Source organism: Methanolobus bombayensis (assembly GCF_017873415.1).
Lineage (GTDB): Archaea > Halobacteriota > Methanosarcinia > Methanosarcinales > Methanosarcinaceae > Methanolobus > Methanolobus bombayensis.
Map to the genome: position 1 here is coordinate 1 of NZ_JAGGKD010000015.1, position 49,331 is coordinate 49,331.

At 37.6% G+C, this 49,331-nt stretch carries 40 protein-coding genes and 2 tRNA genes; 15 read left to right on the plus strand and 27 right to left on the minus strand.

Going from position 1 to position 49,331, the window contains the following annotated elements:
- Window positions 1-132 precede the first annotated feature (132 nt).
- Both J2746_RS12470 and J2746_RS12475 read left to right on the plus strand, forming a co-directional pair.
- Window positions 133-1,800: a PAS domain-containing sensor histidine kinase gene (locus J2746_RS12470; protein ID WP_209621539.1), complete on the plus strand. Its 1,668-nt coding sequence runs from the start codon at window positions 133-135 to the stop codon at window positions 1,798-1,800.
- Window positions 1,801-2,206: 406 nt separating this feature from the next.
- Window positions 2,207-2,968, plus strand: a complete 762-nt coding sequence (locus J2746_RS12475) for a ParA family protein (protein WP_209621541.1) — start codon at window positions 2,207-2,209, stop codon at window positions 2,966-2,968.
- 114 nt (window positions 2,969-3,082) lie between these two features.
- Here the strand turns inward: J2746_RS12475 and J2746_RS12480 are convergent, their stop codons facing one another.
- The 9 genes from J2746_RS12480 to drmA form a co-directional block, all read right to left on the minus strand.
- Entirely contained in the window at window positions 3,083-3,220 is a 138-nt protein-coding gene (locus J2746_RS12480) for a hypothetical protein (protein ID WP_209621542.1), read from the minus strand.
- A 4-nt stretch (window positions 3,221-3,224) separates the two neighbouring features.
- Entirely contained in the window at window positions 3,225-3,455 is a 231-nt protein-coding gene (locus tag J2746_RS12485) for a hypothetical protein (RefSeq protein WP_209621544.1), read from the minus strand.
- Window positions 3,456-3,620: 165 nt separating this feature from the next.
- Complete coding sequence (locus tag J2746_RS12490; protein ID WP_209621546.1) at window positions 3,621-4,034, minus strand: very short patch repair endonuclease; 414 nt, start codon at window positions 4,032-4,034, stop codon at window positions 3,621-3,623.
- Between the two features lie 55 nt (window positions 4,035-4,089).
- On the minus strand, window positions 4,090-5,943 hold the full coding sequence (locus tag J2746_RS12495) for an ATP-binding protein (protein ID WP_209621548.1): 1,854 nt from the start codon (window positions 5,941-5,943) through the stop codon (window positions 4,090-4,092).
- The gene (locus tag J2746_RS12500; RefSeq protein ID WP_209621550.1) at window positions 5,943-7,199 is read right to left on the minus strand and encodes a DNA cytosine methyltransferase; all 1,257 of its coding nucleotides are present in this window, start codon (window positions 7,197-7,199) and stop codon (window positions 5,943-5,945) included. The genes J2746_RS12495 and J2746_RS12500 overlap by 1 nt, the downstream gene beginning before the upstream one ends.
- A gap of 128 nt (window positions 7,200-7,327) precedes the next feature.
- Window positions 7,328-10,366, minus strand: coding sequence for a hypothetical protein (locus J2746_RS12505; protein WP_209621553.1), 3,039 nt, complete (start codon window positions 10,364-10,366; stop codon window positions 7,328-7,330).
- Complete coding sequence (locus tag J2746_RS12510; RefSeq protein ID WP_209621557.1) at window positions 10,363-10,830, minus strand: phospholipase D-like domain-containing protein; 468 nt, start codon at window positions 10,828-10,830, stop codon at window positions 10,363-10,365. Before J2746_RS12510 ends, J2746_RS12505 begins: the two co-directional genes overlap by 4 nt.
- Before the next feature lies 1 nt (window position 10,831).
- A complete protein-coding gene (gene drmB, locus J2746_RS12515) occupies window positions 10,832-12,619 on the minus strand; it encodes a DUF1998 domain-containing protein (protein WP_209621560.1) in 1,788 nt (595 codons plus the stop codon).
- A gap of 2 nt (window positions 12,620-12,621) precedes the next feature.
- Window positions 12,622-16,431 (minus strand): DISARM system helicase DrmA, encoded by a 3,810-nt coding sequence (gene drmA, locus J2746_RS12520; protein WP_209621562.1) that lies wholly within the window; start codon window positions 16,429-16,431, stop codon window positions 12,622-12,624.
- 393 nt (window positions 16,432-16,824) lie between these two features.
- Between drmA and J2746_RS12525 the strand changes: the two genes are divergently transcribed.
- Complete coding sequence (locus tag J2746_RS12525) at window positions 16,825-18,318, plus strand: ATP-binding protein (protein WP_209621565.1); 1,494 nt, start codon at window positions 16,825-16,827, stop codon at window positions 18,316-18,318.
- Window positions 18,319-18,791: 473 nt separating this feature from the next.
- On the opposite strand, the gene pth2 is transcribed toward J2746_RS12525, so the two are convergent.
- From pth2 to J2746_RS12555, 6 genes are all read right to left on the minus strand, one after another.
- A complete protein-coding gene (pth2, locus tag J2746_RS12530; protein ID WP_209621567.1) occupies window positions 18,792-19,154 on the minus strand; it encodes an aminoacyl-tRNA hydrolase in 363 nt (120 codons plus the stop codon).
- Between the two features lie 189 nt (window positions 19,155-19,343).
- Entirely contained in the window at window positions 19,344-20,579 is a 1,236-nt protein-coding gene (locus J2746_RS12535) for a tyrosine-type recombinase/integrase (protein WP_209621571.1), read from the minus strand.
- Window positions 20,580-21,269: 690 nt separating this feature from the next.
- Window positions 21,270-25,439 carry a HEAT repeat domain-containing protein gene (locus J2746_RS12540; RefSeq protein ID WP_209621573.1) on the minus strand — a complete coding sequence of 1,390 codons (4,170 nt, stop codon included), beginning with the start codon at window positions 25,437-25,439 and terminating at the stop codon, window positions 21,270-21,272.
- 532 nt (window positions 25,440-25,971) lie between these two features.
- Window positions 25,972-27,192, minus strand: coding sequence for a tyrosine-type recombinase/integrase (locus J2746_RS12545; RefSeq protein WP_209621576.1), 1,221 nt, complete (start codon window positions 27,190-27,192; stop codon window positions 25,972-25,974).
- Between the two features lie 42 nt (window positions 27,193-27,234).
- The gene (locus tag J2746_RS12550; protein WP_209621580.1) at window positions 27,235-27,426 is read right to left on the minus strand and encodes a hypothetical protein; all 192 of its coding nucleotides are present in this window, start codon (window positions 27,424-27,426) and stop codon (window positions 27,235-27,237) included.
- 162 nt (window positions 27,427-27,588) lie between these two features.
- A complete protein-coding gene (locus J2746_RS12555; protein ID WP_245250153.1) occupies window positions 27,589-27,945 on the minus strand; it encodes a YqaA family protein in 357 nt (118 codons plus the stop codon).
- A gap of 309 nt (window positions 27,946-28,254) precedes the next feature.
- On the opposite strand from J2746_RS12555, the gene J2746_RS12560 reads away from it, so the two are divergent.
- From J2746_RS12560 to J2746_RS12590, 7 genes are all read left to right on the plus strand, one after another.
- Entirely contained in the window at window positions 28,255-30,552 is a 2,298-nt protein-coding gene (locus tag J2746_RS12560) for a PAS domain S-box protein (protein WP_209621583.1), read from the plus strand.
- A gap of 82 nt (window positions 30,553-30,634) precedes the next feature.
- Complete coding sequence (locus J2746_RS12565) at window positions 30,635-31,246, plus strand: endonuclease III domain-containing protein (protein WP_209621585.1); 612 nt, start codon at window positions 30,635-30,637, stop codon at window positions 31,244-31,246.
- A 244-nt stretch (window positions 31,247-31,490) separates the two neighbouring features.
- Window positions 31,491-32,669 (plus strand): bifunctional 5,6,7,8-tetrahydromethanopterin hydro-lyase/3-hexulose-6-phosphate synthase, encoded by a 1,179-nt coding sequence (locus J2746_RS12570; protein WP_209621589.1) that lies wholly within the window; start codon window positions 31,491-31,493, stop codon window positions 32,667-32,669.
- A gap of 111 nt (window positions 32,670-32,780) precedes the next feature.
- On the plus strand, window positions 32,781-33,032 hold the full coding sequence (locus J2746_RS12575; RefSeq protein WP_209621591.1) for a type II toxin-antitoxin system HicB family antitoxin: 252 nt from the start codon (window positions 32,781-32,783) through the stop codon (window positions 33,030-33,032).
- Entirely contained in the window at window positions 33,025-33,243 is a 219-nt protein-coding gene (locus J2746_RS12580) for a type II toxin-antitoxin system HicA family toxin (RefSeq protein WP_209621594.1), read from the plus strand. Before J2746_RS12575 ends, J2746_RS12580 begins: the two co-directional genes overlap by 8 nt.
- 171 nt (window positions 33,244-33,414) lie before the next feature.
- Window positions 33,415-34,083, plus strand: coding sequence for a triose-phosphate isomerase (gene tpiA, locus J2746_RS12585; protein WP_209621597.1), 669 nt, complete (start codon window positions 33,415-33,417; stop codon window positions 34,081-34,083).
- Between the two features lie 261 nt (window positions 34,084-34,344).
- The gene (locus J2746_RS12590; protein WP_209621601.1) at window positions 34,345-35,481 is read left to right on the plus strand and encodes an outer membrane lipoprotein-sorting protein; all 1,137 of its coding nucleotides are present in this window, start codon (window positions 34,345-34,347) and stop codon (window positions 35,479-35,481) included.
- A gap of 81 nt (window positions 35,482-35,562) precedes the next feature.
- Here the strand turns inward: J2746_RS12590 and J2746_RS12595 are convergent, their stop codons facing one another.
- From J2746_RS12595 to J2746_RS12620, 6 genes are all read right to left on the minus strand, one after another.
- A complete protein-coding gene (locus J2746_RS12595) occupies window positions 35,563-36,876 on the minus strand; it encodes a prephenate dehydrogenase (protein WP_209621654.1) in 1,314 nt (437 codons plus the stop codon).
- A 2-nt stretch (window positions 36,877-36,878) separates the two neighbouring features.
- Window positions 36,879-37,694 carry a shikimate dehydrogenase gene (gene aroE / locus J2746_RS12600; RefSeq protein ID WP_209621604.1) on the minus strand — a complete coding sequence of 272 codons (816 nt, stop codon included), beginning with the start codon at window positions 37,692-37,694 and terminating at the stop codon, window positions 36,879-36,881.
- Complete coding sequence (gene aroD, locus J2746_RS12605; protein WP_209621607.1) at window positions 37,691-38,395, minus strand: type I 3-dehydroquinate dehydratase; 705 nt, start codon at window positions 38,393-38,395, stop codon at window positions 37,691-37,693. Before aroD ends, aroE begins: the two co-directional genes overlap by 4 nt.
- Window positions 38,396-38,419: 24 nt before the next feature.
- Complete coding sequence (locus J2746_RS12610) at window positions 38,420-39,562, minus strand: 3-dehydroquinate synthase II (RefSeq protein ID WP_209621610.1); 1,143 nt, start codon at window positions 39,560-39,562, stop codon at window positions 38,420-38,422.
- A 37-nt stretch (window positions 39,563-39,599) separates the two neighbouring features.
- Window positions 39,600-40,397 carry a 2-amino-3,7-dideoxy-D-threo-hept-6-ulosonate synthase gene (locus J2746_RS12615; protein WP_209621613.1) on the minus strand — a complete coding sequence of 266 codons (798 nt, stop codon included), beginning with the start codon at window positions 40,395-40,397 and terminating at the stop codon, window positions 39,600-39,602.
- 152 nt (window positions 40,398-40,549) lie between these two features.
- Window positions 40,550-41,917: a DUF7125 family protein gene (locus tag J2746_RS12620; protein ID WP_209621616.1), complete on the minus strand. Its 1,368-nt coding sequence runs from the start codon at window positions 41,915-41,917 to the stop codon at window positions 40,550-40,552.
- Between the two features lie 294 nt (window positions 41,918-42,211).
- Between J2746_RS12620 and J2746_RS12625 the strand changes: the two genes are divergently transcribed.
- On the plus strand, window positions 42,212-42,781 hold the full coding sequence (locus tag J2746_RS12625) for a GMP synthase subunit A (protein ID WP_209621619.1): 570 nt from the start codon (window positions 42,212-42,214) through the stop codon (window positions 42,779-42,781).
- A 32-nt stretch (window positions 42,782-42,813) separates the two neighbouring features.
- Here J2746_RS12625 and J2746_RS12630 read toward each other — a convergent pair whose 3' ends face one another.
- The 4 genes from J2746_RS12630 to J2746_RS12645 form a co-directional block, all read right to left on the minus strand.
- On the minus strand, window positions 42,814-44,133 hold the full coding sequence (locus tag J2746_RS12630) for a signal recognition particle protein Srp54 (protein ID WP_209621621.1): 1,320 nt from the start codon (window positions 44,131-44,133) through the stop codon (window positions 42,814-42,816).
- A gap of 110 nt (window positions 44,134-44,243) precedes the next feature.
- Window positions 44,244-45,077 carry a DMT family transporter gene (locus J2746_RS12635; protein WP_209621626.1) on the minus strand — a complete coding sequence of 278 codons (834 nt, stop codon included), beginning with the start codon at window positions 45,075-45,077 and terminating at the stop codon, window positions 44,244-44,246.
- 90 nt (window positions 45,078-45,167) lie between these two features.
- Window positions 45,168-45,242 (minus strand) — tRNA-Met (locus J2746_RS12640).
- A 122-nt stretch (window positions 45,243-45,364) separates the two neighbouring features.
- Window positions 45,365-45,439 (minus strand) — tRNA-Met (locus J2746_RS12645).
- Window positions 45,440-45,629: 190 nt separating this feature from the next.
- On the opposite strand from J2746_RS12645, the gene J2746_RS12650 reads away from it, so the two are divergent.
- The 4 genes from J2746_RS12650 (at window position 45,630) to J2746_RS12665 (ending at window position 48,503) form a co-directional block, all read left to right on the plus strand.
- On the plus strand, window positions 45,630-46,331 hold the full coding sequence (locus J2746_RS12650; RefSeq protein ID WP_209621631.1) for a phosphoribosyltransferase: 702 nt from the start codon (window positions 45,630-45,632) through the stop codon (window positions 46,329-46,331).
- A gap of 13 nt (window positions 46,332-46,344) precedes the next feature.
- Window positions 46,345-47,214: an S-methyl-5'-thioadenosine phosphorylase gene (gene mtnP / locus J2746_RS12655; protein WP_209621633.1), complete on the plus strand. Its 870-nt coding sequence runs from the start codon at window positions 46,345-46,347 to the stop codon at window positions 47,212-47,214.
- A 73-nt stretch (window positions 47,215-47,287) separates the two neighbouring features.
- Entirely contained in the window at window positions 47,288-47,746 is a 459-nt protein-coding gene (locus tag J2746_RS12660; RefSeq protein WP_209621635.1) for a Zn-ribbon domain-containing protein, read from the plus strand.
- Window positions 47,747-47,765: 19 nt separating this feature from the next.
- Window positions 47,766-48,503 carry a heparan-alpha-glucosaminide N-acetyltransferase gene (locus J2746_RS12665; RefSeq protein WP_209621638.1) on the plus strand — a complete coding sequence of 246 codons (738 nt, stop codon included), beginning with the start codon at window positions 47,766-47,768 and terminating at the stop codon, window positions 48,501-48,503.
- Between the two features lie 33 nt (window positions 48,504-48,536).
- Here J2746_RS12665 and J2746_RS12670 read toward each other — a convergent pair whose 3' ends face one another.
- A complete protein-coding gene (locus J2746_RS12670) occupies window positions 48,537-48,809 on the minus strand; it encodes a ferritin family protein (protein WP_245250154.1) in 273 nt (90 codons plus the stop codon).
- A gap of 11 nt (window positions 48,810-48,820) precedes the next feature.
- Window positions 48,821-49,105, minus strand: a complete 285-nt coding sequence (locus J2746_RS12675; protein ID WP_209621648.1) for a ferritin family protein — start codon at window positions 49,103-49,105, stop codon at window positions 48,821-48,823.
- Between the last annotated feature and the right edge of the window lie 226 nt (window positions 49,106-49,331).

Sequence of the window (49,331 nt, forward strand, 5' to 3'; positions counted from 1 at the left end):
GAATCATTCCCAACAGAATGATTACGAAATGAGACTTACACTCGTAGGAAGCTCCTTCCTCGACAGCCGAAGGCTGGCAGGGAGGAGGAGTTCACTAGACAATCCAATCAGGTATATGTGGGAGTGGTACGTGTGAAAGGTACAAGGCACAATAGTGTGCAGAAATATGATGATATTCGTTCCGATTGTGAAATTGATGTTTCTTGTGCTTCCTCTCCCACAAACTATGATTCTGTTCCTTCGACCGATTCATCTGAAAATACAGAAACAGACCCTGATTCTCATGTAGATGTTCCCCTGAGCACTACAGATCACTTTTTCATGGGAAAGAGTGACGTATATCGTTCACTTTTCAAATATAACAAGGCAATAACTCTACTTATAAATCCTGAGAACTTTGAAATTATTGATGCAAACAATGCTGCATGTAACTACTACGGCTGGCCGCTTGAAGTTATCACACGAATGAAAATACATGATATAAATATCCTGCCTCCTGATAAAGTACTGGAGGAGATGCAAAACGCAGTTGCTGAAAAGAGGAATTATTTTCTTTTCAGGCACAAACTTTCAGATGGCCAGATCCGTGATGTGGAAGTATACAGTAGTCCTGTCATTGTAGATTCACAACAGCTTCTCTACTCTATTATTCATGACATAACTGAGCGCAAAAAAGCTGAAGCTGAACTGAATAAAAGAAACATGCAGCTGAGGACTGCTCAAAAGCTTGGTCAGATAGGAAGCTGGGAGTTTAATCTGGATACAGGCTTAGTGGATTCTTCTGAGGAAGCAAAAAGAATCTATGGTTATGATCCTGATAAAAACATTTTGAAGATTAAAGAGGTGCAGGCAGTAGTATTGTCTGAATATCGTCCTATGATGGACGAGGCAATGAAGGATCTGATTCAACATGATGCTCCTTATAATGTACAGTTCAGGATTAGCCGTCAGAATGATGGTGCTATACGTTATGTTCATTCTGTTGCTGAGTATGATGCAGAAAAAAATACAATAATCGGTACAATTCAGGATCTCACTGAAAGGAAAAAAGCTGAAGATGCATTGCTGCATGCAAAGATTGTTGCAGAGGCTGCAAATCGCAGTAAGGATGAATTTATGGCTACAATGAGCCATGAACTGAGAACTCCGCTTACATCTATTATTGGTTTTTCTGATATTTTAAATGATAAGATGTTTGGTGAGCTGAATGAAAAGCAGGCTAGATATGTAACTCATGTTCTGGATGCCGGTAAACACTTGCTGAAGATTATCAATGATGTGCTGGACCTTTCAAAGGTGGAAGCAGGAAAAATGGAGCTTCAATATGAGTATTTTCAATTATCAACTGCAGTGGATGAAGTAAAAACACTACTCTCGCCGCTGGCCATGGATAAAAAAATAAAGCTTGTCGTTGACACTGATAAGGACATTGGTGCTATTCATGCCGACAGGATGAAGCTGAAACAGGTGATGTATAATCTTGCCAGCAATGCGATAAAGTTCACTCCTGAAAAAGGTACGGTTTCTATCATTTCAAGATTATCGGAAAATATGCTCCATGTATGCGTAAAGGATACGGGATCCGGAATTTCCGAGGCTGATCAGGCTACTCTTTTCCAGCCATTCAGGCAACTTAACTCATATACAACCAATGAGTTTGCAGGAACAGGCCTCGGACTTGCCCTTGTGAAGAAATTTGTGGAAATGCATAATGGCAAGGTGTGGGTGGACAGTACTGTTGATGAAGGTAGTGAGTTTTGTTTTTCTATTCCCGTTACTAACAACAGTAGATGTGAGTAAGTACATTTTTTTAAAAAATAGGTTTAGAAATATTCGAACATCCAATGTCTGCTATACGAAAGCAACATCATAACCAGCCAGACTACGGACCCTGATAAATGTGGAATCATTTATGAATTCGTGTCTGTAAGGCTGTCGTTGCCCGCGTTATGGGTTATTCTTCTTTCTTTTTTTTTAAGAATATTAACCTTATGGTTAATGTTTTTATTTCACTTTTATCATTTATTTGAGTTTACGAGTACTGTTAACTTCTAATTCACCAATATATCGAGTATTTATACTGAGCCAATTTTTTATAAGATGAAATGATACAATTAATAATTACATATTTATTGCCATTACTAAGCGTTTATATGTCTATATATGAACTTTTTGATTTTCTAGTGAAGTTCAGGGGTGGGAAAAGGTGACTAAAGTAATTTCTGTGATGGGAAAAGATGGAGTGGGTAAGTCTACTACGACGATTAATCTTGGGGTCGCATTTGGGCGAAAAGGAAAAAAAGTTATAGTTGTTGATGCCAGTCCACTTGGGGACACAGCAACTTGTTTGCTGCCATTGAGTATTAAGTTAGAAGGCAAAATAAAAGATATGGTCTTATATGAATCGACTGAACAGAACGTAAAAATCATTGATTCAATAGATTTTGAAAGGTTAATTAGACCTTTTGATTCTTTAGATCTTTACTTTGGTTTAATAGGTCTATTGGAATATTTCAATTTTGAAAATTATGACTATATTATAATTGATACTCCTTCTGAAGGATATGCAAAATCAAGTGTTTTTCTTGCTGCTGACACATTGATTGTTCCTGTAGAATCTTCTTCTAGTTTAAGAACACTTCCAGGCGTATTTTCTAAGATTGAGAAACGCAAAAATGTAAAAGAGGATGCTGGCACTTATCACATGAAACGAATAGGGGGAGTTGACAACACTTTTATTTTACTCACATCTTTTGATTCGACAACACAAACAGGAAAACACATTCAAAAAATTACAGACCGTTATGGAAAAACTGTCCTTGATACTAAGATTCCAATAGATACTTCTTTTAAAGAGAGTGCTACTTTTGATGAAACAATTTTCTCTTATAATCCAAACTGTAAGGGAGCAGAAGCATATATGGCACTTGCAGAAGAACTTATAAGTAAGTTGGAAATTGAAAATTAGAATAATCAAGAGTTCCTCAAATATTGCTCAAATTAGGAATAGAGCCTAATAAGTGTTCTATAAGAATAGTAGCTAAAAAATATGATGTCGATTCCTCTAATAATTCTAATGATATCAAAAACCTTCTTTTTTTAGGAAATCATCAACTGCTTTTACTATAATGGGATTTCTTGGTATATTATAAGGGAAAGACTCTATATACATCTCAAGTCGATCTAAAAGTTCGTCCGGAAGGTCAGTATATATTCGCATATAATCACCACATTTCCACAAATATTTTTTTCTCCATTTTTGGATCTTCCGATAATGTTATACTTCCATTACTTGTGTAGTATCTCATGTGACCAAATTTTTTTTCTATATGTAATATTTCGGATAGTCTGATGATTACATCTTCGCTTTGTATTACTAATTCATTATTTGAGATAGAAACATATTTCATAAAGTTTGCAGGTGTTTTATTGTATGCTTCGATAATTTTCACCATTCAATCACCATATTTGTTCCTTGTATGTGTATCGTGCTATATAGTACTATTTATTACTGCATAGTACTATTATATAAAGATGCATACTGCTGTTACTATTGAGTTATCAAATAACAGTAGAAATAAATGATTGTGCCATGGGGGATAATATAACTTTATTAATTCTTATGAATCAAGAAAATCAGTCAGCTTATTATAAATAGAAGTCAGATCTTTTTTCTTTATTTCACATTCCCAGACAATAAGGATATTCCAGCCATCTGCACGCAGCTGTTCATAACTCTTTGTGTCCCTCAGGACATTCTTACTGATTTTCTGATACCAGAAATCAGAATTGGATTTTGGCCATTTGAAGTACTCGCAGTCATGTTTATGCCAGAAACAGCCATTTACAAAAATAACTTTCTTTTTTCCCGGAAACACAATATCCGGTTTGCCAGGTAAATCTTTTCTGTGAAGTCGGTATCTATATCCATTATTCCAGAGCCATTTACGAACGGTAATCTCAGGTTTGGTGTCTTTCCCTTTTATTTGGGACATATTGTAACTGCGCTGCTTGCGGGAATGAACATCGGTCATTGGATAATTTCCTTCAAACTGTCATATTACATCCAAAAGTCCAGTAAACATAAAGTCATATTCTGTTATACTGATTATATGCATCAATAAACTCTTTATGGTATTCTTTAGACTGTTCCAACAATTCTGTATACGTTTTGACAAAAACTTCTCCCGACATCCGATAGGTATTTTCCCTTTTTCTAAAGACTCCGTTTCTTGATTTTTCCCCACCTACAACAAAACAAACAACCTTTGAAAAACCAGTTTCAGATGCATATCTTTCAGTAAGAAATGCACCATACTCATATGCTTGGTCTAAAGCTTTCAAATCTATAGCATAATTGCTACGCTTAATTTCAATGACATATAGAATGTCACCTAAAGCATTACTACAGAGGAAATCAATTCTTTTGTTTGGCTCTTCAAGTTCAGCTTCAGGAAATGATTCTTTTAAGAGCTCAGAATAGCGTACTTCATCTTTAAATTCCAAAATTCTTGGATCAAGTAACCATGAAAATTTTTTAAAGAAATTGTGAAGGGTGGGTACTTCGTTTGCATCTTCATTTAAATAAGCTTCAAACTGTTTTATCACTTCAACTCGCGCGTTAGCCAGTCCCCTAATCTCTTTTGATTCAATCGTTTTCCAGTCATCCATCAATTTTAAAAACTTGGGTATATCCTCTGGTTCAGAAATATCTGCTATCTGGGATGCATATTCTTTAAATGTTTGATTATCAAATTTATCAATTACATTTTCTATAATCTCACTTGATTCAGCAACATCAATATTTGAATTCAATAATATCGGATTTATAATTCTGATACTTAACTCTCTTTCATAGGAAGGTAATTGTTCTTGCCATTCATCAATATTAATATTTTTTTCCTCCACTATGCTATCCTTTTTTATCTGTGCCCTCTTATTTTTCCATTCTGTACCAACTCTCCGGATTATTTTTTGGAGGTACTCCTGTAATTTTTTTGTTGATTCATGTTCCCAGTTCAATGATTGTCTATCAGTTGAAATAACATCTTCATCAAAATCATCTATGAAATCAACCTCTAAGTACCCTGTTACATAACTATGGAATTGATCATTATCTCTTGCACCATAGAAATCTGCTGTATTGACAATTTTACCTCTGGAAGTTAAGTAAATACCACGCATTTCAGTATCTTTTACTGGAGTTTCAAGTGTAAATATGGTGCCCCTTATTCGATCATAATATTCATAGTCACTATCATATTTTGAATCCGGAAATTTCCATTCAAACTGAATATTCAGACCTTCAAATTTTAAGTCATTTGTAACGCTTATTGTATTTACTCCATTAAAATAAAGGTCAGTAGACATTTCATCAAATATCAAAAATTTTTTAGATAAACTGAGAGCTATATTTTCTAGGTTGTAAGGTGATTTCCGCCTTATTTCCTTTAAATGCAACGTTGTTCCTGACATTTCATCTGTAGGAGAATTATGAACAATTATTTCAGGATTATAAGAATGAGTTTTGCTTTGTCGAATTTCAGAAAGATCCATTTTAAAATGATTTTTAATTCCCTCTTTCACAGAAATAACTTCAATTATATTACAAATTCCAAAAACGGACAATTTCCCCAACCCTTTTTTCCCTATTACTTTTCGACCTTTAGCAGATGTATCACAGGTTGAGTTTCTTCTTCTGTTTCTACCAATTACCAAATATTTATCCTGAAGTTCCTCATAGGACATCCCTTCTCCATCATCATTAAATATTATTTCCTTTGAGCCATCTTTATCAATAAAATCAATACTTACATATTCTGAATCTGCATCCCATGAATTGGATACTAGTTCTGACAAAACATTTGGAAGCTTTGAATACAAAGATATTCCTAAATGTTCAATAGTATTTGGATCAAATTTCAGGATCAAGGTATCTGGCATTAGTAATTCTCCTTCAGTTTTTCCGCGATTTTCTGAGCCAGCAATACAGGAACTGCATTGCCTATTTGCCGGTAAGCTGCTGTACGGCTCGGTTTTTCGGAAATACCTTCAAAAAAGTAATCATCCGGAAATGTTTGTAATCTTGCAGCTTCACGGGGTGTTAACGATCTGTTTTGCTTAATATCAGGGTGGATGTAATAGTGTCCATCTTTTGCAATATGTGCAACAACTGTATGTGAAGATGACTCCTTACCGGCTACAACCTTGAATCTGTCAAGGAAAGAAGAACGATTCCTATGTGTCTTCAGATGTGCTGGTAAGTCATTATAATTAAGTCTCTTATTGTCATTCCATTTCTGGACTGCAATTCGATATATTTCCAGATCACGATCTTTATTCGTTCTGGATTGATGTAAAGTGACTGGAACACCGTCTCTACGGATTCCTGCTTCATAAAGATAATTGCTATTATGATCTTTTATTTTACAGGGAGTTAGAGTTCCTTCACCTGCTTTCAATGCAGGCAAATCATTAAAAACAGCGTTTACTTTCACATCAGGGGTCCATTTTTCAGGATAGGGATAGAATCCAGACTCATCGCCTTTTTTTCCCACCAGGATTATTCTTTTTCTTCTTTGAAGCACCCCATAGTCATTGGCATTCAGAACATCCCATTCAACAGTATAACCTTTTTCGCGGAACAGCTGTTTCATCTTCTCAAAATATGAATCTCCTTCCACTGATTTAGCAGAGAGCAATCCTTGGACATTTTCGAATACAAAATATTTAGGTGAATACTTTTCCAGAAACTTAGCGTAATATTCGTAAAGATAATTTCTGCTGTCCCCTTGCATTTTGTTTTCAGCTCTGGATCTGCCTACAATAGAATAAGCCTGACATGGAGGACCACCAACTATCAAATCCAAGGGTTCACCATCAAGTATTGAATCAACCTGATCAAATATCGATGGTAATGTATCATCAGATATCTCTTCATTAATTACAGAATCAAGCAGTGATTCAGGAACTAACGCATAGAGCTCAGATCTCGAAATATTACCCTTCAAGTAATCATAATAAACATCCATTTTTCCATTATTATTGAGCCAATGGTATGCCATCCTCGTTTTTAGCGAATAACATGCTGCAGTATCGACTTCAACATGTGCCACAGGAACAAAACCAGATTTAATGAAGCCTTCGGACAAACCACCTGCTCCTGCGAAAAGATCGAGAAATCTGTATTTTTTTTCCATTTACATCCCTGGATATATAATATTGTGGGTATAATTGGTATATGGAGAAAGGAAATATAAAGGCATCCCATACGCATGATTTTGATAGTTTATCATTTTATGTAGAAAGCATCACTTAATTCAATTGTTTATTTACTAATATAATCAGTATATTCATCAAATATTTTTAGCCCTTCTACATCACAGGATACTTTTATCATATGAGCATTACTAACTCTGAATAGTTCCGCATTTCTCACAATCTGCATGAGTTCCCTCTCAAGTCTGGAATAAATACTATAGTACTTTACATCAACATTTTTATCTTTTCTTTTTAATGCGTTTCTGCGAAGGTTTTGAAGTGTAATAGCAGCAGCATAGGATCGATCTGCAATTTGCAAATCATTTACAAGTTTCGGACATAGACTTTTTACAACCGAAAAAATAATTCTCATATCATTTGGAGTAAAAGGATGTTCTATTTTGTACAAATTATATGTTTCACAATCAAGAGTTAGCTCTTCATAGTTAGTCCACCAACCTATAATATAATCAGGATTTACAGCTGTAATTTCTGATTCTGCAAGTTTTTTTGCAACATGATTCCGTGATTGATGTAAAGTAACATGATTAATTTTGGCATATTCATTAACTGCTCTTTCAAGAAGTGTATTCCAGTAAATTGAATCATTATATAGGTTCTTGAAACCATACCATTCAAAAGGTCCCCTCTGAAAATGTAATTTGTCACCAAGTTTAATCATAAAACGGAAAAAAATAGATTTGAAAGATATATAAAGTCCAGACTTGCCCAGTACTATTTCATTATCAATGAGAGTTTTTTTCAGTTTGTTTATTGAAAAAGTATCATCTACTATGAATTCCTGTAATGTCTCATTAGTTCTTATCAATATATTACTATTCAATGGAAGAAATAATCCTCTGTTTTGTGCATCTGTACAGAGTATTGCAGCCTCCCCAGTATTAATCTTTAAATGAGTTGTGAAATCATCTGAAGTTCCTGCTATTCTTTCAGAAGATACTGTTTCAGAATATGGCATTATAAATTTTGCATCTTCTATCAAACTTTCAGTAACCCTTGTAAATTGTTCTTTGTCAGGAATGTCCACTAGATTGAACAATTCATGCAATAAATCAGGACAGTAGACATCTGCATCTGGTTTAATAAGAGGGTAGGCATTAATTTCAAGGAGCCTTTTTTCTATAATGTACTTTATATTACCAATCGTTTTTTCGTTTCCAATAAAGACTAACCTGTCAGCATTGGATAAATTCAGACGGTAGTTCAAACTAGGATAGCAAGTTGAAATGATACAATGCTTATATCCATCTGGTACATTATTTTCATGTGCTTTTAAATTGTTCCAATCACAAAAAGATATGTATGTAAATAATGAATCTTCTGTAGACTCTGCTTTCTTGAAAAGGAGCTCTGTTCCTTTTACTTCATAGGAAAGAACGACTACTGTAAAATACCAATCTTCTGCAGATTCAAGAATGGTTTTAGTAAATGATAATATTTTGTCTCTAAGAGGATTTGTTTGTTCAAGAGAATTTAGTTGAAAAATCTCATTTAAAGTTGAGTTAATTGACTGAAATGCGTTTTGATCAACCAGCATATAAAGCCTGCTCATGACATTTTCATAGGTAAGATAGTTGTCACCTTTCCTTTTTACCATTAAAATTTCTGAATCACTATAGTCGCCTTGTAAATTCAAAGGTGTAGAGAATAATCTGTTAAAATAAAAAATCAAATCATTTCGATGATCAATGCTCAAATTTAATAGATATTTATCTATATTTTCTGTTGCTGAGTTATAGGAATCCAAAATCAGATATTCAGGATTTATCCTTTCCATATTTTCGCAAATTATCTGGTTAGTACCTGATGATACTGGATTAGGATATTTAGACTCATTTCCTGCAGGCAAGTTATTAAGAATATGTTGAGAATCCCATGTATGGACAATTACATCAATATCTTGGAAAATTGTTTCATCATCATGTATTTTGTAAAATTGGCGCATATCAGGATCAGTTGAAAACATAATAATTGTTTTAACTGAATGATTATGCAGGAAATTAAGTAGCACTTTACTTCTTTCTCCTCCAAATCGGGAGTCAGAAATAATTTCATCCATGTTTTCAATTATAAGAATATCCGGAGATAATTCCTCTACTAAATCTAATGTTTTATCAAGATAAGGTTCAGATGGCAAAAAATTAAGTCTGATATTTCTATGTGAGGAACTATTGTAATTATCGTCAGCAATTTCTCTATAGAAATGGGATCGAACTAATGATTTACAGGCAAATAAATTCGTTGAGTTAAAAAGAACTTCCCATAACCATAACTTGTTATATTGAAGAGAACCAGTCCATCGTTCCTGTTCATAAAGAGAAACATCCCATGCACCTTTTTCGTTAATTGTTTCCACAACAGGATCACGTCCTAGTTTGTGTTCAGAGATATTTCTTAAAAGGCTGTCTCCAAACTCACTATCTTCATTCAGAATTTTGTTTTTACATTTTCGCAATGTATGGTAGCACAGTCGAGAAGGAATTAGGTCATTTGAACCTATGTTTCGGTATTTGATTTCAACCACTTTTTCTTTCTCAAAAACAAGTTTATCGCTGAATTTCCTAATTTCTCTTCTAACATCACGATCTATTTCTTCAATATCCTTCAAAAAAGAGAGATTGTTGAACACTAAAGGAGATGAAGGAAACAATTCTACTTCCGTATTATCATCACATGTGTAGTTTCCTATTACAACTGCTTTTTTATCAGGATTTGTTAGTAAATATTCAAAAACCATTAACGGAAGAAAGCGTACATCACGCCATGGCCATGTTATAAAGTAAAAACCTTTTTTTTCAGTCGAGAAAAAATCAATATATTCCTGTTCGATAATATTTGGTTCTATTTTCCATAGTAAAGGAAGATTGGAAAGATAATTTGCCGCATTTTCTCCTTCCTTACTTATAACATGGTTAATTGTTTTAGGAAACAGGTCAGATGATTGGACATCAATATATTTATGGAATTTTGCACCACATGAAATGCACCTAAAGGTTTTTTCATTAATAGTTTCAATTGCCTGCCCACTTACATGAGGCTCATGACAGTCGGGACAGGTAATCCCATGATAGTAATATGACCTCATTTTGATTTTAACCTCTTTATAAGTGTTAGAATTTTCATTGCAATATCAGGGTCACTAACAAGAAAACCAAGTTCATAATTTTTGGTCATTCCGCTAAGTGTAAAATTTGCTGAACCGGAAATAACTTTTACTCCGTCAGCAACCAGAACCTTTGCATGAAGCATATCGTTTTGTATCTTATATATGTGTAGATACTCATACTCATCCTGTAAACGAATTATTGTCTGGACTTTGTCGTTCTCCTTTTCTATTCCTTCTGCATACAAATAAATCTCAACACTGATGCCTCTTTCGAGTGCTTTCTGAAGATCGTTGACAATGTCAGAACTTGTTAAAACATAAACAGTCATAACCAGTTCATTTGATGCTGTAGAAATTAGCTCACGAATAACTGACTTAAATGATCTGACACCTGAGCCAACCCATTTTTCTCCTGTAGCCACTGGAACAATTTCTGCTTTCATATCAGTTACCAATTACAATATGACGATCAAGCCAGAGATTTCTGTGTTCACAAGATGTCTCTGAAATAAGAAGACAACTGTAACAAGCTGAACCATTAATACTTTCTGAAGATTTATCTACATCAATGCATAGAGGATCATTTGAACATATCAAAAGATTATCAATAGCACCGTTGATTATGTCTGAAAAGGAATCTACGGTTCCTGCAAGACCTCCCATTCCACTATCATCTCCGGGAGATGTATTGTATATTAGAATACCACCATTTGATCCATCACGGGATATGTAAACGCGCTCCCTCAATGAAGCTGCGGAATAACCCGTGTAAGCAGACAATGACAGAATAATTGCATGAGACAGAGTATGAAGCCATACAAATCCAGGTTCAAATGTCACATCAGACCAATTGCTTTTTTGCTCATAGCCGGAATTCTTATACATTTTCCATTTGGAAAATGCAGACTTAGAACTGATATCAGGCAGTTTTCCATTTTTAAATGTAATGAAAATGCCTTCTCCAAAACCTTCATAACCCGGATGCCAGATCTCATTAGGTGGTAAAAATTCACCTGAATATACTATTCCAGGATCTTGGTTTTCATTAAGATTGACCAACCTAGTATAGCCTAATTGTACTGTGACAGTTCTGATTTTGTTCACTGCAGAAACCTGCAATTCAGGTACGTGGGGTAAAGTTGGTATGATTGTTTTTGAGTGAGACATCGAAAAGTTTTCGGTTACTGTCCCACCAGCTGAAAGAAGTGATTCAAACTCTTCATACATTAAATCCATGAAAGTCTGATCTTCTGCGTTAAGACGACGATAAAGAGTTAAGAACTCCGAAACTCCACATCTTTTTATTTCATTTGTCAGAATCATAATAACTTCATCACTTATTCGACGTTGTAGCAATTTAGAGAGCGTATCAATAAAATCTGAAATACCCAATTGTTCCAAATCTGCAGATATCAGAATCATATCAAGTGCCATTGATACTTCATTTTTCTGAAGAATTCGAGAGATAGTATTGTCAAATTCCGGAATCGTAAGAAGCGTCATCGTTTCAGAAACACGCAATGATGTTGATTGTCTCTGTATTATTTTCATCTTGTGTTCGCAGTTCTTTGGTCTGTTTGGACTGGTATAATACGGAGAGTGTTTTGAAGCTGGTCTTTCTTTTTCTGGATTTCTGCCTGTACAGAAAAATTGCAGAGAATAGATTTCCTTCATCGTTTTCTTGGAATTACATTGTGGACATTCTACAATAATATCTGAAAGAGAACTACCATTAGCTTTCCAATAATAATAGGGTGGATTACACTTGTTTTTCCCATGCACCGCATATTGCCAGTTAACTTCATCCAAGTGTCCTTCTGAGCATGCCGAAACAAATCTTGTTGCTGATGATTCTTCATCTGTTTTACACAGAGGACATTTAGGACCATTGTATAACAAAGGCCTATGGTTTGCCTTTCTTCCATAACAAACTTTCCAGGCAGGGAACACATATGTAGAATATATTCTTGAATTGCTTGGTATCTTAAGACCTGCATTTGTAGGTAGTGCCACAATTCTATGACATTTATCGGATGACTGTTGGATAATTCTGGACAGTCGTGTTTCAGCAATTTCAAAGCTTTCAAAAACATCTTTGCTGAAATATTTGGCATCAAGACCATATTGCATTATTGGAATTATTCGTGGTCCATTTTTTGTCTCAATTATTGCCCCCGGGCCATAAGTCAGCACGAATTGAGACCTGCTGATATGCTGGAAATCTTTTCTCATATTCACACCTCAAACGATGTTGTTTCCTCAATCTCCCTCAATGATTGTGGTGCATTCTTGTACACTTTCTTAAGATGTTCTATTCTTTCATGAGCAGGATCACTCAAAACAACATTTTTCTCTGGTTTCTGATAGGGTCTATACTCATTATACACCAAATCTTGTCCTTCACTACCAAGCTTTTTGGATATATTTTCCCATTTTTCAAACTCGGATTTAAAATATTCAATAATCTTATCTCTTTCTTCTGGTTGCAGACGGTCATCCAGACAGCACATGATAAATTCTTCGAAATCTTTAACAGCATTTGAATTTCTTATAGCATCGCCTGATTCTAAAGACCATTCCACAATAGATTCAGACATATTTCTTAAGAAAGAGACTATTGCAGGCCCTGCAGCTTTCGCCATACATCCATCTGCAAACGGCGAAACTGAAGCCGGTTCTACTTCCAGATTTACCCTGTGATGGTATCCTCCAAAGATTTCATAATGACTTAAATCTCTTGGACGACCTGCTTTGTAGAATGTAACAGCAAGTGCTCCATGTTCTCTTCCCACTCTTCCTGTAGCCTGAATATACTGTGATGTTGTTTTTGGCTGTCCATTAACAACCATTAATGAAAGATGTGGAATATCCACACCTGTTCCGAACATTGATGTTGTGAAAATTGCATCCGGATTTTCATTCACATTCTGGTTTTGTCCTCCGTTTTCAAGTTCTTCCAGTATCTGCGGGATATCAGTTGAATCAATCCTACTTGACAACTCAACAGCCTTATCATCATCAGTACTTCGTAGAGGTACATTTTCAGATATATGAGCAAGCCGTTCTATTATGTCTTCTCTGTAAAGTGCCCGGTTTCCTCCAAGCTCTCTCAGAGAGTTAAAATACCCTACAAGTGTCCAGTAGTTTATTATCTCTCTTTTTGAAAGATTATCATGTCCGGTTTTAAGTAATCTTGACCATATTCTTACAAGGGGGGTTAAAGGTCCCATACCGGGTGCGTATATTCCCATGTAAACTCTTCCGGGTCGGTTTTCATCCCATCCATAAGAGAACTCCGGCAGAGTTACAAAAAAACTGTCTTTAAAAGAAAGACCATATGCAGGGAATTGAAACAATGGTCTATTAAATAAAGACATAACTTGTTTTTCTGCCTGATTAACTGTTGCAGAAGAAGCTATATATTTTGGTTTACCGCCTGCTTTGCGAATAAGACCGTCAACAACTGATTCATATAAACCAAACATACTTCCCAGCGGTCCATCCATTAGATGCAATTCATCCTGCACAATCAATTCAGGAGGTCCAAACGATTTTATTTCGACGCAATATTTGTTATTTGTAGCAGACTTGAGAATATCTTTTGGGAAAATATCCTTACGATTATAACCATAAAAAAGATTGTAATTTGTTATATTTCCAAACAGTGATGCAGCTCTGGGTTCAAAGGCAAGCCGTGCAATTTTGTCTGCAGTACTGACAACAACTGTCGGACATCGGGAATATATCTGTTCATCAACTGTGTATGCAGGAATAGGAATACGTGATTCTGGTAAAAAAGGAGTTTTCCTCTTTTTCAAAAAGAGACCATCAGGTAACTGCTCATCTTCTGTAGTTAATAATGTAAATGGTACCCCTTCTTTATGATTTACTCCATTATTTAAATCACATTCAGGATTAGTACAGAATATTTCAAAATCAATTGGTTGTTCTTTTTTTCTTCCAGGCTCAGAATCTATAGGGAAATATCCAGGTCTTGATGCTCGGAATGATTTAACCTCTATATCAAGACTTTTTTCCATTTCACACACAAGTTCATCAATCTCATTTTCATCAATTTTACGTGTACTATCAACAGTTAGTGAAAGTGTATAGTATCCTGGCAGAAGCCCTCCCTGCGAAAAATTTACAGTTATAATAGGGTCTTTTAATTTAATTGTAGCATTCTGCAGGTCACTAATAGTTCTTTTGGATTTTACAATTAAATGAAGTTTATTTGTCCCTACAGGCAAACCAGACCGTGGAATTGCAAGCCATTCACCACATACAGGACACTTGACAACTTGTGCAGGTTCCCCATCAACATCACCCTTTGTTAAGGCAGTTACTGCACCATAATCTCCCCGTAGATGATTAGGTGATACACTACCTCCAACCCACATTCCAACTGAAAATATTGTAGAACCATACAACCAGTTCTCTGAAAATGAACATTTTTCCGGCCTCCAACCAATAGCTCCATTATTATTGAAGATACGTAAATACTCTGCCGCTGTCACCATTAGTAGTGTACGACGGAATTGCTGTACTGTTAATAAACGAAGAGTATAACGTGTAATTACAGCAGTTCCTGCACCTGTAATATCATTTATATTTTTATCATTATCTTTTGCATTTATACGTCTCAGAGCAATTACAAATGCCATCATTGCAAGATAAGATTCTGTTTTACCTCCTCCGGTAGGAACCCATAGTAGATCAAGATGATTTCTATATTCTGAGTTCTGTGAATAGAGAGATTCAATATTAATCAGGAAAAATGCAAGCTGAAAAGGTCTCCATCTAAAGTCAACATCGTCATCACTGTATTTTCTTCTCTTTTTCCAGAGATTTTGAAGCCAAATTGTTTTGTTTGCAAAGCAGAATGATAAAAGAGCATTTTTATTGTTCTTAAGACACTTAATCCCGGACTTCAGACGAATTAATGATAATTTTTGTTTGTCAACTAATTTTTGAACAAATACAGCACTTTTTTCATCATACTTGCCAATAGAACTTTCATTCTTTTGAATCCATAAGCTGTAAGCTTCTACAAGAGGAGATAGATATGCATCAATATCTTTACTTTCCCACATTTCAGACAACTTGAGAGCAGATAATTCAGGACTAACATCAAAAGTTGATTCATCCCATGTAAAGTTAGGTGCAGAGTTTGGATATAACGGTATAAATTCACTTCTTACAGCACAATTGTGGAATACAGCACAATCATCGAAAAAGTATCCATCAGGCCATAATTTCTCAATCTCAAACTGTTCTTGGTAATCAATTGCTTTCCATATTGCAGAACACATATGGCCTCGGGAAAGTATGGGATTCTCTCGATATATAAAAGCCAAAATATCATCTTCATTCGAATTCTCCATTGATTTCAGACTACATCCTTCTCCGAGATTTACACGTAAAGACGGCTGGTAAATTGAAGCTTGAACAATTGCATCCCCTGTGCATTCTTTAATTTTTAAATCATTAATAAGACTTAAAACTACATGCAAGGTTCCATTTGACTGAATTTTCTTGATATTTAGATGTATTTGTCCGTCTTCTTCATCATAAACAGTTTCGTTACCTTCAGCAGCACTCGACAAATTAATATTCAGTATCTTCATGAAAGGTTTTCGTTTCCATTTATCAGCTTTGTGTATACTACTATCATTGGATGCGCTATCTTCAGAAATACTTACATCTTTGTATCTCCCCCAAGTTACGCAAACATCAATTACAGGATTTTGCCCCTTAATCAAAAAAGATATTCCAAAAGATTTGGGTTTCATTCGGGGGTCAAGTTCAGTTGGAAGTATAGATATTGGATCATCTGATGAATTGTCATCTTCTGATTCTGAGCATGCTTCCTCGGAAGAAATCATTTCCGATTCCGGAGATGTCTCTACTTTTTTGCAGTTTTTTGGAATAATGACTCCTGTTAAGTATTCGTTATATGGACTTGCACCAATAAGTACTTCTTCAGGACCATACCTTGGACCCAGAACCTCTTTCATTAATTCTTCTATGAAAATATCCCTCACTTACTCACCTCTAAATTACCAATAATAATATGAAATTAAAAATGAAGTTAATACATATAAAATATTTATTATTTAATCATGCTTAAAACATTATAATTGATATATAAGAAATTTTTGAGTAGTAGGAGAGTTACATGATATAATAATCAAATATATTTGGAAAATAAATCACAGTACTTTAGATGAAAATTAGATATGCAGAATCCTCAATACTTGATTCATTATTTAAATATATAATTATTTAAAGTAATAATATAATAGATGATAATTACCAATACCATTCAAAAGATGTTGATTTTAATAGGTATTCTACAAAGTTCATATTAGTCTATTAATAAGTGATAATATCAATCTGGCAAAATTATTTAACAAGAATTACTTATAATAAGAACCATGGTCTCTGAGAAAAAAACAAAGTTCGATCCACGTAAAATGATGGAGTTAGCGGTTAGTGTCATGGAAAATACAATTCATGAACCTCGAATTGATGGGAAAAAGAGTCCATTAGTTGGTGCAGTTTTAGTAAAACCAAATGGAGAAAAAAATACAGCTTGCCGGGGAGAATTGCGAGAAGGTGACCATGCCGAATATACTCTTATTGAGCGAAAGAATAGGAGCGAGAAGTTAGATGGATCAGTTCTGTTTGCAACTCTTGAACCATGTGCTCCAGGGGCAAGAAACCATCCAAAATTAAGTTGTGCTGAAAGGATAGTCAATGCTCGAATAAAAGAAGTGTGGATAGGAATCGAAGATCCGGATCCAACAGTAAATCATAAAGGAATGAAGTATCTACAGAATCATGGTGTTACGGTTAAAATGTTTGATCGTGATCTCCAAGAGAAAATTCTTGAAATAAATAATGATTTCATTTTACAAGCAGAAGAGAGAGCTAAAGAGAAACAAGTAAACGAGGATATTGATTCATCTATTTCGAAGTTGGATTTGCCTTTATCTGTACCTTTGTCTAAATTGTCAAAAAGTGCATTGGAAATATATAAAAAAGCAATTGGATTTAAAAGTGACGTGGAGTCTCCTGCATTTTACAAGGAACTTGTTGAAATGGGTATTTTGGAAGAGAAAGAGGATGGTGCGTTTAATCCTACTGGGTTTGGATTACTTTTATTTGGAGAGGATCCTCGAAAGACATATTCACAGGCAGGGTTATTAGGAACAATCCATTATCCAAGTGGAAAAGAGGGAACTGAAGATTTTAATGACCCATTAGTTTTGATTCCTGGTAAAGTTGAAGAATGGATGAAAAACAAGTTACCCAATGTTATTGATCGGAGTAGTATGGAAAGACAACAGCAGAATTTTCCATTTGAACTTATCAGAGAAGCTGTAGTAAATGCACTAGTTCATCGAGACTATGATATTGATGGAGCTAAATGTCATTTAATTATCACTCCAAATACAATAGTAATTAAAAGTCCAGGGGGACCAGTAGCACCAATTACTCTTGATCAACTTAAAGAATTCAAAGCTCCAATGTTAAGTCGTAATCCTAAGTTACATTATGTGTTCTCTCAAATGGCTTTGGCTGAAGAAAGAGGATTGGGAATGAAATCATTTGAGACAATGCCTGCAGAATATAACTTACCAAGTCCTCAGTATTCATATGATGACTTATATCTTACATTAACGATCTATTTGAATAGTGAAGAGATTATTAGAGGATACGCTCCTGAATTAGTAAATGAATTGTCTGCTGAAGAGTTGAAGAGATGGGACTTTATTGCTAAGAAAAGAATAGTCACATCAAATGATTGTACAAAAGCATTCAATATAACTTCAAGAGCAACACAAAGACAATTGAATAGATTCATTGAAATTGGATTATTAGAAAAGATTGGCAAGGGACCAGCAACAAGGTACAAGGTAAAATAAATATATTGATAACTATTAGAGTTCACGCCGGCATTCCTAATTAAATTTTAATAACAGTACTATATCCCGGCGTAAATACCGACACCAAACCAGTATTTCTCATTAAATTTTAATGATAGTACTATATCCCGGCGTAAATACCGGCACCACGCCGGTATTTCTCATTAAATTTTAATAACAGTACTATATCCCGGCGTAAATACCGACACCACGCCGGTATTTCTCATTAAATTTTAGTGACAGTACAATATAGGCATGAGTATAGAATAACAAGTGGAGAAAAGTAACTGCCATTGACATTTATCAAAAGACTGTATATATTCCGCTATTTTCCTTTATTCATGTAGAAAATATGTTGAATAGAATAATTGATTTAACACTATTTCGAGTAGAACTAAGTACATTAAAATCACAAGTATTGATTTTAGATTCCTATTCGATACAAAATACGATATCTTGTATTATGTTGATGTTCATGAGAATAAACTTAGTTTTTTTGTTAATTTATCAATATCTTCACTTTTCATGGGGAAAAAACCCAATGCTGTTATTGTACCAGGTTCTACTTCTGTCCTCCCGGCGTCTCGTATTACTTCACAAATATATCCTTCATCAGTTGCTTTGTCTCTGAAATTCAATAATTTGCTTCGGTTCTTGATCTTCAGAACAACTTTCTTTTGTTGTTTTCCATCATCGAACCATTCTTTAATCTCATCAAGACGGTCCAGATTTTTGAGGATTGGAGTTATAGATGCATGTGCAATCTGAACTCCAAGTTTCCCGGGAGACATCTCAACATCTTCAGGTATTACTATTACTTGTTTATACTCCCACATGTTTTTCACTTCCTATTTGAATACTCATAATTATTTACAAATTCTGCTTAGTCAGGCGATTTGGTATATCATAAAATATTATCTTTGTTGCTATGATATATGTGACACACAGGAAATTTTGTCACACTTGAGTAATAAAGAGAATAACATTCAATTCTCTTTTATTCACAGAGATTCAACTGTTTTCAATTAACTAATACAAGTTACTTCATTCATTAAGTCTATTGCTTGCTGGAACTTTACAAGTTCATTTCTCATGTTTTCTAAATCACATCTTTCAGACTTGTAGTATTCTTTTGCGGCTTTCTCTGTTTCATATTTATCCACAAGGTCCTGGAATTCTGGACTGCTCTTTACATCAATATCTTTAGAGATGGTAACAGCATAGACGTATTTGGAATATATTTCCCTTAGTTTTACAGGATTACCTTCAAAATAATGAGATTTAGAACCTTCAAGCTTGTGCCCCATCATATATTCTATCAAATCTCCGTCCATGCCTTCATTCTTTAATTGTGTATTGAAAAATTTCCTCATATTGTGAGATCTCAAAATATTAAACACACCCTTCTCTGTTGAAATGCCCAAATCTTTGTTTATTCTAGCATAAGCTTGGATAATATTAGCCTTTGTTAATCTGCGCAGTTTTTCATCTCGTGTAAGAAGGTATTTTTTGTTTATCTTGCCCTTAAGAAAAAGATAGCTATCTGGCGTGATACTTCGTTTTTCATGTTCCAAAATATCACATTTTTCATTTCCTGATGGTGGTCTTTCTCTCCACTCAAGATAATCTAAAACTGCCCTACTTGTTTCAGGAGATAAGAAAGTTACAAAATCAGTTCCAACTTTCTGTCGTCTCATATCGAGAGTTGTTATTCCAGTCTTGGGATCATATCCATCCTGAAATTGTTCCACGGTCAGACTTGCAATTTCATTGGCTGCCATTCCTGAACTAAGTCCAGTTAGCATCATTGCTTTGTCACGAGGACTTGCAAAGCTCAAAGCTTTTTGAATAAGTTCCTTGTCAGGTCGTTTCAGATTTTTCTTTTGTGCTTTGTTTGTCCTATTTGAATTACATGGTTGCTTTGGTGTCTCTATATAGAAATAACCGTAAAAGGTCCTAATTTTGCCAACATAGAGAGATATAGCACTTGGAGTTAATGGCTTAGCTGTATGTTTATTCTTGCACGTTTTTAGATATTCTCTAAAGCCAGGAATTTGTGTGAAGATTTCACGCTTTATCATTAACTTACCACATTTGATGTCATTATTGGCTTCTTCAATCAACTGGCTTGGAGTTAAACCGGTGTATTCCACATAATGCCTAAGTGCGGTCAAATATCCTCCCTTGGTACTATCTGACAGATTAGCTAAAGCAAAGAGATCTTTGACTCTAGGATCATGTTCAAGTTTTGTCACACTCATCCTATCACTACCAATGCTAAGGTTTTGAAGAAGATTATTTGGTTTAATTTTGTATTCATTTATCCATCCTTAAGAAAGGTAACAAAACACCAAAAACAGAATTAATGATAACTTATTATCGTTATATTAATATATAGCATATGCACAATTACTCATTAGCATGTTATGCTTGTGACATGTAAGAGAAATACATACTTTCAGGTGGGTATTTCTATTTTTCGTGTTGCGTCAGGTAGTATCAATACCTGATGTGACCGTTTCTTAATCTTTTTATTCTTTTATCGTTTTAACCCGATTAATTGCGATTATATACGTTTCAATTTCAGTAACTGCACTTTTGTACAGTTACCTCTACACTAAATGCTATGTTTAAAGTTGGATTGATATTATATTTAGTGTGTATTTCATCAAAAGCTGTAATTATTTATAAATATTACTATTCAAAGGTATTTAAGAGCTTTTTTTGTTTTTTAATGAGAATAAATACATTGAAAATGGAAAATAAGCATTAATATGTATTTTTAATGAGAATATTCTCTGTGAAAACTAGGAATATATGAATAAATGGCTATGAAGTATTTTCAGAGAGAATATTCTCTAAGAAAAAATGAAAAAGTGATATTGAAAAAAAGATGTTAGATACCAGTGTTATTTATTCATCTTTTTTCTATGTATTGGATAAATTCCATTTCATCGTTCCACCAGTGTTCTACGCGCAGCCTCGCGCACGCTGCTACTCTTGTCGTTATTGGCAACTTCCTTTATGAATTGGAAAATTTCCGAATCATCATTCCAGTATTTCACGAGTGTTCTAATAGCAGTCTCGCGTATATTTTCATTTATATCATTCCTAGCATTTTCCTTTATGAATTGAAAAACTTCTGAATTATCATTCCAGTATCCTGCCAGTGTTCGAATTGCAGTCCCGCGCACGCTATTAATCTTGTCGCTCTTAGCAGCTTCCATTATAAATTGGAAAACTTCTGAATCGTCATTCCAGTATTTTGCCAGTGTTTCAATCACAGTGCTGCGAACATCATTATTCTTATCGCTCCTAGCAGCTTCCATTATGAATCGGAAAATCTCCGAATCATTATTCCAGTATTTTGCCAGTGTTTCAATCACAGTGCTACGCACACTACTACTCTTATCGCTTCCAGCATCTTCCTTTATGAATCGGAAAACTTCTGAATCATCATTCCAATATTTTGCCAGTGTTTCAATTGCAATCCTGCGTATATGAAAAAAAAGTTTATCGTTTCTGGCATCTTCCTTTATTAATTGGAAAACCCCCGAATCATTATTCCAATATTTTGCCAGTGTTTCAATTGAAAACCCGCGCACACGCCAATTTCTATCGCTCCTAGCAGCTTCCTTTATGAGTTCTAAAACTATCGAATCATCATTCCAGTATTCTGCCAGTGTTCTAATCGCAGTCTTACGCACACTACTACTCTTATCATTCTTGGCATCTTCCTTTATGAATTGGAAAACTCCCGAATTATCATTCCAGTATTTTGCCAGTGTTCGAATTGCAGCCCCACGCACACTACTACTCTTATCGGTATTGGCATCTCCCTTTATGAATAGAAAAACTCCCGAATCATCATTCCAATATTTTGCCAGTGTTCGAATTGCAGTCCCACGCACACTGTTACTCTTATCGTACCTAGCTTCTTCCTTTATGAATTGGAAAACTTCCAAATCATCATTCCAGTATTCTGCTATATTTTCAATTGCAGTCGTGCGTATCTGATTATAATTTTCATTGTTCCTAGCAGCTTCCATTATGAATTGGAAAACTTCCGAATTATCATTCCAGTATTCTGCTATTTTCTCAATTGCAGTCTTGCGCACACGCCAACTCTTATCATTCCTAGCAGCTTCCTTTATTAATTGAAAAACATCCGAATCATCATTCCAATATTCTGTCATTTTCTCAATTGCAGTCCTGCGCACACGCCAACTCTTATCGTCCCTAGCAGCATCCTTTATAAATTGAAAAACTTCCAAATCATCATTCCAGTATTCAGCCATAATTTCAATCGAAATCTGGCGTATGTAAACAAAATTTTCATTGTTCCTGGCAGCTTCCATTATGAATAAAAAAACTTCCGAATTATCAGTCCAGTATTCTGCCAGTGTTCTAATCGCATCCCTTCGCAAGCTACTACTCTTATCGTTCCTAGCAGCTTCCATTATGAGTGGGAAAACTTCCAAATCATCATTCCAGTGCTCTGCCAGCGTTCTAATTGAAGCCCTACGCACATTACTACTCATATCGTTCCTAACAGCATTTATTATGAGTTCAAAAACTTCTAAATCATCATTCCAGTGCTTTGCCAAAAAGTCAACTGCAGACTTACGTACTATTGCATGCTTATCATTCAATAAAATACATTTAATATTGGCACATATCGTTTTGTTTTTTAAAGTGTGTTTATGCAGTGTTAGAATGGCCAAATATTTCGATTTCCGCTGATCACGCAATTTGTTTTGTATTGATTCGCATACTTCTTTAGAATCATGACCAATATAGATTACAAACTCTGCCCACGTATTACTAAGAGAATAATCATTATAATTATCAAAAGACCTAGTTTTGTAAATCCAATCTACTAGCAAGTTACGGTTTGGCCAATTGGTACCTACAGTTTTTGTTGAAGGGACTATTTCTTCTCTCAGAAATATTTCAATATTTGAATCATGGCGAGCTATTTCAAACAATCCAAAAATTCTATAGAGCAAGTCTTCAGAGGATTTATCCACTGTTTCTAAAGCCCTTACTTCACTTAAACACTTGATAGCAAGAACTATATTCCAAGGTGAACGACTCCCATTATGTCTTGGATTATATACATTTATTAAATGTTCAATAAGCTCTCCTGCTATATTATCTTTTATTCCACATATGAGTCTTAAAACCTCATGCCATGTTTCTTTTTCCCAATTCTCAGAATAAAATTGTTTAAGACTATCAACGTTAAGTTTGTGATTATTGAATTTGTCAACAATCGCATCTGCACAAAAATATTCAAGAAACGTTCGATGAATAAAGCCAAAATAATCTGCGCCATAAAGACATAGTATAAAGTTTCTTTTTCTGAACTGTTCAATTATCGATTTAGCAACAATTTTTGCATCAGAATTACTTAGCTTAAGTCTATCACATATAAGATATTCTTCAATAATGTCAGTAAGTTGTTCTCTATGAATCAGGTTTCCTGCAAGTCCCTCCAGACTGGATTGCATTGAAAACGCAATCCTCCTAAGTAATTCAATTTTATCTTTTTTATCGATGCAAACTAAATTTATATTTTCGTTTTTTAAGTGCCTATTCACATCCCAATGCTCAATAAGTATTCCAGCTGCGTGGCTAAATAGTTCACTGCGCTCCCTTGGTAATTCCTGATGTTTCCCGATAATAGCAAGAATTGTCAATAACAAAGGATTTCCTGCTAACTGATGTATGGAATTTGATTCTTCAAGTGCCCTAAGAACTCGATTTTTCTTGATTTCGCTTGTTTCTCTATTCTCAAAAAAGGCAACTGAACACCACTTATCAAGAAACGCACTTATCTGTACATCATCAAAATCCTGAATTGTGAAGTGCTTAAAACCGGCATTTGATAATCGATTTTTATTATATCCTACTATTCTTGAGGTCACTATTACTCGAGTTTTTGGATAATCAAGAGTAAATCCTACAATCATATTGTTTACCCTTTCCCATTTATTAGGATCAAATATTTCATCAAGCCCATCAAAAATTACAATAGACCTATCTTCCTTGGATAAAATGGAATGAAGTCCTTTTTCGTTTAAAGAATAGCCCTGTGTTTTTCCAAGATGTTTAAAGTACTCAAGAAAAGTATCACATTTTTGTTCAGAATATAACCCGATAAAATCACGAAGTTCAATCAGTAAGGGAATATAGCCTTCAAATATATCTTTGAGTTTAGGATCTTCTTTGTGACCCAAAATCGATAGCAACATATATTTGGAAAGACTTGACTTTCCTGAACCAGGATCTCCTAGAATTACTATGTGTTTGTTCTTCTTATCTGTAACAACATCAAGAACCGGTAATGAAGGTTTAGAATAATATTCCCTGTTTGCTTTACCAAAATCGAAATCTTTCAACGCACATGAAAAGCATTCTTCATCAAAATCCCATTCCTCTTGAATTCTCCCTGCTATTTCCTTGGGCAGTTCAGTTGGTGGTAAATTTTCCCGGACTTTTTGTTCGATAAAAATGCTTTGAAGTTGTATTTTTACGTAATCATCCTTTGTAGATGGTGTAAGTGTGTCCATATCAAGAACGTTATATTTGCTATGCACAGCCGTAGCATATCTATTAATATCTAAATTTGAATAATCACGAAACTCCAGATCATCCCTTTTCCAGTTGTGGACGGCAGTAGCAACTTTACTTTCAAGACTCTCTATGGAACTGAAAGTATCACGCTGATGTTTTTCACTAAGCTCTTGTTTTAATGATGCAAGCTTTTTCATACTTTCTGGTTTATCTAAATCCATATTTTCGGGGGACCACGGTGTTTTTTTATCCACCAAAAAAATGAGACACTCTATTCCAGCATCTTGAGCTTTTCGATATTCGAGTTCTGTAATAGACCTATTTTCTCCAGGAGGGATGTATCCATACCTCCAAGCAAAAATACCTATATATAAATCACATGAAGCCACTGCTTCTAAACACTTATCAAGTGGTCTTTTGTCCTCTGCAGTGAAATGCTCCATTACAACATCTTCGTGTTTCATCCTCCTCAAAGTTTTGTTGACGCCTTTACGATAGTCTTCCAAGTCCTGATATGTTGAGGATACAAAAATTTTCGCCATTAACCCACACCACAATGTATGATTTAGTAGATTTTTTTGATAGTAATGCAAGAGCTTTAATCACTTATTTATTTTATCGATGATCATTTTCTTAATTTGGCAATCTTTATTTCAAGTGGATATCTTCATACCCTCGAAAATGGTGCACAAAAAAAAGTTTCTTTTTATCAGGTTTTAGATTACTTTTTGCGCTCTCGAAACGACCAAATTACTCTAGAAGAAGACTTGGCCAAATACTTTTTTGAAACCTATGCTAAGGGTGGTAGAATATTAATGAAAGTATCTTTTGCTTTTCCTATATGCGCTTGTTTTTGAAGAATAGTTTAGTGCAGTTCTCATGGGCTGTGCCAAGGATCACTTTTGATTTCCAGTGCATGATATAACTCCAAAGAAAAAATTCAGTTAGTACTGTTTGTTCTTGAATGCATCGGAAGCTTACACAGCCTTCTAGAACTTTGGTGGTTAGCTACCACGTGTTTGGGTTTTCTACCTCTACATCTCAGTATTTTAGTTATTGACTATTGTTCTTGCCTTACAGTCTCATTGACTCAATTGCTTTTTGGAATTTCTCCAGTTCACCCTTCATGGATTCTAATTCGTATTTTTCTGTTTTGAAATGCTCCTTTGCTGCCCTTTCGGTTTCGTATTTTCCCCTCAGTTCCTGGAACTCTGGGCTGCTTGCCACATCAACTTCCTTAGAAATTGTCAAGAAGGGAACATATCTGGCGTATATCTTTTTTAGCTTTTCCGGATCTCCTTCATAGTAATGAGATTTTGAACCTGAAAGCTTGTGTCCCATCATGTATTCTATCAAATCTCCATCCATTCCTTCATTCTTCAACTGTGTATTGAAAAATTTTCTCATATTGTGAGACCTTAATAAATTGTACATGCCAGCTTCTGTTGTAGTTCCCAAATCTTCATTTAGCCTCTTATATGCTTGGATAATATTGGCCTTCGTTAACCTGCGTTGATTTTCATCTCGTGTAAGAAGATATTCTTTATTGACCTTAGTCCTGAGAAACAAGTAGCTATCATTTGTAACTTTTCGCTTCTCGTATTCCATCTGGTTGCATTCTTCACTTCCTGCAGGTGGTCTGTTTCTCCATTCCAAATAACTTAGAATAGCATTGCTCGCCTCTGGCGAAATGAAAGTTATGAAGTCAGTTCCAACTTTCTGCCTTCTCATATCAAAGGTCGTTATTCCTGTTTCAGAATCATAGCCTTCTTTGAATTGTTCAACAGTCAAACTTGCAATTTCATTTGCTGCCATTCCAGAACTGATACCCGTTAGCAGTACCGCTTTGTCGCGAATACTTGCTATATTCAACGCTTTTTGGATAAGTTCCTTGTCTGGACGTTTCAGGTTTTCTTTCTGTGCCTTGTTTGTCCTGTTTGAATTACGTGGTTGTTTTGGTGTTTCAATGTAGAAGTAACTATAAAATGTCAAGATTTTACCAACATATAGAGAAACAGAACTTTGTGTCAATGGCTTACCTGTGCACGAACGTACTTGTTTTTGCAGATACTTCCTAAAACCCGGAATCTGTATAAATATTGCACGGTCTGTCATCAACTTACCACTTTTAATGTCAGTGTTAGCTTGTTCTATCATCTGACTTGGACTCATTCCCGTATAATTGCAGTAGTGTAGCAGAGCAGTCAAATATCCTTGCCATGTACTTGGTGAAGGATTTACCGAAGCGAATAATTTTTCAACTATTATGTCTTGTTTAAGTTCAGACAAATTCATTTTTATTCCTTACCTGCAGATTTACAAAAATCTACAATAAGGTTAATGTTCTTTTAAAAAGGCATAAGTTATCAAAGCCACTATGATCGCACCTGCAAAAATGGTTATTAGAGCTGTGTTATTTGGAAGATATGTATAGGCAATAATTGCCAGAAGTGTTCCCAGGGCCACAGCAACAGGTATAAGCAAAGAATTTTGCTTTAGTGTCTTTTCTTCTATTTCTAATTTATCCATTTTAATGTCTCTGGATGTTTTGCTATCTTTGGTAATATATATTTATTTATTTATATGTTCAGGCAGAGTATATATACCTTATCCATCTTTATTCTTTTGTTTGAAGAATTCATCTTTATTTATGGCTTAAAACACCTGAATAGTACAAATTTAAAACTATTTTTACTGGAAAAACATAAGTGTGCCTGCCGTAAGATATGCAAGAGCTGTATATCTCGCTGCCTTGCCTGTGAACACAAAAAAAGAAAAAATCCTGAAATCAAGCTTCAAAATTCCTCCGGTTGCAGTAATTGCATCACCAATTACCGGAACCCAGGTAAAAAGTAGCATAAATGAACCATATCTGGCAAACAATCTGTCTGTTTTTTTCAATTGTTCATCAGAAATAGAAAAAAACCTTTCAATAATATCCTTTCTCCCTTTAAGTCCTACATAATATGTAGTGCATGCTCCCATGTAATTTCCAATTGAAGCAACCATGATAACCGGAAGTACATTAAATCCTTCACTGATAAGCAACACCACATAAGCTTCAGATCCAAGTGGAAGGATTGTGGATGCAAGAAAACTTGCAATGAACAGTCCTGTAAGGGCATGTTCTTCTATTAATGTGGTTAAAAAATCGATTATTTCCAGCTCCTATTGTCTAACTTTATAATGGCTTCCTGCAAAAAAACTCACACGATATTTATATATTACTAGATGTATACTGATTAATGCAACATTTGCTCACTAACTGTAAAAATTAATGACATATAATCATAACTGTATTTCGCAGAATTGAAATTAGTCAATTGATCACAGTTTGTCTGCTCAGGGTTATTAAAAATGGACGAAAAAATCGGATATAATATACTGGTTGTTGATGACGATCCACTAAATGTCAGGCTTTTAGAAACATTTCTGTCCAAACAATATACTGTATATGGGGCGTATAGTGGAGAAGAAGCCCTTGATATTTTAGGATCCAGGGCCATTGACCTTGTGATGCTTGACATAATGATGCCCGGGATGGATGGATATGAGGTATGTAGGAGGATAAAAGCTGATGAATCCACAAATTTCATTCCTGTGATCATTATTACTGCTCTTTCTTCAAAAGATGACAGAATACGAGGCATTGATGCAGGTGCAGATGAATTCCTTGTAAAACCAATTGACAGGGTAGAGGTTCTGACACGTGTGCGTACTCTCCTGAAAAATAAACATCTCTATGATGAACTTAAATGTGAAAAAGACAGGGTCCAGACATATCTTGACATTGCAGGATGCATAATCGTTGCTTTGGAAAATGATGGTACGGTAAAAATTGCAAACAAAAAATGCTGTCAATTACTGGACTATAATGAACATGAACTAATAGGTAGAAACTGGATGGATCTTGTTATTCCTGATGATGAAAAGGATGATGTATTTCAGGTATTTGAAAGTATATGCAATGGTAACCTGGAAGACTCAAGAATAAACGAGAATTGTATCCTGACAAAGAATAAAGAAAAGAGAATAATACGCTGGAACAATTCCTATATCAGGGATTCTGAGGGTAATATAAAAACTATAATCAGTTCAGGTTCTGATGTTACTGAGGAACGTCTGGCGACCATGAAACTCCAGGCTTCTGAAAGTAAATTCAGGATCCTTTTTGAAAATGCCGCCGATGCTATCTTGATCTTTGATTTTGATTGTAATGTCATTGATGCTAATTCAGTAGCTTCAGATCTATTGGATTACTCTATGGATGAGCTTCTGGGATTGTCCAGAGATGATCTCGTAGCTCCGGAGTTTCATGGTGTGTGCAATGAAAGAGTTGCAGATATAATGGAAAACAAATCCAACAGGTTTGAGATCACTTATATGAAAAAGGATGGCAGTTATGTTCCTGTAGAGATGGGCGTAAGGGTCATAGAATATGATGGAAAACCTGCTCTTCTGAGTAATGTGAGGGACATAAGTGAAAGAAAACTTGCCGAGAAGGAACTCAGAGAAAGTGAGCATAAATTCCGTCTTCTGGCTGAAAATGCAAATGATGTTATATGGACCATGACTAAAGATGGTAAATTCACATACAACAGTCCTTCAGTTTTCAAACTCCGTGGTTATACTCCCGAAGAGGCCTCAAATCAAACTTTTGAAGAGATATTTCCTCCTGAACATATAGAAACCCTGAAAAATGCAATGAAGAGTTTCCATAATAAACTTGAGGAAGGAGAAGGAAACTACTCTGAAACTTTTGAGATCGAGCAGTATCACAAAGATGGTTCGAGAATATGGACCGAATCCATTGCAAATCCTGTTTTTGATGAGGATGGTAACTTCCAGTTCTTCCTTGGTGTTACACGTGATATTTCCGAACGCAAAAAAGCAGAGGAAGAGATCAAAAGGTATACAGAGGAACTGGCAATGATGAATGAGGAACTTGAATCCCTTGACAGGATGAAAGATGAATTCATATCCAACCTGAGCCATGAGCTTAAAACACCTCTGATATCCATAAAAGGTTATAGCGAACTGGTTTATGATGAGGTTCTGGGGCCGCTTAATTCTAAACAGAAAGGGGCAATGAAAACTGTTCTTGATAAATATGATCACTTGAGTTTCCTCATGGATTCGCTTATCTACATGAGTATAGTCAAGTCAGGAAAAGTAAAATACCGACTAGATCCCATCAGAATAGAGGATACTCTAACAAAAGTAGTGGATTATTTCTCTTTCAAATCTGAGGAGAAGGATCTTATCATTGTATTTGATTTCCAGGAGCAACTTCCTTTGATGAAAGGAGATGTTGAATATCTTCCATATCTTTTCAGGTCAATTATAGATAATGCTGTAAAGTTCAGTTCAAATGGTTCGGAAATACTGATACGTGCATTTGAAAACAAAGGAAATATACACGTAACGGTGACTGACTATGGAATTGGAATACCAGAACATGAAATTGATAATATATTCCAGCGTTTTTACCAGATAGACAGTTCCAAGTCCAGAAAATATGGTGGTAGCGGAATGGGTCTGTATGTGTGCAAAACCATAGCTGATATACACAATGGTGAGATATGGGTGGAAAGCAATGAGGGTTCAGGTACTACTGTTCATGTGACTTTTCCTGCTTTTTGCAGATCAAAGTAGTCTTAAGTCTTAATCTCCGGTAATTTAATCTCAATGACCGGGTTACAAAGCATTTTATATCCTGAGGTTTCTCTTTGTTCTGATGTATGCTGAAGATGTAGTTGCACGCCTGTGGGAATTGTATCCAGGCGGATATTTTCACATTAATAAAGATCCTTTCTATCTTTTGATATCTACCGTGCTGTCCCAGCGAACCAGGGATGAGGTGACAATCCCGACAACTCAGAAACTTTTCAGTGTATTTGGCACGGTTGAGGAAATGGCAGAAGCGGATGTGGAGAAGATTCAGGAACTTATCAGGAATGTGGGTTTCTACAGGGTAAAAGCCCAGCGTATCATTGATATTTCTCGCATTATTTTGCAGGATTATGATGGAGTTGTTCCTGACAGCATGGATGACCTTCTCAAACTTCCGGGAGTTGGAAGGAAGACTGCAAACTGCGTGCTTGGTTATGGATTTGAGCAGGATGTTATAGCAGTTGACACTCACGTACACAGGATATCCAATCGTATGGGTCTTGTAGAAACATCAGACCCGGATGAAACCGAAAAAGAGCTTGAAAAAGTTCTCTCAAAAGAGGACTGGAAGAATATAAACGGACTTATGGTACTGTTCGGTCAGAACGTATGCAGGCCGGTTGGTCCGAAGTGTGATGAGTGTATCATGGATGATATTTGCCCGAAGCTTATTTGAGTAATTTTTGACATTTTTGGTAAAACCCGAGTTTCAACAAACTATTTATTGATATATTCTATATAAAGCAGAAATCTCGCGTATCTGGCCATAACTCTAATATATAAAGTGCTGGTTTTGCACGAGAACTGATAAATTTCATAGTTGCAAATAGTATAATAACTAATGAACTGGTTATAACGCAACTACAACTACAGATGCGCTATTTATCCAGTATAAGTCTAATACAAATCGAGTGAGAATCATGTTATTAATCGGAGAAGCATTAATCGGCGAGGAACCAGAACTCGCACACGTTGACCTTATGATCGGAAACAAAGACGGTCCTGTGGGTCAGGCATTCGCAAATGGTTTAACACAGCTTTCAGCAGGCCATACACCTCTGCTTTCAGTTGTCCGTCCAAACCTTCCAACAAAACCTGCAACACTTATTGTACCTAAAGTAACTGTAAAGAACATGGGTCAGGCAGCTCAGATCTTTGGTCCTGCACAGGCAGCTGTTGCAAAGGCTGTTGCAGATGCTCTTGAAGAGGGAGCATTCGGTGACCTTGATGTTGAAGATCTTGTAGTTGTTGCAAGTGTTTTCATCCATCCTGAAGCAAAGGACTACAACAGGATCTACAGATACAACTACGGAGCTACAAAATTGGCAGTTAAGCGCGCAGTAGATGGCTTCCCTGACATTGACACAGTACTCAAGGAGAAGGACAGAATGGGACACGCGATCATGGGATTCAAGGTTGCAAGGCTCTGGAACCCACCATACCTTCAGGTTGCACTTGACAATCCAAACCTTCCTGTCATCCAGAACATTGTCAGCCAGATTCCAAAGAGCGATCACGTTATCCTTGAAGCTGGTACACCTCTCATCAAGCGCTATGGTGTTGACGTTATCACCAAGCTCAGAGAGATCCGTCCTGACGCATTCATAGTTGCTGACCTTAAGACCCTTGACACAGGAAACCTCGAGGCTCGTATGGTAGCAGATGCAACAGCAGATGCAATTGTTGTCTCAGCTCTTGCACCAGTAGCAACTCTTAACAAGGCAATTGAGGAAGCTCATAAGACCGGTATCTATGCTATCATGGACACACTCAACTGTGATGACCCAGTAGCAGTACTCAAGCAGCTCGACGTACTTCCGGATGTTGTTGAACTCCACCGTGGAATCGACATAGAGGAAACAGAGCACGCATGGGGTAACATCGACGAGATCAAGGCACTCTCACCAAAGATCCTGGTGGCAGTAGCTGGTGGTGTACGTATCAACACAATGCCACAGGCACTTAAGGCAGGCGCAGATGTCCTTGTAGTTGGAAGAGCAATCACCAACGCAAAGGATGTAAGGCAGGTCGCAGAGAAATTCATTGAAGGTCTTAACAACCCTGAGATCGATCAGTTCAGAGTTATGACTGACTTCTAAGCGTGTGGAATTTCCACACCTTTTTCTTCTTTTTTCCTATCTGTTTTTTTGATTTGCAGATATTCTAATATATGCAGAGAACATATTCTCAGTTATAATGCAGGTGTAATAATGCTTATTGAATACATTCACGCAGCTCTTGAGAATGCCAGGTATGAGATTATAGAGGATGATGAACCATATTATGGTGAAGTACCTGAACTCGAAGGTGTCTGGGCCACAGGCAGTACTCTTGAAGTATGCAGAAAAAATCTCGAAGAGGTCATTGATGAATGGATTGTCTTCAGACTAAGAAAAGGATTAGCTCTTCCACCAATAGGTAGTCACACCATAGAAGACTCAGGGGAAGTTGCAGTTGCCTAAGCTCGTTCCCGTTACACGAAGAACACTTGTAAAGCGATTAAAAGAATTCGGCTTTGAAGGTCCATTCTCCGGTGGGAAGCATTCATTCATGAGCAAGGGTGAACTTGTCCTGACAATCCCAAACCCTCATAAGGGTAGAATAAGTGTTGCATTGCTGCAAAGAATCCTCAAACAGGCTAAGATATCCAGAGAAGAATGGCTTGGTGAATGATTTAAGAACCAACGCAACGTTCCGTTGCATGTGGCACTGAACAAGAATCATGATATCAGGGTTCTGAATTATTTTTCAATGCTGTTGAATACCTGACCTTCCTTTTTTCACAGTTACCTTTATACTCTTTCTCACCTTAATACTGGTAAATTCGTATTGGAGAGATTTAATTTGAGTTCTACACTAATTGTCCTGAACCTCAAAACATACCTTGAGGGTACAGGTGAAGGCGCCGTAAAGGTTGCACAGGCATGTAAAGAAGTTGCAGATGAATGCGGAATTGAAATTGGTGTTGCACCACAGTTCTGTGACATTTACCGTGTTGCATCACAGGTTGACCTGCCGGTCTATGCACAGAGTCTTGACCCGGTTGGAGCAGGCAGCTTTACAGGACACGCATTCGTCCAGTCGATCAAGGACGCAGGCGCAGTTGGAACCCTTATCAACCACTCCGAATGCCGTCTCACACTCGCAAACATCGATGCGTCTATCACAACTGCAAAGGATGCAGGTCTTAAGACAATAGTCTGTACAAACAACGTTGCAACATCAGCCGCTGCAGCAGCACTCGGACCTGACTACGTTGCAGTCGAGCCACCTGAGCTAATCGGTTCCGGCATCCCTGTATCAAAAGCAGACCCCGAGGTCGTCACAGGTTCAGTTGAAGCAGTAAAGAGGATCAACCCTGCAGTACAGGTACTCTGCGGCGCAGGTATCTCAAAAGGCGAAGATCTTGCAGCAGCTCTGGAACTTGGTTCAGTTGGCGTTCTGCTGGCATCGGGAATTGTGAAGGCTGCTGATCCTAAGGCAGCACTTGAAGACCTTGTTAGCAAGGTCTAATTATTCTTTAGTTCCAGTATCATTGCTTCTACATATCTACTTTTCATTCTATTTTTTGGATAACTATGTATGGCTTTTTGTTTTGAACATAGTGCCATAGTAAATAGAAAGTAATTATTCCTCAGGGTCCAAATTACTATGCTTAATTATGATGCATACTACTAATAGTTTGAAGATTGGGCCATAATACTTATTAATTTTATATTCGTTGCACTATTCCCACACTGTAACTATGTGTGTGAGGAGTTCAAAGGAATAGTTATGATGATTGACTTTGAAAAGCTATCAGTAGTTTTTGTCTTGGCAATTTTGTGTACATTATCATTAGGTTGTGATGAAAAAGTTAACACTGATGATATTTTATCGAAAGTACATATGAGGGCAGATTCCCTTGAAGATTATTCCTATACAGTGCATGTTAATTCATATTTGAATGGCAGCAATACGGAAAAATATGAATATAGTATCATTTGGAAAAAACCTATGTTTATGAAAGGCACTTTTCAAACATCAAACATTGACTCAGGGATTGAAATGATCTCCAATCGAAGCATGCAGTTAATTTATAATCCCGAGTCTAACATTGTTTTTAAAAAATCGCTATACAATACTTCATATGATGATAAATTATTTGAGCCAAATCTTTATTCTGTGTTTTTAAATGAAACACTTAATGGAATGTCAGCTTCTCTTGCTGGTTCTGATATTATAGATGGAAGTGATGCTTATGTACTGCTGCTAAATCCACCGATCAATGGTACTGAAACTATAGGGGAGAAATCAAAGATATGGGTTGATAAAAACAACTGGATGGTTATAAGGTATGAAATTTTTGATAAAAATGAAGATCTCTTATTTGTAGTTCGTATTAAAAACATAAAAATAAATTCTACTATCCCTGAAAATCACTTTGATTTTGAGATGCCAAAAGAATCAACTGTAGTTGTGGTGGGTGAAGGGCAGTTAAGTACTGAATTGGAAAAGATGCAATTGGAAGACTCAAGAAAAAGGGTTACTTTTGAAATACTTACTCCCGATTATGTGCCAAAAGGATACAAACTCAACTATACAACTGTTTCCTCCAGTATGGATACTCAATACTTATCATTTATATATGGTAGTTTTTCAAGTCCTTATGAAAGAGTAACTCTTGTTTATACTAATGGGAATAATGGAATGCATGTCAGGGAAACTCTATCTGAAAGAAAAACATCTAATATTGATTGTTTTGAAAAAGATGTAAGTTGTATTGATGTTAACGGAATTGAAGGTAAGATGTATCCTGTTTATGGAGGAAATATGAAAAACCTTGAATGGCAATCAGGAAATATTACAATTAGCATTATCTCTTCCCTTAATGAATCAGAGAGTAAATCAATTGCAGAATCTTTTTCATAATTGGTGAGTATAAAATAGGCTCTATGGGATTTAAATCAATAGAGCCTTTTATCGTACTCTTGTTGGAATATATGTTTTATTTCATCGAACACTACACCCAATTCCCTTCAGTTGCCTCTCCACTTCCTGATGCACCTTCTCAGCCTCAACATCACCCATTATCATAACACGGAAAGTAACACTCAGCCGCTTTGTTCCCTCAACACCCTCATACCTGTCAATTATCTCAATTGAAACGATGTCATCATTGCAGGAAACAAGTTCCATGATTACATCAGCATCGGAATTCTCAGGAATCAGCACCGATATATCTCTTAACTGATGTTCAAGGTTTTCGAGTTTCCACTCATGCAGTTCCTCTTCATCTAACAGACGGATGTTCTCTATTTTGAGAGGCACCATTCTGCTGCCACATTGAAGAACAACAGTCCTTGGTGTCACCTTTTCAATGATTCCTGTGTGAACTATCCCTGAATAGATGTGCCTGACACCGATCTCCTGTCCGATTGAGTCCAGCAGCCTGTCGAATTCAGCGATCTTTGAGTTTATGAGTTTGTCAGATCTGCGAAGTGCAGATGCAGTGTCACCGAAATGCACTGCTGCATTCTTCATTTTATTAGTGAAAGCTTCTACGTCATTTTTTCTGACAATGGATGACATCTCGCTGCATTGCTGCATGAATGCATCATGCACCTTGAGAACTTCCGGGTTCTCCATCTGGATGTATGCGTATAGGTAGGGATTCTGTCCGATTATCCTGCCAACGAAATCAAGCATGATGTCGTAGACAGGGCTCATGAATCTCCTTGATTCATTCACGCTGAAATCGAGGGCATCAAAGGTTGTGCCTATGGTGATGTATGCGAAGTGTGTCAGTCCCTGCACAACGGAAACGAACCTGTCATGCTCTGCGGGAGTGATTATCTCAATGTGTGCTCCGTTGTCCTCAAAAAGTGAGCGCATAATTGGGAACCATTTCTCACATCGTCCGTTGATTGGTGTTAAAATGAAGATCTGGCCATGCAGACTTGGAATGGATGGTCCGAACATAGGGTGAGTACCGAGTATCTCCACATCTTGGGGGGCGTACTTCTTCATGGCTTCAGTTGGTCCGACCTTCAGGGATGTGAAATCCATAAGCAGGCTTCCACTCTTCATCTTGGGTGCAGTTTCACTGATAACCTTCTCGGTTATATTGATGGGTACTGTTACGATAACAATGTCGCTGGTGCTTATTGCAGCATCAAGGTCACTGGCAAACTCAACTTCCATTCGCTCAGCAACTTCAACTTTCCCACTGCTGCCCCAGACAACAACTTCATAACCGTGGTTCTTAAAAAAAGGGGTGAACCACTGTCCCATTTCACCGGTACCGCCTATGATAAGGACTTTCAAACTCAAAAGCCCTCCAATACCGCTTTCTTCATAACTTCAATTGGTGGCTCAACGCCAGTCCAGATCTTAAATGCCTCTGCACCCTGGTAGACAAGCATCATCTCACCTGTAATGGCTTTAGCTCCAGCTTCTTTTGCTTCCTTCAGCAATTTTGTTTCCAGGGGGTTGTAAACAATATCAAAAACAGTAAGGTCTTTGTGCATATCTCTGGAAGTGGCTATTGTGCCTTCTGTATTTGGTTTCATGCCCAGTGTCGTACAATTCACAAGGATGTCACAATCGTCTATCAGGTCTTTAATATTGTCAATTCCGCATCCTGTGGCAAGGCCGACACATGAAACCTCCATTGAGAGATCACGAGCCTTTTGTTCTGTTCTGTTTGCAATGGTTATGTTTGCTCCATCTCTTGCAAACTGAAATGCGATAGCTCTTGCAGCGCCTCCAGCTCCCACTATCAGAACACTAGAACCTTTAATCTTTACATCATGTTCTTCAATAGCTCTTTTGGCACCGATACCATCGGTATTGTGGCCGGTCATTCCATTTTTGAAATCAACAGTATTAATTGCACCAATGCTCTCTGCCAGCGGGTCAGCATCAACTATCTTCAATGCTTCCTGTTTCAGTGGAACTGTAAGATTCACTCCGCCAAAACCCATGGCTTTAGCTCCAAGAAGTGCATCCTTCAGATTCCCAGGGCTGACCCTGAAAGCATGGTATGTGCATTCCATTCCAAGTTCCCTGAAAGCTGCATTATGCATATCGGGTGATTTTGAATGTGCTATTGGGTCACCGAATACGCCAAAAACTGTGTTCAAAAGAGAATCTCCAGAGCTGATTTAAGTTCGTGTATCTTGATCTGTCCCGGTGCAACAGCTTGTGCTATTGCTCCGTATGTGAGTTTTGAACCGTAGCAGGGAGCAACAATACGGCTGTGTTTTCCCACATCTCCCATTGCAATGGTGCATACAGGCTTCTCCATATCGGCAGTTGCCTGAAGTACGTCCAGTACATCCTGCTTTGATTTTGCCATGACCGCAAGTTTTGCAATATCACCGCCTGCTTCATGTGCACTATTGAGCATCTTCTTCATTATTTCCACAGAAGGTGTCCCATCAAAATCATGGGTGGAAACAATTACTGTTAATCCTGCTGCTTTTGCCGCTGCGATGACTTTGTTGCGCTGGTCTTCATCGGCGCTAAGCTCGATATCAATTGCTTCCACAAAGGGTATAATGTCAACTAATAATTTGATTCTGTCATCTTCCGAACCTTCCCATTTGCCACCGTCAGATTGTAATCTGTTGGTTGCAATACATGGGAGATTTGTGTTCACTTTTATCCTGTCAATTGTCTTCTTAGCTTCCTCAAGGTCTGAAAAATTGAGAAGATCAAGCCTCAGCTCAAGGACATTTGCACCCAGCCAGTTTGCAGCTTTTGCATTCTCTGCCGGGTCGTCATCTATAACCGAAACAATAGCGGGCTTTTCGTCCAGGTCAAAATTTCCTATCTTTACCACTGAATCGCTCCTGACTCATTGTGCTTATTTCTCAATAATTGTCTCTTCGATCTTCATTCCGAAGTGGCGACCGATGTCTTCAGAGTGGACAAGTATCTCGTCCCCAACCTTAAGGTCAGTTACTGCGATTGGTTCTTTGTCTTTTGTTACCAGTTTGATGGTTTCTGCATTCTGCAGGATATTCTTGATGATCTTGCCATTTAGATCTGCTTCAACAAGCATGAGCGGTCTTCTCTCTATCTTGACCCGACCTACAACACCTGTTCTCTGCTTTCCGTCACCGTCTACTATAGTAACTTCATCACCTGCTTTAAGCTCTGAAAGATAGCGTGTTTTCTCTCCAACCTTGATGTAAGCGTGAACAGCACCTGCATTAACCCTGAACGGTCTTGATGCCACATATGGACTTTCTTCTGATTCCGAATGTACAAGGAACATTCCATTTGCCTGCGAACCCACAAGCATTCCTTCACCTCTGACCATGAGGTTGCATGTGTCAACACAAACCCTGTCGCCCATACCTATGGACTCTACTCTTGTGACAACGGCAGTCTGGATCGGGAGATTCTTGATTCCAGCAGTTTCAGCGATTTCTGCAGTCTTTTTGATCTGACTAAGATCTTTAGTGTCAAGCATTACACCATCTGTTCCATGTTCCATGGTTTCAAATGCAAGTTTTGCCTGTTCTGAAGTTTGGACACCTGAGAGAAGCATTACGTTCTTTTTTTGCAGTCCTGCGATGAGATTTTCCAGTGGAATAACCTGCCAGTCAGTGCCTATGGTTATAAGATAATCGCAGATGCTTCCCATTTCTGCTGCAAAGTTCTCATAATCCTTATTGCGAATGATAACGTATCCTGCAACTTTGAGTCCCTCTTCTTTCAGGCGAAGGGCTGTTGTAATATCGAGTGAACCACTGTAGTCTGGTGGTAATGGCTTTGTTCCGTCTCCTTCTCCACCTTTTCCTACTACAACTATCTCTGCACCTTCAACAGGTCCGGATGCAAAGGCTGCCACTTTCACATTTCCAAGCTCTTTCACTTTCTCAACATCAGCAGCATCTACCATTATGGCATCCACGCCGGATTCCATTCCTGTGGTAATTACAGCCTTGCGTTCATCCCAGTTGCCTTCATCGGCTTTGATCCAGATTATCTTTTTATTCATAATGAGCACGTCCGCAAGCACAAAAAATGATTCAACGTTATTTCAGCATTTCCAGTGCTTCTTCGACTGACTTTTTGTAATGCACTATCTCTGTGATTGCTTTTGTAATTTTTGTAGGGTTCTCGTGCTGGAAGACGTTTCTTCCGATAGCCACGCCCCTTGAACCACCTTCCATGGCACCTTCTATCATCTGAAGGAATTCTTCATCTGTATTTGTTTTTGGTCCGCCTGCAATTACTATTGGAATCGGGCATCCTTCCACCACATCTTTGAATGTATCCGGGTTTCCGGTGTAGAGTGTTTTAACAACATCTGCTCCAAGTTCAGCACCGACCCTGGCAACATGAGCTATATGCTCAGGATCATGTGGGTTGCTAATGTTCTTTCCACGTGGGTACATCATTGCAAGAAGTGGCATTCCCCAGTAGTTGCATTCCTCTGCCACACTTCCAAGTTTCTGGAGCTGATCTGCTTCTGTTTCAGAACCAACATTCACATGGATAGAAACTGCATCTGCCCCCATTTTCATTACTTCTTCAACAGAGCATACCTGAACCTTATTATTGGGGTCAGGTCCAAGGGCGGTGGACGCGCTCATGTGGACAATAAGTCCCACATCATGCCCATATCCTCTGTGTCCGTGGTTAACAATTCCTTTCTGCATGAGGACTGCATCTGCCCCACCTTCTGCAACTTTGTTTATAGTGTCTGCCACGTCAATAAGACCTTTTATAGGTCCATCTGATATTCCGTGGTCCATTGGTATGATCACTATGTTTCTGCTGTCTCTATGCATTATTCTTTCAATACGGATTTTTTTACCAATTTCTGTCATCTGCTTTCGCCTTCTGTAAGTTCAACTGGATATACATTAATGTATTATATCGTACATTAATGTATTGTGTATTTTGTGCTAGTATGTGACATAGTAGCACGGTTTGGTATATAAAAGTTTTTGTACTACTGCCTGGCATGAATTAAAAAATTTCATATATCTTTCAGGAATTCGCCAATGCTTATTCCTTCAGAAGTTATATCGTAGCTTATAAGATGCTTCTCATGGTCACTACCATGCATTTTCAGAATTGACATTGTTTTTCTGATCTCTTTTCCAATGTCAATATGTCTGAGAAGGATCAATACATCAACAAGCGATGACACGGGTATCTCTGACTGTAGTATGTTGCTTCCTGCCGCCATATTACCGCTTATGAACATTGATGTGACGTTCATATTCTTGAAAAGTCTTATCAGATTGGCAATATGCTCTCTTTTAGCAATCTGGTTGTCAAGTACATAATCAAAGCCTGCTATGTCATCCAGAAGGACTCTTTTTGCTCCCATTTCCTTAATGAGGTTCCGAAGTTCTATTGTGTGCTTACAGGAATTTATCTCAGAAGGTGGTGTATAGATCATTTTTACTAATTGTTTCTTTTCCAGTTCTTCAAGTTCCAGCCCTAAACTTGCTGCATAGCGTCTAAGTTCAGACGGGCTATCCTCAAAAGTGCTGATTATCCCTGGCTCCCCGTTTCGTGCACCTTCAACAATAAAACTGAGTCCGAACAGTGTTTTACCGGTACCTGTATTCCCGGCAATCAATGTTGCTGACAGTTCAAAAAGGCCGCCTCTGCTTAACTCCTCAAATTTAGGTATACCTGCATCTATCCTGTTAATTTCCTTAGTTTCGTCAATAACAGGTGCAGTTATTCTCGGATAAATGGCGATTCCGTCTCCAGATATGGTAAATGTATGCTCTCCATCAAGATAATTCGGTCTGTTCATCTTTATTATCTTGATCACACGTTTGCTTCCTCTTCTCTGTATCTCCTGTGATACATAAACAATACCGTCTGCAACATCACTGATAACTGATCTGCAGACCTCTGTTTCTGACATTGTTCCTGTGAGGTAAACAATAGCATTCCATTCAACAATGGCTGAGTTAAGTGAGTAAATGAATCTTCTTCTTTCAGCTTCCGGAAAACCAAATCCAATAGGTGTGATCGGATCAATGAGTATTCTGTCAGGGTTCACAGAGGATACAATATTTCCAAGTTCCACAAGCATTGTAAGCGGATCTCTTTCCACAGAGCTTACACTGAATGTGTGTATATTGAGTTCTTCGTTGTAAAAAGAATATTCTGAGAGTGATTCTCTTATGGAATTCTCTGATTGGGTGGTGATACAGATATAAAGTACTCTCTCACCTTTAGTTGCTGCTTCACATAAACTTTGCACTCCGAGTATGGTCCTTCCGCTGCCCGGATTGCCTGCTATAAGTATTGTTGAAGGAGCAGCGATTCCTCCTCCCAGTATTTCATCGAAACCTTCGATTCCTGTGAATTTTGTTTCCAATTTTGTACCTCATAAGGCATTGCTATGGCAATAAATGAGATTTTTATGCAAAGGATTTATATTAAATTTCCTCTCCCTTACTTAATTTACTTTTAATTTTACTTAACATTATTCATAGGCATAAATATCAAAAAACAATCAATGTTTGTTGTGTTTATATTTTATTCAATCGGTTTGTGCTGTGAAACTATCTTATATGGTTAATTACTATAATGGCAATATTAATACTGGCATTAGCAGTAATTCTATGCATATTATCAATTATACAACACAAATAATTCAGGGAAATCAATCATGAGAGAGTTAAAGATCCTTGTTATCAACAATTACGGGCAATTCTGTCACTTGATCCACCGTTCAGTCAGGGATCTGGACATGGATACGAAGATAGTTCCCAACACAACTCCGGTTGAGGAAATACTTGAAGAGGAACCTGACGGCCTGATACTCAGTGGTGGTCCCGCTATGGAGCGTGCCGGAATGTGCTCTGAATATGTGGAAAGTATTGACCTGCCTATCCTGGGTATCTGTCTGGGGCACCAGGTGATCGCAAAGACATTCGGCGGTGAGGTTGGTTCCGGAAACTCAGGTGGTTATGCAGATATAGTAGTTGAGGTCGTGGAGGAAGATGATCTCCTGAAAGGACTTGGTCCCAAAACCTCAGTGTGGGCTTCACATGCAGATGAAGTTGTCAGAATGCCGGAAGAATTCATCCAGCTTGCAAGATCGGATATCTGTGAGTGTGAGGCAATGAGGCACAAAGAAAGACCTCTCTTCGGAGTCCAGTGGCACCCTGAAGTTGCTCACACAGAAAAAGGAGAACGGTTATTAATGAATTTCTTTGGGGTATGTGAGACTTACTAAGTCTCGCATTTTTTATGTGAGAACTATTGCTCTCACATTCCCATTTTCTTCATCATTTTTTGCATATTGAATTTTCCGCCACGGAATCCTTTCATGGCGGTCTGCATCATTTTGTGATACTTCAAGAGCTCTCTGACATCTTCCGGAGCGGAACCTGATCCTCTGGCAATTCTCTTGATGCGGGCACTACCGATGATCCTTGGGTTCAGCATTTCTTCTTCTGTCATTGAATCCATAAGAACTCTGTAACGTCCGAGTTTGTCACCTGTTACCTGATATGCATCTTCAGGGATCTTGGCACCCATTCCTCCAAGTGGCAGCATCTGCATAATCTGCTTCATTGGTCCCATTTTATTAAGACTTTCAAGTTGCTTGTACATATCTTTTAGAGTAAACTTTCCACGGAGCATTGATTCCATGTCAAAGTCTTCTTCACCGAGTGCTTCTTCAGCCTTCTCAATAAGACTCTTGATGTCACCCATTCCGAGAAGTCTTGAGATAAACCTGTCAGGCTCAAACCTTTCAAGGTCTTCCGGTGTCTCACCAACACCAATGAATGCGATAGATGAATTTGTCTCAGAAACTGCGGAAAGTGCTCCACCACCTTTTGCGGTACCATCAAGTTTTGAGATCACTACACCTGATATTCCTACGGAATCATTGAATGCACGTGCCTGTTCACTTGCCTGCTGGCCGATCGCACCGTCAAGCACAAGCAGCTTGTAATCAGGTTTTGCCACGGCATGTATTTCTTCCATCTCTGTGATAAGGTCACTTTCAAGTGAGTGACGTCCGGCAGTATCTACAATGAGTACGTCGTTCTTTTCGAGTTCCTTAAGTCCTCTCTCAACAATGCCTACTGCATCAGGGTTCCCTTCTTCTCCGTAGAATGCAACATTAAGTTTGGTACAGAGGGTCTTAAGCTGCTGGTATGCACCGGGTCTGAATGTGTCAGCACAGACCACGGCAGGTTTCAGTCCTTTCCTCTGGAAATAACGTGCGAGTTTTGATGTGGTGGTAGTTTTACCGCTACCCTGCAGACCTATCATCATAATTTTTTGAGGTTTGAGGGGGATGTCGGTACTTTTGCCGATTATGTTGATAAGTTCCTGATAAACAATTCTAATTACATGTTCTCTGGGACTCATTCCTGAGGGTACTTCTTCTTTCAGTGCACGCTCTTTGATGTGTTTTGACATCTGCATTACAAGCTTTACATTCACGTCCGACTGAAGCAAAGCCCTCTGGATATCCTTGACGACCTCGTTTACTGTACGCTCGTCGATACGTCCAGATTTTACTATTTTCTTAAGGGCATCCTGCAGTGAATTCCCGAGTTTATCCATTACCATTTAAGGATCTTCCTTTTCAGTTCTCTCTTTTTGCTCTAATAAATGGGGAGTTAATATTTAATTCTGTTGTGAAAATCATCTCAGTTTGTAGACGGGTACATCGCATAGAATTACGTAATCAAAACCACAGCAATCAATACAGCAACCACTCCTGCCCATTGCCTGTTCTTGAGTCTTTCTTTCAGGAGTACCCATGCAAGAAGTACTGTTACAGCCGGGTAGAGGGAGGTGAGGATTGCTGCAATATCCAGCCTTCCTGCCTTTGCTGCAAGCACATAGAATATATTTCCTCCTGTGTCAAGAAAACCTGCGAGCACAATAAGTGGAAGAAATTTGATCCCGGATATTTTCAGTTTTCTGCTGTAATATGCTACTATTATAAAAGTAGGGATAGTTGCCATTCTGGCTCCTACAAGCGGCCAGAATATCCCTGAACTCTGCACCTGGTCTATGAGTATCATAAAAAGACCAAATCCTGTACCTGAAATAAGTGGTAATTTTATCCTGTTCAGTTCGATCTTCTCACTATTCTCATCCCTTGAAATGAGCCATACTCCAATGAAAGCAAAAGCAAATCCTGTAAGCTGGCTTATACTTGGAAGTCCTTCTGTTATCATTCCAAAACTCATTGGTACAACTGCACTCCATACGGCTGTAACAGGTGCCACAATTCCCATTTTCTCCACTGAAAGTGAATGGTAGAGTGCCAGCAGCCCCGCACCTCCGCAAAGTCCTGCCACTGCCCCCCACAACAGATCAATATTGGATGGAATGTTCTCCCGGAATATTATTGCAGATGCTGTAAGGAGTATTATTCCTATTATCTGGGAAATGATTGCAACTATCATTACTCCGTTGCGTTTGGTTGCAACTCCGCCACTGAAATCTCCTGCTCCCCAACACAAGGCAGCCACAAGTCCGAAAATAACAATAGATAGTTCCATTCTTTGTATCCTGAATTTACTGGAACGAGTAAATGCTATAAAAGAGTTACAACTCAGCTTTCTGAAAGATAGTTAATTGTGTTAGAAAAGTAGCGGGGGATAGATTCGAACTATCGATCTACGGGTTATGAGCCCGTCGGGATCTCCTGGCTACCCCACCCCGCTTCGGGGATTGAAGTTTAATTTTGAAAGGTAATCTTTCTATGTCTGCATACTATATATGTATATTTCCAGAACACGGCTCTAACACACTAATTGGTTGTTATATCATAATTGTGTTAGAAAAGTAGCGGGGGATAGATTCGAACTATCGATCTACGGGTTATGAGCCCGTCGGGATCTCCTGGCTACCCCACCCCGCTTCGAAGATTGTTGCTTATTCTGGAAGGGTACTCCCCCATCAACTATTTCATTGTTGATAAATGTTGCGTATGATTCCCTTTTTGCAATAGTATGCACGATACATAAATAGGTAAATTATATCTCTTATATGTTTAAATATAGTGATTCAACTAGTGATTCAACTTTAGTTTTACTAATTGGAGAGATAATATGGCCTTACCTGACAAATTCAAATGTGTTGTTACAAACTGGGATTACATTTACGATCTTTGCAGAGAAGTTGCAAACGAAGTGAAAGCTTCAGGATATGAACCTGACATGATAGTTGCCCTTGCAAGAGGTGGATGGTTTGCAGGTCGTGTGTTATGTGATTTCCTTGGTCTTGATGACCTTACAAGTCTTAAGATAGAGCACTATCTTGGAACTGCACTTGCAGGTGATGGGCCACAGATCAAATATCCTCTTGCCGACAATGCTGTTGCAGGAAAGAAAATCCTTATTGTAGATGATATTGCAGACACAGGTAAGAGCCTGATGCATTCCCTTGAATATGTTAATGAACAGGAGCCTAAGGAAGTAAAGACCGCAGCTCTTCAGTTCCTTGACTCCTCAGAATTCGAACCGGATTTTATAGGAGAACATCTTGAAGAATGGGCATGGGTTGTCTTCCCGTGGAATTTCATTGAGGACATGACCGATCTCATTTCAACTCTCATGACAAAAGAGGACAAGGAACTCTGGGACATCGCTTCAATAAGGCATGGTCTCTATATGTATCACTCTCTTGGATCATTCGCATTTGAGATCGCACAGCCAGGCAGGCTTCCTGAAATCATGGAAGAGATGCATCGCAGGGAAATCGTATGCTCTGTAAATGAGGATGGAAAACAGTACTGGAAACTTTCTGAGTAATACGAGTGATACGATGCAGGAAAAAACTAAAGCTGATATCGCAATTATAGGTGGAAGCGGCATTTATGATGCCAATCTGCTTGAAAATGTACGTGAAGTTGATATTGACACTCCTTTTGGAAAACCTTCTGATTCAATAACAGTTGGTAAGCATGGAGATGTTGGTGTATGTTTCCTTCCAAGACATGGTGTAGGTCACAGGATATCTCCATCAGAACTGAACTCGAGGGCTAATATATTCGCTCTTAAGAAACTTGGTGTTAAGCGCATAATAGCTGCATCTGCAGTGGGTAGTCTGAAAGAAGAACTCAAACCACTGGATATTGTCATTCCAAACCAGCTATATGACCGTACAAAATCCAGACCTTCAACTTTCTTTGAGGATGGTATTGTTGTCCACATGGGATTTGCAGACCCGTTCTGTCCTGAGACTTCCAAGACCATAGTTGATGTTGCCAATTCAAAGGGTTACAGCGTCAAAGAGGGTGGAACTTATGTATGTATGGAAGGCCCGCAGTTCTCAACCCGTGCTGAGTCCCTTGTATATCAGTCACTTGGATTTGATATTATTGGTATGACTGCAATTCCTGAAGCAAAACTTGCACGTGAGGCTGAGATATGCTACTCAATGATCGCTACTGTGACGGACTATGATGTGTGGTATGATGAAGATGTAACAATCGAGACTGTCATTGAGAACGCAATGAAGAATGAAGCTGCTGTGAAAGATATAATCGTATCAACCCTGGATAAGCTAAGCCTTGAGCAGCATTGTATGTGTAAGGATGCTCTTATGGGTGCTATTACAACTGTTCCATCCATGATTCCTTATGAAACAAAAAGAAAGCTTGATCCTCTTATCGGAAAATATCTGAAAGAGTGAGGCAGTGCTGTCTGTAAGCAGCTTATCGCAAGTGTTTTAATATATCATGATGCTTATTTAATTCGGTGGACCAATGCCTCATAAGTGTACAAGATGTGAATCTATCTTTGTAGACGGTGCTTCAGTAATACTTAGCGGATGCCCTAATTGTGGCTGGAATAAGTTCCTTTATGTCAAGGACGAAGAGGTTGAAAAGAAGTCTCATGAAGACTCAGAGACAACAAAAACCGGAGAGGAGCATGTTATTGACGAGACTTCTTATGAGCATAAGGAAGAGATGTCTTCAGGTGAAATTATCCGGGAAATTGATGATATACTTGGTGTTGAGGAGAAAGATTCCAGTGTCACTGAAGAGGAAGGTGAAAGAGTTGAATCCGTGCGTATTCTTGGTCCCGGTTCTTACGAACTGAACCTCGATTCTCTGCTTGACCGCAAGGAGCTGGTAATGGCCATCAAGGAAGATGGTGCATATGCCCTCCACCTTGGTTCTGTTTTTAAGGAAAATAAAGATAAGAAAAAGAAGAAAAAGTGATCTTTTTTTGAGGTAAGCAATGGGTATAACTCCGGAAGAACGATTCTTTGAAGTTGATGCTCTGCGGGGAATCGCAATCTTTCTGATGGTTATCTATCATTTCTTTTTTGATCTTGATTTTTTCAGCATCTCTGAATTTGATATGCATTCAGGTCTCCTGCTTGTTATTGGAAGAAGCGCTGCTATCCTGTTCATTTTTCTTGTGGGTGTTTCCTTAACTTTAAGTTACTCAAGAGCATCCCGTTCCAAATCTGAAAAAGATATCTTCATTCACAATCTGAAAAGGGGTGCCGGAATCTTTGGTTGGGGTCTTGTGATAACCTTTGTAACAGTAATATTCCTGGAAAGAGGCACTATTTACTTTGGAATACTTCACCTGATAGGCGTATCGATAATTATTTCCTATCCATTCCTGAAATACAGATGGCTAAACCTGATTGCAGGTCTTATTCTGCTCTTTGCAGGAATCCCAATGGATTCAGCTTACGTTGACTATTCATGGCTTCTCTGGATAGGTCTCAAACCACTCGGTTTCTACACCCTTGATTACTTCCCGATGATTCCCTGGTTTGGACTTGTTCTTCTGGGAATCTATGCAGGAAACAGCCTGTATCCTGATTACAAACGTAGTTTCAGGATGTGTGATTGTGAAGAGAATGTTGTTGTGAGATTATTTGAGTATCTGGGGAAAAAGTCACTGTTGATCTATCTGGTGCATCAGCCTGTAATAGTTGGACTTCTATTGCTGTTTACATGATTATAAAGCAATTTGCTGTGTTAGAAACATCAATTACTCTTTTGCCAGTGCATAACTTGCCATAACTTTGAGATATTCATGGTCAACTTCCATGAGGACTGTCTGGAACATGGCTGCATGGACTTTTTCTTCTTTGGCAATATCGAGCAATATGGTCTTAAGGTCTTCATTATCGGTAAGATTAGCCATCTGTTCATACATATTAATGGCATCGAACTCAGCCATGATAGCAATCCTCATAAACTCTTTGTCAATGTCTTTTTCACTGATATTTTTAAGCTCAATGGGAATTTCTGAAAACACCATCTTATCACCTTTTATTTGCCCAGTTCTTCTTCAACTTCTTCCCGTCCGGCTTCCATTTCTTCTACCTGTTCCTGGTCAATTTCCAGAAGGAGTGTCTGGAATTCTCCAATATGTGTTTTTTCTTCCTTTGCAACATCAAGAAGTACACTGCTGACTTCTTTATTATCAGTCATGCCTGCCATCTGTTCATAAAGGTTGATGGCATCCAGCTCGGCCATGAGTGCAGCCCTTAATATTTCTTTATCGATCTCTTCTTTCTTGAGTTTACTAACATTAATTGGTACTTTTGAAAACATATCTCCACTCTCCCTAGGAAGTATTAATTTATTTATGTGGTTATTGTTACCTTCAAGATCAAGATAGTAATAACTCCCATGTATTACATGAACAGTCAGCCTATTTAGTACTAACGAGATATGTCTTTAAATTTAACTCAAAAGCGAGAAGTCCCCTTCCTCGGAACGTAGCGACAGGTAAGGGATGAAAGCGTCATAAACCAATCAAAAAACAGTATCAAACACT

Coding starts and splice junctions, on each gene's coding strand:
- J2746_RS12510 (WP_209621557.1), bottom strand. CDS start 10,830: ATGAAAGCAGAAATTGTTCCAGTGGCTACAGGAGAAAAATGGGTTGGC.
- pth2 (WP_209621567.1), bottom strand. CDS start 19,154: ATGTGGGAGTATAAACAAGTAATAGTAATACCTGAAGATGTTGAGATG.
- J2746_RS12565 (WP_209621585.1), top strand. CDS start 30,635: ATGTATGCTGAAGATGTAGTTGCACGCCTGTGGGAATTGTATCCAGGC.
- J2746_RS12665 (WP_209621638.1), top strand. CDS start 47,766: ATGGGTATAACTCCGGAAGAACGATTCTTTGAAGTTGATGCTCTGCGG.
- J2746_RS12535 (WP_209621571.1), bottom strand. CDS start 20,579: ATGAGTGTGACAAAACTTGAACATGATCCTAGAGTCAAAGATCTCTTT.
- drmB (WP_209621560.1), bottom strand. CDS start 12,619: ATGAGAAAAGATTTCCAGCATATCAGCAGGTCTCAATTCGTGCTGACT.
- J2746_RS12560 (WP_209621583.1), top strand. CDS start 28,255: ATGGACGAAAAAATCGGATATAATATACTGGTTGTTGATGACGATCCA.
- J2746_RS12525 (WP_209621565.1), top strand. CDS start 16,825: ATGGTCTCTGAGAAAAAAACAAAGTTCGATCCACGTAAAATGATGGAG.
- J2746_RS12615 (WP_209621613.1), bottom strand. CDS start 40,397: ATGACAGAAATTGGTAAAAAAATCCGTATTGAAAGAATAATGCATAGA.
- J2746_RS12505 (WP_209621553.1), bottom strand. CDS start 10,366: ATGAGGTCATATTACTATCATGGGATTACCTGTCCCGACTGTCATGAG.
- J2746_RS12650 (WP_209621631.1), top strand. CDS start 45,630: ATGGCCTTACCTGACAAATTCAAATGTGTTGTTACAAACTGGGATTAC.
- J2746_RS12540 (WP_209621573.1), bottom strand. CDS start 25,439: ATGGCGAAAATTTTTGTATCCTCAACATATCAGGACTTGGAAGACTAT.
- J2746_RS12630 (WP_209621621.1), bottom strand. CDS start 44,133: ATGGTAATGGATAAACTCGGGAATTCACTGCAGGATGCCCTTAAGAAA.
- J2746_RS12545 (WP_209621576.1), bottom strand. CDS start 27,192: ATGAATTTGTCTGAACTTAAACAAGACATAATAGTTGAAAAATTATTC.
- J2746_RS12575 (WP_209621591.1), top strand. CDS start 32,781: ATGCTTATTGAATACATTCACGCAGCTCTTGAGAATGCCAGGTATGAG.
- J2746_RS12675 (WP_209621648.1), bottom strand. CDS start 49,105: ATGTTTTCAAAAGTACCAATTAATGTTAGTAAACTCAAGAAAGAAGAG.
- J2746_RS12490 (WP_209621546.1), bottom strand. CDS start 4,034: ATGACCGATGTTCATTCCCGCAAGCAGCGCAGTTACAATATGTCCCAA.
- J2746_RS12550 (WP_209621580.1), bottom strand. CDS start 27,426: ATGGATAAATTAGAAATAGAAGAAAAGACACTAAAGCAAAATTCTTTG.
- mtnP (WP_209621633.1), top strand. CDS start 46,345: ATGCAGGAAAAAACTAAAGCTGATATCGCAATTATAGGTGGAAGCGGC.
- J2746_RS12625 (WP_209621619.1), top strand. CDS start 42,212: ATGAGAGAGTTAAAGATCCTTGTTATCAACAATTACGGGCAATTCTGT.
- J2746_RS12590 (WP_209621601.1), top strand. CDS start 34,345: ATGATGATTGACTTTGAAAAGCTATCAGTAGTTTTTGTCTTGGCAATT.
- J2746_RS12660 (WP_209621635.1), top strand. CDS start 47,288: ATGCCTCATAAGTGTACAAGATGTGAATCTATCTTTGTAGACGGTGCT.
- J2746_RS12495 (WP_209621548.1), bottom strand. CDS start 5,943: ATGCCAGATACCTTGATCCTGAAATTTGATCCAAATACTATTGAACAT.
- J2746_RS12570 (WP_209621589.1), top strand. CDS start 31,491: ATGTTATTAATCGGAGAAGCATTAATCGGCGAGGAACCAGAACTCGCA.
- J2746_RS12635 (WP_209621626.1), bottom strand. CDS start 45,077: ATGGAACTATCTATTGTTATTTTCGGACTTGTGGCTGCCTTGTGTTGG.
- J2746_RS12670 (WP_245250154.1), bottom strand. CDS start 48,809: ATGGTGTTTTCAGAAATTCCCATTGAGCTTAAAAATATCAGTGAAAAA.
- J2746_RS12610 (WP_209621610.1), bottom strand. CDS start 39,562: ATGAATAAAAAGATAATCTGGATCAAAGCCGATGAAGGCAACTGGGAT.
- J2746_RS12480 (WP_209621542.1), bottom strand. CDS start 3,220: ATGCGAATATATACTGACCTTCCGGACGAACTTTTAGATCGACTTGAG.
- J2746_RS12485 (WP_209621544.1), bottom strand. CDS start 3,455: ATGGTGAAAATTATCGAAGCATACAATAAAACACCTGCAAACTTTATG.
- J2746_RS12500 (WP_209621550.1), bottom strand. CDS start 7,199: ATGGAAAAAAAATACAGATTTCTCGATCTTTTCGCAGGAGCAGGTGGT.